The following is a 57,340-nucleotide window of genomic DNA, read 5'->3' on the forward strand; positions in this document are numbered from 1 at the left end:
TCCGCGTCTTCCCCCTGTCCAACTGGACCGAGCTGGACGTCTGGCAGTACATCGCCCGCGAGGACATCGAACTGCCCGACATCTACTTCGCGCACTACCGCGAGGTGTTCGGGCGGGGCGGGATGTGGCTCACGGCGGGTGAGTGGGGCGGGCCCCGGCCGGGTGAGACCGTCGAGAAGCGGCAGGTCCGCTACCGCACGGTCGGCGACATGTCCTGCACCGGCGCGGTGGACTCCGACGCCGACACCATCGAGAAGGTGATCTCCGAGATCGCCGCCTCCCGGCTCACCGAGCGCGGCGCCACCCGCGCCGACGACAAACTCTCCGAGGCCGCCATGGAGGACCGTAAGCGCGAGGGGTACTTCTAGAGATGACCGGCATGACAGTAGACACCCTCCGGTTCGCCACCGCCGGGTCCGTCGACGACGGCAAGTCCACCCTGGTCGGCCGGCTGCTGCACGACTCCAAGTCGGTCCTCGCCGACCAGCTGGAGGCCGTGGAGACCGCCTCCCGCAACCGCGGCAAGGACGCGCCCGATCTGGCCCTCCTCACGGACGGGCTGCGGGCCGAGCGCGAGCAGGGCATCACCATCGACGTGGCCTACCGCTACTTCGCCACGACGAAGCGCCGGTTCATCCTCGCCGACACCCCGGGCCATGTGCAGTACACCCGCAACATGGTCACCGGCGCCTCCACGGCCGAGCTGGCGATCATCCTGATCGACGCCCGCAACGGCATCGTGGAGCAGACCCGCCGGCACGCGGCGGTGGCCGGGCTGCTGCGCGTCCCGCAGGTCGTCCTGGCCGTCAACAAGATGGACCTCGTCGGCTACCGGCAGGACGTCTTCGAGCGGATCGTCGAGGAATTCGCCGCCGACGCCGCCGAGTTCGGGCTGCCCGGCTTCACCCCGATCCCGGTCTCGGCGCTGGCCGGCGACAACGTGGTGGAGCGGTCGGCGCACATGGCGTGGTACACCGGTCCGGCCCTGCTGGAGTTCCTGGAGAGCGTGCCCGTCGGCACCGATCCGGCCGACGCGCCCGCCCGCTTCCCGGTGCAGTACGTCCTGCGGCACGGCGAGGTCCGCCACTACGCGGGCCAGTTGGTGTCGGGCTCGCTGCGGGTGGGCGACCGGGTGACCGTGCATCCGTCCGGCGAGAGCACCGAGGTCGCCGCCATCGACGTCCTGGGCGAGGACGTGCCGGTGGCGTACGCGCCGCAGTCGGTCGGGGTGCGGCTGGCGGACCAGCGGGACGTCTCGCGCGGGGACATGATCACGGCGGGCGGCGCCGCGCCGACGCTCACCCAGGACGTGCGGGCGGCCGTGTGCCATCTGGCCGACCGTCCGCTGCGGGTCGGCGACCGGGTGCTGCTCAAGCACACCACCAGGACCGTCAAGGCGCTGGTGAAGGAGCTCGGCGGGGCCTCCGCGCTGGCCGTGAACGACCTGGGCCGGATCACCCTGCGCACCGCCGAGCCGCTCGCGCTGGACGACTACGCCGTCTCGCGGCGCACCGGGGCGTTCATCCTGATCGACCCGGCCGACGGGGCGACGCTCACGGCCGGGATGGTGGACCTCGGCTGAGACCGGCACATCAAGGTAAGTATTCTTGCCGCCCTCCCCCTCCGGGAGGGCGGTTTTTCCTGTACGGCCCCCGACAGTGTCACCGCTCGTCAATAACGCGGTAACAACGGGAGCAGGCAGGCGAGATGGAGCGTTGGGCGGGGTAAGCAACCCGTTAGCCGTACCATTCCTGAAAGTTGAAGGCAGGACCACCTGATGTCGATCACGGGACCCTGCGCCAAGAACGGACTCGCCTTGCAAGATCGCCCCTCCGACTCGGCCGCCTCCTGGCGGATCGCACTGCCGCACTCCGCCGCGGCCGTGCCGGTGGCCCGTGCACTGGTCCGTACGGCGCTGGCGGAGCTGGAGCACGGGGCGGACAGCGACACCGCGGAGCTTCTGACGGCCGAACTGGTGGCGAACGCCGTGGAGCACACGGCCGCCGGGGACGCCCCGATAGAGCTGGTGGTGGAGCTGCGGCCGAGCGGCTGCCAGGTCGAGGTGCACGACCCCGACCCGATGCCGCCGGGCGATCTCACCCGCCCCTCCGGCGCGGAACCCGACCCCTGGCTGGAGCACGGGCGGGGGCTGCTGCTGATCCGCGCCCTCAGTTCGTCCTGCGGGCACCGCCCCACCGACAAGGGCAAGGCGGTGTGGTTCCGCCTGGCCGTGGTACCTCCGCAGTGGCGGCCGCGGCCCGAGTGAGCCGGGTCAGACGAGGGTGGCGACCAGGACGGCCTTGATGGTGTGCAGGCGGTTCTCCGCCTCGTCGAAGACGACCGAGTGGGCCGACTCGAAGACCTCGTCGGTGACCTCCAGCGAGTCCAGGCCGTGGGTCTCGAAGATCTCGCGGCCCACCTTGGTGCCGAGGTCGTGGAAGGCCGGCAGGCAGTGCAGGAACCGGACGTCCGGGTTGCCGGTGGCGCGCAGGACGTCCATGGTCACCGCGTACGGGCCGAGGGCGGCGATCCGCTCGTCCCAGACCGCCTTGGGCTCGCCCATGGACACCCAGACGTCGGTGGCGACGAAGTCGGCGCCGCGCACGCCCTCGGCGACGGACTCGGTGAGCGTGATCCGGGCGCCGCCGGCCTCGGCCAGCTCACGGGCCCGGTCCACGATCTCCTGGGCGGGCCAGTAGGTCTTCGGCGCGACGATCCGGACGTCCATGCCGAGCAGGGCCCCGGTGACCAGGTAGGAGTTGCCCATGTTGAAGCGGGCGTCGCCGAGATAGGCGAAGGCGATCTCCGGCAGGGGCTTGGCGGTGTGCTCGGTCATCGTCAGGACGTCGGCGAGCATCTGGGTGGGGTGCCAGTCGTCGGTGAGTCCGTTGTAGACGGGCACACCGGCGTACGCGGCGAGTTCCTCGACCTTCTGCTGGCTGTCGCCGCGGTACTCGATGCCGTCGTACATGCGGCCCAGCACGCGCGCGGTGTCCCGGACCGACTCCTTGTGGCCGATCTGCGAGCCGGAGGGGTCGAGGTAGGTGGTGGCGGCGCCCTGGTCCGCGGCGGCGACCTCGAACGCGCAGCGGGTGCGGGTCGAGGTCTTCTCGAAGATCAGCGCGATGTTCTTCCCGCGCAGGTGCTGGACCTCGGTCCCGGCCTTCTTGGCGGCCTTCAGCTCGGCGGCCAGCTCGATCAGACCGCGGAACTCCTCCGGGGTGAAGTCCAGCTCCTTGAGGAAGTGGCGGCCGGCGAGGGCGGTCGGGACAGTCGCCATGGGGGCGCTCCAGAGGTACGAGAACGGGACTTTGGAAGTCTATACGACGATTAGCATTTCTATACAGGCCGCATTTCCATACAGGCCCCGTCGGCTCCCGTACCCCCCTTGTTCGCTACACGGCCCCCCGTTCGACGGGGCAGCTCATACAGCGCGGCCCGCCCCGGCCGCGGCCCAGCTCGCTGCCCGGGATCTCGATCACCTCGATGCCCTGTTTGCGCAGATGGGTGTTGGTGGTGGCGTTGCGCTCGTAGGCGACGACGACACCCGGTTCGACGGCGAGGACGTTGCAGCCGTCGTCCCACTGCTCCCGCTCGGCCGCGTGCACGTCCTGGGTGGCGGTGAGCACCCGGATCTCGTTGAGGCCGAGGGCGGCGGCGATCGCCCGGTGCATGTGCTCGGGCGGATGGTCGGTGACCTTCAGCTCCTTCTCGCCGACGCCCGGCTCGATGGTGTAGGAGCGGAGCATGCCGAGACCGGCGTACTGGGTGAAGGTGTCGCCATCGACCATCGTCATCACGGTGTCGAGGTGCATGAAGGCGCGCCGCTTCGGCATGTCCAGGGCCACGATGGTCTGTGCCGAGCCGGCCGCGAACAGCTTGTGCGCGAGCATCTCCACGGCCTGCGGGGTGGTCCGCTCGCTCATGCCGATGAGGACGGCGCCGTTGCCGATGACGAGGACGTCGCCGCCCTCGATGGTCGACGGGTAGTCGGCCTGCCCCTCGGACCAGACGTGGAAGTCCTCCCCGCGGAACAGCGGGTGGTGGCGGTAGATCGCCTCGAAGTGCACGGTCTCCCGCTGCCGGGCGGGCCAGCGCATGGCGTTGACGGCGACGCCGTCGTAGATCCAGGCGGAGGTGTCGCGGGTGAAGAGATGGTTGGGCAGCGGGGCGAGGAGGAAGTCGTCGAGGTCCATGACGTGGAAGCGCACGGAGGTCGGCTCGGGGTTGGCCTCCAGGAACTCCCGTTTGGTCATGCCGCCGACGAGACCCTCGGCGAGGTCGGGCGCCGAGAGGCTCGCGAAGGCGGCGCGGAGGTGGTCGGTGGCGAGCACCCCGTACTCCTTCTCGTCGAAGACGCGGTCCAGGACGAGCGCGCGGGCCGCCGGGATCTCCAGGGCCTCGACGAGCAGGTCACCGAAGAGATGGACCTCGACGCCCCGGTCGCGCAGGACGTCGGCGAACCCGTCGTGCTCGGCGCGCGCCCGGCGCACCCAGAGCACGTCGTCGAAGAGCAGTGCGTCCTTGTTGCTGGGGGTGAGCCTTTTGAGCTCGAGATCCGGCCGGTGCAGGATGACGCGGCGCAGCCGCCCGACCTCGGAGTCGACATGGAATCCCATGCCTCCATCCTGACCATCGGCGCCCGCCTTCACCCGCTCTTGTGTCGTTTCGCAACCGCTTGTTTTCGTCCTCTTGACGACAAGTGATCCTTCCGATTATCGTCTCAGTGACGACAATCAAGGCGAGGGGGGACCTCTCATGGCCGACATCACCCGCCGGCTCGGCTGGCGCCATCTGCGCGGCGCACCGACGGCACACATCCGCCACCACCGCGCGGGCACCCTGGCGCACGACGGCCCGGGACTCAGCTTCTGGTTCCGCGCGCTCACCGCGGCGCTCTCCGAGGTACCGGTCGACGACCGCGAGCTGGCCATGACCTTCCACGCCCGCACGGCCGACTTCCAGGACGTCACCGTGCAGGCGACGGTGACGTACCGGATCAGCGACCCGGCCGTGGCCGCCGCCCGCCTCGACTTCTCCATCGACCCGGACACCGGCGTCTGGCGCGGCGCGCCCCTGGAGCAGCTCGGCACCCTGCTCACCGAGACGGCCCAGCAGCACGCCCTGGACGTCCTCGCCCGGACGTCCCTGTCGGCGGCGCTGGTCGACGGCGTGACAGCGGTACGGGAACGGGTCGCGGCGGGACTGGCGGCGGAACCGCGGCTGCCCGCGACCGGCATCGAGGTGGTCGCCGTACGGGTGATGGCACTGCGCCCCGAGCCGGAGGTGGAGCGCGCGCTGCGCACCCCGGCCCGTGAGCAGATCCAGCAGGAGGCCGACCGGGCGACGTACGAACGGCGGGCGGTGGCGGTCGAGCGGGAGCGGACCATCGCCGAGAACGAACTGGCCAGCAGGATCGAACTCGCCCGGCGCGAGGAGCAGTTGGTCGAGCAGCGGGGCACCAACGCCCGCCGCGAGGCGGAGGAGACCGCGGCGGCCGACCAGGTGCGGGCGGAGTCCGAGGCGACCCGCACGGTCCGTCTCGCGGAGGCGGAGGCCGCCCGCTCGGTGAAGCTCGCCGAGGCCGAGGCCGCCAAGCAGGTCCATCTCGCGGACGCCGAGGCGCGGCGCACCGAGCGGCTGACCGAGGCGGAGTCGGCCCGCACGGTGAAGCTCGCGGAGGCCGAGGCGGTCCGTGCGGTACGGCTCGCCCGGGCGGAGGCCGAGGCGGCCCGCGAGGTCGGCGAGGCCCGTGCGCAGGCGCAGGCGGCCTGGCTGCGGGTCCACGCGGACGTCGACGTCACGACCCTCAACGCGCTGACCGGCACCCGGCTCGCGGAGAACCTGCCGCACATCGACAGCGTCACGATCTCGCCGGACGTGCTGACCGGGCTGCTCGCCAAGCTGGGAGCGCGGGAGTGAGCCTCGCCCCGCGGGCCGTGCTGGTCCACCGCACCACGGAGTACGAGGAACTGGTGGCCCGGCACGGCACCCACGGCCAGGCCGCCTTCTTCCTCTCCTCGCGGGGCCGGGACGTCGAGGAGATCGCCGAACGGCACCGCCGCACCCGGCGCGCGCTGGCGGAGGTGACCTCGGCGATCCCCCTGACCTGGCGCCAGAGCCAGGTGGAACGGGCGGACCTGGACCGCTTCCTGTTCGCGCCCGAGGACGTGGTGATCGTGGTGGGCCAGGACGGGCTGGTGGCGAACGTCGCCAAGTACCTCGCCGGGCAGCCCGTGGTCGGCATCGACACCGACCCCGGCCGCAACCCGGGCGTCCTGGTCCGCCACCGCCCCGCCGACGCCGCCGCCCTGCTGCCCTCGGCGCTCGCCTCCGCGACCGGGGTGTCCGAACTGACCATGGTCGAGGCGGTCGCCGACGACACCCAGCGGCTGCTGGCCCTCAACGAGATCTACCTGGGCGCCGCCGGGCACCAGACCGCCCGCTACCGCCTGGGCCTCGACGACGACGGGGGTGTCGTCGAGGCCCAGGCCTCCTCCGGCGTGCTGGTCGGCACCGGCACCGGCGCCACCGGCTGGATCCGCTCGGTCTGGCAGGAGCGCGGCGGGGGACCCCGGCTGCCCGCGCCGACGGAGGAACGGCTGGTGTGGTGCGTACGGGAGGCGTGGCCGTCACCGGCGACGGGGACCTCGTACGTGGCGGGCGAACTGACCGGCGGGAACCGGCTGACGCTCACCGTCGAATCCGAGCGGATCGTGGCGTTCGGGGACGGCATCGAGAGCGACGCGGTGGAGCTGACCTGGGGGCAGACGGTGCGGGTGGGGGTGTGCGGGGAGCGGCTGCGGCTGGTGGGGTGAGGGGCGCGGCCCTGGGCCGATAGGGCGAAATACCCGGCTGCTGCGGCGGGTCGCCCGACCGGGCGTGGCACATCTCTGGTACACGCCCCCCTCCTGACAGGAGCCTGCCTTGCCCCCCATACGTACGGCCCCGCGCAGATGGCGCGCCCGCTGCGCCATCACCGGGGTCCTCGCTGCCGTCGCCCTGCTGTGCGGAACGCTGCCCGTCGGCGCCCGCACCGGGCTGAACTGGATCACGCTGCCCTCCCTGCCCAAGGCCAGGGCCGACCTGGGCGCGGCCGCCGCGCCCTGCCCTCGGGGGCAGAGCGGGAGCTGTCTCTACGCGGTCGGCGGTTGGAACAGCGGCCTGTTGGCCACGGTCCAGGCGTACAACCAGCGCACCAACGCCTGGTCCACGCTGCCGGACCTGCCCACGCCGCGCTACGGCCTCGCGGCGGCTGCCGCGCCCTGCCCCGACGGACAGGCCGGAACCTGTGTGTACGCCCTCGGAGGGTTCGCCGCGAGCGGCCGCGTCGCGACCGTCCAGTCCTACAACCCGTCGACCGGCGGCTGGACCACGGTCACGTCACTGGGCACGGCGCGCGCCTACCCCGGAGCCGCGGCCGCGCCCTGCCCCGCCGGGCAGACCGGAACCTGCCTCTACGCGGTGGGCGGTGACAACGGCGGCTCAAACATCCTGGCGAGCGTGGAGGCGTTCAATCCCGTCACCAGGACCTGGACCACCCTCACCCCACTGCACACGGCGCGGCAGGCCCTCGGCGCCGCGGCCGCCGCCTGCCCGGCGGGGCAGACGGGGACCTGCGTCTACGCGGTGGGCGGACTCGACTCCGCCGGTCATGTCACGGGCGCGGTGGAGTCCTACAACCCGGTGACCAGGTCCTGGACCACCCTGGCAGCGCTGCCGGTGCCCCTGGCGACCCCGGTGGTGGCGGCCACGACCTGCCCGCCCGGCCAGCAGGGAACCTGCGTCTACGCGGCGACCGGTATCGGTACCGGTGTCGGCGGCCCGCAGGCCGACGCCCAGTCGTACAACCCGCTGTCCCGCGTCTGGACCACCCTGCCGTCGGCGCCGACCGCCCGCCAGGAAGCGGCGGGCGCGGCCCTCCCCTGCCCCCCGGGCACGACCGGCAACTGTGTCTTCGTCGTCGGCGGCTTCGGGACCAGCGGCGTCCTCGACACCGTGCAGGCCCTCGACCCGCCGGTGACCGGCGGGCGCTGACCCCACCGTCCCGCTGACCTCACAGTCTCGGGTCCACCGGCTCCGACTCCAGGGCCAGCACCCCGAACACCGCCTCGTGGACGCGCCACAGCGGCTCGCCCTCCGCGAGGCGGTCCAGGGCCTCCAGGCCGAGGACGTACTCGCGGATCGCCAGCGAACGCTTGTGGTTCAGGAAGCGTCCGCGCAGCCGGGCGAGGTGGTCGGGGCGGGTGTACTCCGGGCCGTAGATGATCCGCAGGTACTCCCGGCCCCGGCACTTGATGCCGGGCTGGACCAGGCGGCCCTCACCGCTGCGGACGAGGGCGCCGAGCGGCTTGACGACCATGCCCTCGCCGCCCCGGCCGGTCATCTCCAGCCACCAGTCGACCCCGGCCGCCACCGACGCGGGGTCGGCCGTGTCGACGTACAGCCGGCGGGTGGTCTGCAGCAGTCCGGTGGCGTCGTGCTCCACCAGCCGGTCCAGCAGGGCCAGTTGCTCGTCGTGCGGCAGGCCCGCGAGGCTGCGGCCCTGGACGGCGAGCAGCTGGAACGGGGCCAGGCGGACGCCGTCCAGGCCGTCCGTCGTCCAGCAGTAGCGCCGGTACGCCTCCGTGAACGCGGCCGCGTCCGAGGCGCGTTCGCGCTGCCGGGCCAGCAGGTCCGTGACGTCGACGCCCCGGGCCGCGGCGCCCTCCAGGGCGGCCAGCGCACCCGGGAAGACGGCCCCGGAGGCGGCGCCGACCGCCGCGTACTGGGACCGCAGCAGGCCCGACGCCTTCAGCGACCACGGCATCAGCTCGGCGTCCAGCAGCAGCCAGTCGGTCTCCAGTTCCGCCCAGAGGCCCGCCGCGTCCACCGCCGCCCGCAGCCGCCCGAGGATCTCCTCGGTCACCGACACGTCGTCGAAGAACGGCCGGCCGGTGCGGGTGTAGAGCGACCCGGTGGGCCCTTCGACACCGAAGCGGCGGCGCGCGGCCTCCGCGTCGCGGCACACCAGGGCGACCGCCCGCGAGCCCATGTGCTTCTCCTCGCACACGACCCGCTCCACGCCGTCCGCGGCGTACTGCGCGAACGCCTCCGCCGGGTGCTCCAGATAGCCCTCCACCTGGCTGGTGGCGGTCGGGGCCATGGTCGGGGGCAGGTACGGCAGCAGCCGCGGGTCGACCGCGAACCGGCTCATGACCTCCAGGGCCGCGGCCGCGTTCTCCTCCCGGATCGAGACGCGCGTCTGCCCGTCGTAGCGGGTCTCGACGATCCGCCGGCCGTGGACGTCCGCCAGGTCGAGCGGCCGCCCGTCGTGCCCGCCGGGCGCCTCCGACCGCAACGGCTTCACCGGCTCGTACCAGACCTGCTCCGCCGGTACGTCGACCAGCTCGCGCTCCGGCCAGCGCAGCGCGCTGAGCTTGCCGCCGAAGACGGCACCGGTGTCCAGGCAGATGGTGTTGTTCAGCCAGGTCGCCTCCGGGACGGGTGTGTGGCCGTAGACGACCGCCGCCCGGCCCCGGTAGTCCTCCGCCCACGGGTAGCGCACCGGCAGCCCGAACTCGTCGGTCTCGCCGGTGGTCTCGCCGTACAGCGCGTGCGAGCGGACCCGGCCGGAGGTGCGGCCGTGGTACTTCTCCGGCAGACCGGCGTGGCAGACCACCAGCCGGCCGCCGTCGAGGACGTAGTGGCTGACGAGTCCGTCGATGAACTCCCGTACCTCGGCGCGGAACTCCTCGCTCTCGTCCGCCATCTGCTCGATGGTCTCGGCCAGTCCGTGGGTGTGCTGGACCTTGCGGCCCTTGAGGTGGCGGCCGTACTTGTTCTCGTGGTTGCCCGGCACACACAGGGCGTTGCCCGACTTCACCATGGACATCACGCGGCGCAGCACGCCCGGGCTGTCCGGGCCGCGGTCGACGAGGTCGCCGACGAAGACGGCCGTACGGCCCTCGGAGTGCACGCCGTCGGCGTAGCCCAGCTTGCCGAGCAGCGACTCCAGTTCGGCGGCGCAGCCGTGGATGTCGCCGACGATGTCGAACGGACCGGTGAGGTGGGTCAGGTCGTTGAAGCGCTTCTCGGTGACGACGGTGGCGTTCTCCACGTCCGCCACGCCCCGCAGGACGTGCACCTTGCGGAAGCCCTCGCGCTCCAGGTGGCGCAGGGAGCGGCGGAGTTCGCGGGTGTGGCGCTGGATGACGCGGCGCGGCATGTCGGCGCGGTCGGTGCGGCCCGCGTTGCGCTCGGCGCACACCTCCTCGGGCACGTCGAGCACGATGGCGATGGGCAGCACGTCGTACTGCTTGGCCAGCTCGATCAGCTGCCGGCGGGCGTCCTGCTGGACGCTGGTGGCGTCGACGACCGTGCGGCGGCCGGCGGCGAGCCGCTTGCCCGCGATGTAGTGCAGGACGTCGAAGGCGTCCCGGGTGGCGCTCTGGTCGTTCTCGTCGTCGGAGACCAGGCCCCGGCAGAAGTCGGAGGAGATGACCTCGGTGGGCTTGAAGTGGCGTCGTGCGAAGGTGGACTTGCCGGAGCCGGAGGCGCCGATCAGCACGACGAGGGAGAGGTCCGTGACGGGGAGCACCCGGCCCTTGTTCGCTGTCTCGGTCATGCCGCCTTCGCCTCCTTCTCGTGCGGGGTGCCGGCCGTGAACACGGCCATCTGGGTGGGCGGGCCCACCTCGGGGTCGTCCGGTCCGACGGGGACGAACTCCACGGTGTAGCCGTGCCGTTCGGCGACGGCGGCCGCCCAGGCGCGGAACTCCTCGCGGGTCCACTCGAAGCGGTGGTCGCCGTGCCGTACGTGTCCGGCCGGGAGGGACTCCCAGCGGACGTTGTACTCGACATTGGGGGTGGTGACGAGGACCGTGCGGGGGCGGGCCGCGCCGAACACCGTGTACTCCAGGGCGGGCAGCCTCGGCAGGTCGAGGTGCTCGATCACCTCGCTGAGCACGGCCGCGTCGTAGCCCTTGAGCCGGGTGTCGGTGTACGCGAGCGAGCCCTGCACCAGCCGGACGCGGGACGCCTGCCGCTCGCCCATCCGGTCCAGCTTCAGCCGGCGGGCGGCGATGGTGAGGGCGCGCATCGACACGTCCACGCCGACGATCTCGGTGAACTTCGGGTCCTTCAGCAGCGCCTGCACCAACTGGCCCTGGCCGCAGCCGAGGTCGAGCACCCGGGCGGCACCGGCGGCGCGCAGCGCCCCGATGATCGCGTCGCGGCGCTGCACGGCCAGCGGGGTCGGCTTCTCCTCGGTCTCGGCCTCCGCCTCGACGGCGTTGTCGATGTCCTCGACCGCGCTGTCGTCGGTCTCGGCGAGCCGCACCAGCTCCAGCCGCTCCATCGCCTGCCGGGTCAGCGACCAGCGGCGGGACAGATAGCGGCTGGTGATCAGCCGCTGCTCGGGGTGCTCGGACAGCCAGCCCTCACCGGCGCGCAGCAGCTTGTCGACCTCGTCGGGGGAGACCCAGTAGTGCTTGGCGTCGTCGAGGACCGGCAGCAGCACATACAGATGGCGCAGGGCCTCGGCGAGGGTCAGGGTCTGCGACTCCAGGACGAGCCGTACGTACCGCGAGTCGCCCCACTCCGGGAACGCGGAGTCCAGGACCACCGGGTCGGCGGTCACCGTCCAGCCGAGCGGCTCGAACAGCGCCCGGACGAGACCGGGGCCGCCACGTGCGGGCAGCACGGGCACCTCGATGCGCAACGGCCGGGCGTGCGCCGGGAGTTCGGGCTTCGCGGCGCACACGGCCCGCATGGCGCTGGAGAAGACGCCGCTCAACGCGACGGCCAGCAGCGAGGAGGCGGCGTACGGGCGGTCGTTGACGTACTGGGCGAGCGCCGCGTCGGGGGCGCCGCCGCGGCCCTTGCCCTTGCCGCGCCGGACCAGCGCCACGGCATCCACCTCCAGCAGCAGCGCCGCCGTGCAGCGATCGGCGTCGGCCTCGGGGTAGAGGACGTGCGCCGTGCCGTAGGACGTGGAGAACGCCTGTGACTTCCCGGGATGCTTGTGCAGCAGGTAGCCCAGGTCGGTGGCGGGGCGGTCGGGGGTGCCGGTGGTGGTGATCGTCAGGAACACGGTGGGTGCCTCGAAAGGTCGGGAAGGAGCGAAAGCGCTGGTCGTGCGCTTGTGCGCAGCACCAACGTACAGAGGTGCGGGCCGGGGGGCGTACGAATTTCCGGTCAGCGCTCCGCCCGCTGCCAGGCGCCGACGCCCAGCCTGCCGGTGGTACCGAGGTCGAGGCCGGGGGTGATCGTGACCGGGGCGGCGCCGGGCCGCGCGTGGATCCGGACGTAGGGGGCGTTCACCGGGTCCCGGCCGGCCTCGGTGGTGTTGCGCCAGACCAGGCCGGAGACGGCGCTCTCACCGGGTGCCAGGGTGAGGGCACGGGGCGGGTCGTCGAGGCCGGTGCCGGTGGTGACGGAGGCGCCGCCGTGCAGGATCCGCACGCCCTCGACGGGCTCGCGGTCCTCGTCGAGGAGGGTCAGCCGCGGGTAGCCGTCGAGGATGTAGTCCTTCGTGCCGCAGTTCTGCAGGCGCAGTCCGACGACGCGCAGGCCCATCGCGGCGTCGCCGTCGTCGGCGGTGACCCGGATCCCGGAGGCCGGGCAGACGCCCTCCTCCGTCGGGGCCTCGGCCGCGGGGACCTTGCGGACCTCGGCGACCCTCACGGTGGTCACGGGCGAGGCGCCCGGCACGAGGACGCCCAGCTCGACTGTCCCGCGTACGGTCCGGCCCGCGCCCACGTCCCGCACGGTCACCCACTGGTTGCTCATGACCTCGCCCGCGCTCGTCGTGAAGTCGAACAGCACGGTGTACGTCAGCGCCTCGGTGCCGTCGTTGGTGACCTCGTAGGCGGCGGAGATCCCGGAGTCGTCGGCCAGGCGGTCGGCGTGGACGATCCAGTCGGACGCGCTGGGCGTCGGAGTGGGGGTGGCGGGGAGGGTCACGGCGGTGATGCGGACGCCGTCCACCGGAGGGTCGGTGACCGGGGTACGGGGCGCCCGGGAGGCCGCACCCACGCCGTCGGCACCGGTGTCGTCGCCCGGCCGTTCCGCTCCGCACGCCGTGGCGAGCAGGAGCACGGCGGCGACGGCCGGGAGGAGACGGACGGGGTGGGGTCGGCGGGGCGGACGGGGTGGGCGCATCCGGTCACCCCATCAGGAGCGGCCCTGCGGGCCTGTGGCGGAAGCCATAGTTCCCGTCACAGGCCTGTCACAGATCACCGGATGCGCCGGCCCGCCCGCCGGACTACGCCAGCTGGGACTGCACCTCGGCGGAGATCAGCTCCAGGTGGTCGAGGTCGTGCAGGTCGAGGATCTGGAGGTAGAAGCGGCGCGAGCCGGTCTCGGCATAGCGGCCGATCTTGTCGACGACCTCGGCCGGGGTACCGGCCAGGCCGTTGGTCTTCAGCTCGTCGACCTCGCGGCCGATCGCGGCGGCCCGGCGGGCGACCTCCTGGTCGTCCTTGCCGACACAGACGACGAGGGCGTTGGAGTACGTCATGCTGTCGACGTCGCGGCCGATCTCCTCGACGGCGGCCCGCACCCGGCCGAACTGGCGCGCGCTGTCCTCGATCGAGGAGAACGGCATGTTGAACTCGTCGGCGAACCGGGCCGCGAGGCGGGGCGTACGGGTCGCTCCGTGGCCGCCGATCAGCACGGGGATCTTCGGCTGCGCGGGCTTGGGCAGGGCGGGCGACTCCGTGAGGTCGTAGTGCTCGCCGTGGAAGTCGAAGGTCTTGCCGGACTCGGTGGCCCACAGACCGGTGACGATCTCCAGCTGCTCCTCCAGGCGGCCGAACCTGGCCTTCGGGAAGGCGATGCCGTACGCCTGGTGCTCCTCCTCGAACCAGCCCGCGCCGAGGCCGAGTTCGACGCGGCCGCCGGACATCTGGTCCACCTGCGCGACCTGGATGGCGAGGACACCGGGCAGCCGGAACGTGGCGGCGGTCATGAGCGTGCCGAGGCGTATGCGGCGGGTCTCGCGGGCGAGGCCGGCCAGGGTGATCCAGGCGTCCGTGGGGCCGGGGAGACCGTCGACGTCACCCATCTTCAGATAGTGGTCGGAGCGGAAGAACGCGTCGAAGCCCAGGTCCTCGGTGGCCTTCGCCACGGTGAGGAGGGTGTCGTAGGTGGCGCCCTGCTGGGGCTCGGTGAAGATACGAAGATCCATGCCTCCCATCCTGCACCGCGGGCTCCCCGTCCACCCCGGGGGTCCCCGGAGGCCCCGAGCGGCTCCCCGTGCGTCACCGCTCCGGTAACACCACCCCCTCCTTCTCCCCTCTCGCCTCCCGCTCCTCCCGCTCCTCCCTCGCCGCCAGTTTGCGCAGCATCTCCAGGACGCGGTCCCGGGACTCGTCGGCCGCGTCGATGGCCTCCATGCACTGCCAGTACGTGCCCTGGTCGTCCGCCGCGCTGGCCAAGGCGACCAGGGCGATGCCGATCTCGCCGAGCAGACCGCCCAGGTCGAGCAGGGCCGCGCGGGCGTCCTCCAGCGCGGTGAGCTGTGCGGCCAGCAGATCGGCGTGGTCGAGCTCGGGGGCGTCCAGCACCCCGCAGCCCCGGCCCGCCAGCTCGGTCAACCCGAGGGCCTCGCCGCGCAGTTCGGGCGGGCCCGAGACGGCCAGCCGACTTCCTATGGCCTGGGCCAGGGCCTGGGCCTGCCACACCTCCGTGAGAATCTCCGCCCTGCCCGCGCTGCCGGCGAGCGCGCGCCTGCTGGTCAGGATGAGCCGCACCGCGTCCATGCGCCACCCCCGTCTGTCCGACGTGCTCCTCGCACGTCCGCCCGGACTCCCTTGCGCACCGCCCTCGCGCACAGAGAGCGTTCCACTACCCAGAGTGAAGGCCTGTGGGGCGAAAAGCCAGAGGAAGACGGAAATCTGTGGACAACAAATCGGTTTCGGACCACCGGATGACTCCGGAGAGTGAAAGCGGACCGCGGAAGTCCCTCCGTTGTCCACAGCGCGCCGGGCGGGGACCCTACGGCGCCGGGAATCTGCGTTCGTTGCGGTCGATCTTCGCGTCGAGGGCGGCGAGCGGATCGATGCCCAGCACCTCGCAGAGCTGGAGGAGATACGCGAGGACGTCGGCGACCTCGTCCGTCACCCGGTGCGCGGTCTCCGGGTCGTCCATGACCCGCGCGGACTCCTCCGGAGTCAGCCACTGGAAGATCTCGACCAGTTCGGAGGCCTCCACGCTGAGCGCGGAGACGAGGTTCTTGGGGGTGTGGAAGGGCTGCCAGTTCCGTGCGGCCGCGAACTCGGCCAGTCTGCGCTGGAGTTTCGCCACGTCGAGGTGTTCGGTCACTTTCCCAGGTGTACCACCGCGACCCCGTGGGTCCGCGCCGCCCAGGAGGGGTCGCTGACCGTGCCGACGCAGCGGATGTGCCCGCGGTCGGCCATCCGCACGGCTAGCCGGAGCAGACCGGTGCGCTGGCGCGGGTCCAGTCCGCGGTCGAGGTTGTCGCAGAGCAGGGTGAGCGCCTGCATCGCGGAGGGCACCTCGCCGGCCGTGTCCAGGTCGAGGACGCCGGGGCCGGTGAGGAGGACCAGGGCGAGGGCGACGTAGCGCAGTTCGCCGTAGCCGAGGCGGGCGAGTTCCGTGCCGGTGCCGTCGCCGCGGTCGAGCACCGCGCGGACCGTGCCGTCGGGGAGGGGTTCGGCGCGCAGGTCGACAATCCGTCCGGCACAGCCGGCGTCGAGGGCGGCGACCAGTTGTCCGTGGCGGCGGGCGCACTCCTCGCGGGTGCGCCAGAGCACGTCGGCGAGGTTGTCGCAGCCGCCGAGCAGCCGGCCGGAGCCGACGGGCACCGGGGCGCCCATCCACTCCGGCTGGGGGTCGCAGACGAAGACCGAGCGCAGGGCGACGACCATCTGCTCGGCGGCGGCGAGCACCTGCCGCTGTCCGTCGGTCCTGCCGGCGACGCGCAGCGGCAGCAGGGCCGTGCCGAGGCGGTCGTCGGGGAGCGGGGCGCGGGTGACGGGGGCGGATCCGCCGGTGTGCCAGGCGGCCTGCACCGTGCGGCGTCCGGGATCGCGCAGCGCGGTCTCCAGCAGCACGAGCCGGTCGGTGCTCAGCCGCTCCCCCACGATCCGCAGCTCGGGTTCGGCCTGTACGGCGACGTCGAGGCGGACCGGGCCCTCGGGGCCGTCGGCGGTGCAGCCGATCCGGAAACCGCGGCGCCGCTGGGCGTCGGGGCGGGCCCGCTCGGGGACACAGGAGAGCGGATCGGGGAACACGTCGCCGACCCGCGCCCCGCCGCCGAGCCGCGCCAGCGCCTCGTACGCCCGCACCGCCGAGGTCTTCCCGCTCCCGCTGTCCCCCGCGATCACGGTCACACCCCCCAACGGAACCCGCACCCGCCGATGCCCCGCGAACGCGTCCAGCCGCAACTCGGTCACACAGGGCCGCAGGGGTCGCCGTGCGGCGACCGAAGGACCGGGGACACGGATCCCCTCACCCCCGACCGAACGCCCGGAGACGGACGGGCCGGACCCGGCGGGACGGCCATCGGCGGATGCCCCGCCGGCACCGGCGGCACGGTCGCGGGCCGTCGCGCCGACCGGACGCCCGGAAGCGGGTGCGCCGGGGCCGGCGGGGTGGGCGTCGGTGGGTGTCCCGCCGGCACCGGCGGCGCGATCCGAGGCCGTCCCGTCGACCGGACGCCCGGAAGTGGGTGCGCCAGGGCCGACAGGGTGGGCGTCGGTGGGCGTCCCGCCGGCGCCGGCGGCACGATCCGAGGCAGCCGTGCCGACCGGACGCCCGGAAGCGGGTGCGTCGGGGCCGGCGGGGCGGCCGTCGGCGTATGCCCCGCCCAGACCGCCGACGCGGTCGGAGGCCGACGCGGCGACCGGGCGCCCGGAAGCGGGTGCGCCGGGGCCGGCGGGGTGGGCGTCGGCCGACTCACCGTCGAGCCCGGCGGCGCGGTCGGAGGCAGCCTCACCGCCGGGGCCGAGCGGACGCCCGGAGGCCGCCGGCAGGTCGGGCCCGGCGGGGTGGCCGTCATCGGGGGCCCCGTCGAGACCGACAGCACGGTCGGAGGCAGTCGTGCCGACCGGATGTGCGGAGGTCGGCGCGCCAGGGCCGGCAGTGTGGGCTTCGGTCGGTGTTCCGTCCGGACCGGCAGCGCGGTCCGCGGCAGCCATGTCGTCCCGGCGCCCGGAGGTGGGCGTGCCGTGGCCGTCGGTCGGTGGGCCGTCGGGGCCGGTGGCGGGGTCCGAGGCAGGGGTGGAGTCCCGGGCGGTGGGGTGCGCGGGCGTGGTGGGCGAGGCAGGGGGCGCGGTCATATGCGGACCGTAGGACTCCGGGCGGTGGGCGAACCGTTCCGGCCCGGTGGACTTCCTACGATCGAGCGACATGCCCCGCTGACACGTCCGGGCCGCTACACCCCCGCGCCCTCCATGATGCCGCTCACCTCGGTGCCCGGCGGGGTGAGGAGGAAGACGTTGCGGTCGACACGGTGCATACCGCTGGCGAGGCCGAAGACGACTCCGGTGGAGAAGTCCAGGACACGCTTGGCCACGTCGGTCTCCGCGCTGGTGAGATCGAGGAGGACCGGGATGCCGGCCATCAGGGTCTCGGCGACCTCCCGGGCGTCGGCGAAGATGTTGACCCGCAGCACGACGAAACGCCGCCGGGTCTCCGTCACGTCGTCGGGGAGCGAACGGTGGTCCACCGCCGACGGCCAGGCGTCCCGGCCCCGCAAGGGAACGACCTGGGCAAGCCCTTCCCACTGCTCATCGGTGACGTCGTATCGGTTCACCGGGTCCCCCCGAACTGACTCGCATTCATTGCCTGCACCAGCCAATTCTTACGCCAAGTCACCCGTTCGGCCCAACAGCGACACGGACGGCGACCGGTTCGGGCCTCCCACGGACGCTTCTTACCCGCCACACACCGGAATCTTCACGTCCAGGAACGGCTCGTTCACCGAGCGCGACTACGTTCACGTGCCGTGCACTTGGCAGATACCTCGCTGGTGACACCCGGTCGGCGGACACAGTCGGCGGTGTCCGCCCTTCCGGAACCCCCCGCGCAGTGGCATCGCGTGCTGACGCTGCTCTCCGCCGTCACGCTCTTCATCGGCACCCGCTCGGTGTGGTCGACGGCCGCGAGCCACAAGGTCGTCGTGGCCGCCGTCATCTCGGTCTGCTACGCCTCGATCCTGGTCTGCGGGGTGCTCGCGCTCGTCGTGCGCCGCGCCCGCTCGCTGGCCCGTGTCGACCTGGCCGTGCTGGTCACCGCCGTTGTCCTGGTGCTGTGCGCCTGGGCGGTGTACCACCAGGGCGGCGACGAGGCGGTCCTGACCACCCAGGCCGCCCGGGAGATCGCCGCCGGGCGGCCCGTCTACGGCCGGCCCTGGCCCTGGCTGTTCGGCCACGGCACGGTCGCCCTCACCCCGACCGTGTACGGCGGCTACGACTTCACGTACGGCTACCCCCCGCTCGCCCCGCTGCTCACCGCGCCGCTGCTGTGGCTCGGGCACGGCGGCGCCCCGGCGACGGCCATGGCGACCGGCGCGCTGCTCGTGGGCGCGGTGGCGCTGTGGCGGATGCTGCCCGCGCCGTGGCGGCCGGCCGCGACCATGGCGTGCCTCGGCTTCTCGTTCCTGCCGATGTACGGGCGCCAGGGCTATCCGGCGATCCTCGCGCTGGCGCTGCTGCTGCCCGCGGTGGTGCGCTGGCCGCGGACCGGGCGCGGCGGAGTGCTCGGGCGGGCAGGCGTGGCGCGGGCCGCGTGCCTCGGCGCGGCCTGCGCCGCCCAGCAGCTGTCGTGGTTCGTGGTGCCGTTCCTGCTGGCCGGGATCTACGCGGTGCGCCGCGGTGAGCTGGGCCCCCGCGCGGCGGCGGGCGTGCTGCTGCGGATCGCCGGGGTCGCCGTCACCGTATGGCTGCTGATCAACACGTACTTCCTGGTGCAGCAGCCGGCGGCCTGGCTGAAGGGGATCGCGCTGCCGCTGACGCAGGGTGCGGTGCTGCACGGCCAGGGGCTGATCGGCATCTCGCTGTACCTCACGGACGGCAGCGACCGGCTCGACTGGTACGGGCACGCGAGTCTGCTGCTGGCGGCGGGGCTGCTGGCCGTGTTCGTGCTGTTCGTCCGGCGGCTGGGGCCGGCCGCGACCGTGCTGCCGTGGTGCGCGTTCTTCCTGGCCACGCGCTCCCAGGACGGCTACTACCTGATGATGACGCCGCTGTGGCTGGCGTCGGCGGTCACCGCGCCGCTGCCGGAGTTCGCCGGCGCGTGGCAGCCGAGGCCCCGGATCCTGGCGGGTCCGCGGCGGCGTACGGCGCGGGTCGCCGCGGCCGTCCTGGTCCTGCTGCCCGCCCTGGCGAGCGCGACGGCGGCGGCCACCGGGACGCCTCCGCTGCGGATGCGGGTGACGGCGGCCCGGCACGGCTCGGCGACCTCGGTGACGCTGATGACCCTACGGGTGACCAACACCGGGGACAGCGCGCTGAGTCCGCACTTCACCCTCACCACGGGCCAGGGCATGGACCCGTACTGGATCGTGGCCGCGGGGCCGCGCACGCTGCCCGCGCACGGCACGGCCCGCTACGAACTCCGGCCGCCCAAGGGGACGTTCCACCTGCCGCGGCCCAGCGTGCGGATCCGGCTGCGGGCCTTCACCGCGGATCCGCAGACGCTGTCGAGCGCGGACGTGGGCTCCGCGCTGCGCACGTCCGCCGTACGACGATGAGACGCCGGTGGGTCAGGCGGTCGTCGCGCGGGTGAAGCGGAGCGTGCCGGTGACCGTGGTCAGGCCGCGGATCATGCCGAGCTGGTTCCAGCCCAGGCCGAACTCGGCGCGGTCGACGGTGAATTCGGCGTCCAGGGTGAGGGCGTCGGCACTGGTGCCGGTCAGCTTCGCGGTGAAGGAGTGCGGGCGGCTGATGCCGCGCACGGTGAGCTGGCCGGAGACCTCGACCGAGTCGGCGCCGCGCGGGGTGGCGGAGCGCACGGCGTAGGTGATCTCGGGGTGGTTCGCGACGTCGAAGAAGTCGGCGCCGCGCAGGTGCTCGTCGCGCTTGGCGTTCTTGGTGTCGAGCGAGGCGGCGTCGAGGGCGAGGGTGCCGGTGGCGGAGCCGTCGGCGGCCACCTCTCCCCCGCCGCGCACGCTTCCGAAGGTGCCCTTGACGGTCACCAGGCCCCACATCGTCTTGTGCTTCAGGGCGACGGTGGAAGCGCTGGTGTCGAGCTGCCAGAGTCCGGTTTCCACGGCGACGGTCATGGTCGTTTCCTGTTCCGATCGATGATTCAAATTTGGATGACTCGACGCTAACCGATTATCCAAAACTGGACAACCCCCGTCGTCCAAAATTGGACCACGGTTACACTCGATGCATGGCCGACCCCGAGGAGCACACCCCCGACCTGCCCGCGTGTCCGTCCGCCCGGGGCTCCGGGCTGCTGCCGCCCGAGCTGCGCGCCTGGATGGTGCTGCTCGCCGCGACCGGTGCGGTGGAGCAGCGGCTGCGGACGGTGGTGAAGGAGCGGCTGGACGTCTCGCACGACGAGTTCCTGATCCTGTGCCTGCTCGCGGAGCATCCGGAGGAGGGGTTGCGCATGACGCGGGTCGCCGAGCTGCTGGGCCGCCCCAAGACCCGGCTGACCTACCAGGTCGCCTGCCTCCAGCACACCGGGCTGGTCACCCGCCGCTCCGTCTGCGGGGACAAGCGGGGCGTCGAGATCGCCCTCACCGACAAGGCCCGCACCCTCCTGCGCGAGGCCTCGACCGCCCTCGCCGAGACGGTCACCACGGCCCTGGCCCACGTCATGGGCCCCGAACAGTGCGCGGCGATGAGCGGCCTGGTACCGGGACCGGACGGAAACGGGCACACAGCCGCGACGACCGGCTCCGCCGGGGAAACGGTGCCCGTCCGCTCCACCGGGGAGACCAGGACCGAGCCGGCCGCCTCCACCGGGGAGACCGAGACCGAGACGGCCGGTTCCGCCGGGAAGACCGGGGCCGACACGATCACATCCGGTGGGGAGATCGAGGCCGACACGGTCACATCCGGTGGGGCGAGCGGGACCGCGTCGGCGACCGCCGGAGGCCGTGGGGAGCCGCACACGGAGACCGTCGGCACTTCCGGCTGAGGCCTGGCCCCCGGCGGGGCCGCACCGAAACCACGAGGTGCCGTCGGGACGGGCGGCCCGAAGCCGCCCCGGCGCCCCTTGGGCAAGGCCACACCCCGACCACAGGACGCCGCCCGCCCGCCCCGGACCGAACCCACACCACAAGCACCCCCGGGCCCGACCACGCCCGCACCACAAGGCACCCCCACGCCAGGGCACGCCCACACCACAAGGCACCCCCGGACCGGACCACGCCCCCACCACAAGGCACCCCCACGCCAGGGCACGCCCGGACCACAAGCACCCCCGGACCGGACCACGCCCCCACCACAAGGCACCCTCACGCCAGGGCACGCCCGGACCACAAGGTGCCGCCCAGGCCGAGGCGCGCGGCACGCCTGGGCCGTGCCGCGCCCGCATCGCACGTCACCACCCGGACCGAACCACGCCCAGGCCGCAGGGCGCGCCCCGGGCCAAGCCACCTCCCGGACCACGGGACGCCTCCTGGGCCGCACCACACCACACCGCAAAGCGCCCCTGAGCCAGACCGCGCGGAAGGGGCCGGGCTTCTTCGCCCAGCCCCTTCCGCGCGGCCTTCCGGTGTGTTCGGCTAGCCGGCGTTCGCCATGTCCTTCGGCTGATCGGTGTGTGCCGCGCCCTCGTCCCGGCTCTCGCCGAAGGCCCGGCGGCCCGGGAGGATCGCGAGGACGATCAGCGTGCCGGCGGCCATGATGATCCCGCCGATGAGGCTGGTCTGCGCGACGCTGTGGGCGAAGGCCTCGTGCACCGCGTCGAGCAGTGCCTGGGCCTGCCGAGGACCACCGGCCGGGTTCTTGGCGATCTGCTCGGCGACCGCGATGCCGCCGCCCACCGAGTCCTTCGCCGTGTCCAGCGCGGCCACCGTGAGATGACCGCCGACCAGGTCGGTCAGCTTGTCGCGGTAGGCGGTGCCCAGCAGCGAGCCGAGCACGGCGATACCGAGGGAGCCGCCCAGTTCCAGCGCGGTGTCGTTGGCACCGCCGCCGACGCCCAGCTCGGACTCCGGGAAGGACCCCATGATCGTGTCGGTGGCCGGGGACACGCTCAGGCCGATCGCGAACCCGAGCAGCAGCAGCGAGGGCAGGAAGTCGGCATAGCCGGAGCCGGTCCCGACGCGGGTGAGCAGGAAGACGCCCGCGCTGCCGAGGGTCATCCCGGCCACCACCATGGCCTTCACGCCCAGCCCCGGGGTCAGCCGCCCGGTGACCGCCGCGCCGGCGAACACCGCACCGGCCAGCGGCAGCAGCCGGACCCCGGTCTCCAGCGCGTCGTACCCGAGCACGAACTGCAGGAACTGGGTGGAGTAGTAGATCGAGCCGAAGGTGCCGAAGAAGAAGAACAGCACCGCGAGCATCGACCCGCTGAACGCCCGCCCGGCGAACCGGCGCACGTCCAGCATGGGGTGCGGGTGGCGCAGCTCCCAGGCGACGAAGGCCGCCAGGCCGACCCCGGCGACCACGGCCGCGGTGACCGGACCGGCGCCCCACCCGAAGTGCGGGCCCTCGATGGTGGCGTACACCAGGGAGCCGACGGAGACGATCGACAGCAGTCCGCCGACGTAGTCGATCCGGCCCATGCCCGCCGCCCTCGACGGCGGGACCAGGACGAGCGCGCCGACGACGGCGACGACCGCGATGGGGACGTTGATCAGGAAGGTGGAGCCCCAGGCGTGGTCCCGGAGCAGCCGGCCGGCGACCAGGGGGCCGACCGCGATGGCGAGACCGGAGGTGGCGGTCCAGGCCGTGATGGCCCGGGCGCGTTCCCGCTTCGGGAACATCGCGACGAGCAGCGACAGCGTGGCCGGCATGACCACCGCGGCGCCGACGCCCATGATCGCGCGGGCCGTGACGACCAGGGCGGTCCGGTCGACCAGGCTGCCCATCACCGAGCCGCCCGCGAAGATCAGCAGGCCCAGGACCAGGGCGCCTCGGCGGCTGTACTTGTCGCCGATCGAGCCGAGCACCAGCATCAGCGCCGCGTACGGGACCGTGTAGCCGTCGATGACCCACTGCAGGTCGCTGCTGGAGAGGTCCAGGCCCTTCGTCATGTCGGGCGCGGCCACGATCAGCGAGGTGTTCGCCATGACGACGATCAGCAGGCTCAGGCAGAGCACGAGGAGCGCCCACCAGCGCCGTGCGTACGGCCCGGTCATCTTCTCCACGGGTGTGTTGGCAAACAAGGGCATCGGGGACTCCTAGCGGCGACGAGATAATTGCCCACTGATGTGCAGAGTATTTGATTGCCCAGTGGTGTGCAAATAATCCCCCGGCCCCGGAAACGCCGAAGGGGCCCTCCGGGGAGGGCCCCTTCATCGCGTCGACCGGTCACACCCTCAGTCCAGGACGTCGGGCTCCACCGCCGTCACGTCCGGCGCGACCTCCTCGACCACCGCACCCGCGCGGTCCGTCGGCACCCCGGCCGCGATGAGCGTGACGACGGCGGTCCGGGTGCCGTCGTCCTCCAGTGCGCCGGTGTTGACCTGCTCCAGCAGGGCGAAGTGCATGGCCTCCAGACCGGCGCTCAGCACGGCGGGCGGCAGCTGGGTGTGGAAGACGCCGTCCCGCTGGCCGCGCTCCAGGATGGAGGTGACCTCGGCGCGGGCGGGCGCCAGGATCTCGGCGACGCGCTCCATGCCGAGATCGCGCCGGGCGAGCGCGAGCAGCAGCCGGTACCGGTCGCCGACGGGCCAGATGCAGCGCACGAAGTGGGCGAGCGCCCGCTCGGCCGGCTCCTCCGGCCGTCGGGCGGTCTCCAGCACCCCGCGCAGCGTCTCGGACGCCTCCTCCGCGAGCGCCTCCAGCAGCGCGGCCCGCCCGGGGAAGTGCCCGAACAGGGTGCGCCGTACGACACCGGAGGCGCGCGCCAGCTCCTCCAAGGTGACGTCGGGGTTCCGGCCGAGTTCCCGGCGGGCCGTGGCGAGGATGCGCGCCCGGTTGGACCGCGAGTTTCGGCGCTGCGGCTCCCGGGCCACGGGCTTGGTCACGGGGCACCTCGGTGATCGGCGGTGACGACGGGACGCCCATTCTGGCACGGGTCCCACCGGCCCCTCCGGCCCCGTCCGGCCCAACGGAACCCCGTTCCGGCGGCTCCGTACGCCACCATAGCGGGGCGAACCGGTCCCGACGCGACACACCAAACTTGGCTTCATCGCTTTCTTGAACTATTCGTGTTTAGCCCGGTAGGTTGTCCGCATGACCACGCCCCAGCCCCGAACCGTCGCCGAAGAGCTGCGCGGTGCCGGCCTGCGGGTGACGGCCGCCCGCGTCGCGCTGCTGGAGACCGTCCGCAGCGGTGACCACCTCGATGTCGAGACGATCGCGTCCGGAGTGCGCGACCGCGTCGGCCACATCTCCGTACAGGCCGTGTACGAGGCGCTGCACGCGCTGACCGCGGCCGGACTCGTCCGCCGTATCGAACCGCCGGGCAGCCCCGCGCGGTTCGAGGGGCGCGTCGGGGACAACCACCACCACCTCGTGTGCCGCTCGTGCGGCGTCGTCGCCGACGTCGACTGCGCGGTCGGCCACACCCCCTGCCTCACCGCGTCCGACGACCACGGCTTCGCCATCGACGAGGCCGAGGTCATCTACTGGGGCCTGTGCCCCGCCTGCTCCACCGCCGGTACCGCAGCAGCACCGTGATTTCCCCTTCGGAAGGAATCCCCCCTATGTCCGAGAACCCCTCGTCCGAGGCGAAGTGCCCCGTCGCCCACGACCGTGCGGCACACCCCACCCAGGGCGGCGGCAACCGCCAGTGGTGGCCGGAGCGGCTCAACCTGAAGATCCTCGCCAAGAACCCGGCGGTGGCGAACCCGCTCGGTGAGGACTTCGACTACGCGGAGGCGTTCAAGAACCTCGACCTGGCGGCCGTCAAACAGGACATCGCCGCGGTACTGACGGACTCCCAGGACTGGTGGCCGGCCGACTTCGGCAACTACGGCCCGCTGATGGTCCGTATGGCCTGGCACAGCGCGGGCACCTACCGCATCTCCGACGGCCGCGGCGGCGCGGGCGCCGGCCAGCAGCGCTTCGCGCCGCTGAACAGCTGGCCGGACAACGGCAACCTGGACAAGGCCCGCCGTCTGCTGTGGCCCGTGAAGAAGAAGTACGGCCAGGCGCTGTCCTGGGCCGACCTGATGATCCTGACCGGCAACGTGGCCCTGGAGCAGATGGGCTTCGAGACCTTCGGCTTCGGCGGCGGCCGCGCCGACGTCTGGGAGGCCGAGGAGGACGTCTACTGGGGTCCCGAGAAGGTCTGGCTGGACGACCAGCGCTACAGCGGCGACCGCGACCTGGAGAACCCGCTCGGCGCGGTCCAGATGGGTCTCATCTACGTCAACCCCGAGGGCCCCAACGGCAACCCGGACCCGATCGCCGCGGCCCGCGACATCCGTGAGACGTTCCGCCGCATGGCGATGAACGACGAGGAGACCGTCGCCCTCATCGCCGGTGGCCACACCTTCGGCAAGACCCACGGCGCCGGCCCGGCGGAGAACGTGGGCGCCGAGCCCGAGGCCGCCCCGATCGAGGCGCAGGGCCTCGGCTGGGCCAGCACCTACGGCTCCGGCAAGGGCGGCGACGCCATCACCTCCGGCCTGGAGGTCACCTGGACCGCCACGCCGACCCAGTGGGGCAACGGGTTCTTCAAGAACCTGTTCGAGTACGAGTGGGAGCTGACCGAGTCCCCGGCCGGCGCCAAGCAGTGGGTCGCCAAGGACGCCGAGGCGATCATCCCCGACGCGCACGACGCGTCGAAGAAGCAGCTGCCGACCATGCTCACCACCGACCTGTCGCTGCGCTTCGACCCGGTCTACGAGCAGATCTCGCGCCGCTTCTACGAGAACCCGGCCGAGTTCGCCGACGCGTTCGCCCGCGCCTGGTTCAAGCTGACCCACCGTGACATGGGCCCGAAGTCGCTGTACCTCGGCGCCGAGGTCCCCGCGGAGACCCTGATCTGGCAGGACCCGCTGCCCGAGGCCGAGGGCGAGGCCATCGACGCGGCCGACGTCACGGCCCTCAAGGCCAAGCTGCTCGCCTCCGGTCTGACCGTCTCCCAGCTGGTCTCCACCGCCTGGGCGTCGGCCTCCACCTTCCGCGGCAGCGACAAGCGCGGCGGCGCCAACGGCGCCCGGATCCGCCTGGAGCCGCAGCGCTCCTGGGAGGCCAACAACCCCGACGAGCTGCGTCACGTCCTCAGCGTCATCGAGGGCGTCCAGGCCGAGTTCAACACCGGCGCCAAGAAGGTCTCCGTGGCCGACCTGATCGTCCTCGGCGGTGCCGCCGCGGTCGAGAAGGCCGCCAAGGACGCCGGCGTCGACGTGGAGGTCCCCTTCACGCCGGGCCGTGTCGACGCGACCGACGAGCACACGGACGCCGAGTCGTTCGCCGCGCTGGAGCCGACCTGGGACGGCTTCCGCAACTACACCGGCAAGGGCACCCGCCTGCCGGCCGAGTACCTGCTGCTCGACAAGGCGAACCTGCTCACCCTGAGCGCCCCCGAGACGACCGTCCTCGTCGGCGGTCTGCGCGTCCTCGGCGCCAACAGCGGCGGCTCCAAGCACGGTGTGTTCACCGACACCCCGGGCGTCCTGACCAACGACTTCTTCGTCAACCTGCTCGAGCTGGGCACGACCTGGAAGTCCACCTCGGAGGACCAGCACACCTTCGAGGGCCGTGACGACGCGGGCAACCTGAAGTGGACCGGCACCCGTGCCGACCTGGTCTTCGGCTCCAACTCCGAGCTGCGCGCCCTCGCCGAGGTCTACGCGAGCGACGACGCGAAGGAGAAGTTCGTGAAGGACTTCGTCGCGGCCTGGGCCAAGGTCTCGGACCTGGACCGGTTCGACCTGGTCTGATCCTGAACCGACCCTGAAGTGAGCGAGGGCGCCCGGGCCTTGTCCCGGGCGCCCTTCGCGTTCAGTTCCAGGGGGTGTAGCCGCCGTCCACGCGGATCGTGTCGATCCCGCTGATGTGCCGGGCGCCGCAGCGGTCCTGGGGCAGGACCAGCTGGGGTCCGGCCCCGTCGAGCGGGGTGTCGTCGATGGTGGTGGCCAGCAGCACGGCGGCGTTGCCGAAGTCGGGGTCGATCTCGGCCCACGACAGCACGGCGTGATGGCCGTCCGCCCCGTGCACGGCGATCAGGAACCGCAGCCGGTCCTTGCGCCGGGCGGGATCGAAGCCGGGCCGGGCCGCCGACAGCACGTCGTGCAGGAGCGGTCCGGTGAACCGGTGGTGCTGGACACCGCTCGTGGCGCACTCGAAGCTGACCGCCGCCCGCCGCTGGGGCCAGGTCAGCAGATCGGCCACGGTGAGCCGGGCCGGCCGGGCCAGATCACCGGCGAGCAGGAGTTCCGCGCCGTGCCCCGCGCCTCGGCTCATGGGCCACCACCTCCCGGGTGACCGTACCCGCGCCGGGGATGCGCACAAACGCATATTCCATTCATATGTCGCGCCACAGCCAGCTTGTGCCATGTGAAGAAGCCCTCATAGCTTGCACATGCGGCTGATCAGCGACGTGGGACCGTCCGTCGGCCCTGTGGTAGCTTGCCGAAGCCAGTCGTACCCCTGTGCGTACGCGTACGCACGACGGGTCAGGGAATCCGGTGCGAATCCGGAGCTGACGCGCAGCGGTGAGGGCGACGGGCGGGGCAACGGCCACTGGACGGCGAACGGTCCGGGAAGGCGCCCCGTCCGGGTGACCCCGAGTCCGAAGACCTGCTGGCGGCCTCCGGCGGCGCAAGGACGCCGGGGGAGCAACCGCACGACCGGGCTTCGCGCATGAGCCCTCGACGCCGAAGGATGTTCCGTGCCGCTCGCACGCCCCGTCCGTCCCACCCTCCCCCTGCTCCTGGCCGGCGCCCTGCTGCTGACCGGATGCGCCGGTTCGGCCGGTTCCGGCGGTTCCGGCGGTTCCGCCGCCGAGGACACCGCGGCCGGGTATCCCGTCACCCTCGACAACTGCGGGGAGAAGGTGCGCGTGGACAGTCCTCCGCGGCGGGCCGTCTCCCTCAACCAGGGCACCACCGAGATCATGCTCTCCCTCGGCCTCGCCGACCGGATGGCGGGCACCGCCACCTGGACCGACCCGGTGGCCGAGGGGCTGGAGAAGTCCGCCGCGAAGGTACGGCGGCTGGCCGACGACGCCCCCTCCTTCGAGAAGGTGCTGGACGCCGAACCCGACTTCGTCGCCGCCTCCTTCGCCTCCACCCTCGGCACCGGCGGGGTCGCCACCCGCGAGCGGTTCGACAAGCTCGGCGTGCCCACGTACCTCTCCCCCGCCGACTGCGTCGGCAAGGACAACAGCGGCGACGGCGACGGCTCGCGCACCGAGCCGCTCACCATGGACGCGATCTACGGCGAGGTCACCGACCTGGCGCGGATCTTCGGCGTCGAGGAGCGCGGCCGTGCGCTCGTCGCCGAGCTGAAGGGGCGGCTCGGCAAGGCCACCTCGGGCCTGGACGCCCGGGGCGTCACCGTCCTGTACTGGTTCGCCAACTCCCGGTCCCCCTACCTGGCGGGCTGCTGCGGCGCGCCCGGCGTGATCACCCGGGAGGTCGGGGCGGAGAACGCCTTCGCCGACACCCACGAGGAGTGGCCCCAGGCCGGCTGGGAGACCGTCGCCGACCGCGACCCCGACGTCCTCGTCGTCGGCGATCTGACCCGCCGGCAGCAGACCGCCGAGACCGCGGCGAAGAAGATCGCGTTCCTGGAGTCCGATCCCGTCACCAGGACCATGACCGCCGTGCGGAAGAAACGGTACGTGCTGCTGTCCGGGCAGGCCATGAACCCGACGATCCGGACCGTGGAGGGCGTGGAGAAGGTGGCGGCGGCGCTGCGCGCGTACGGCCTCGCGGGGTGAGCGACGTCCCGACGGCGGCGGTCCCGCAGGCCTCGGCCGCGGTCCCGGTGGTGCTGCGGCGCGCGCTGTTGTGGGCGGCCGGGCTCGCGCTGCTCGGCGGCTCCGTCGCGGTGGCGATCACCATCGGCCCGGCGGACATCGCCGTCGGTGACGTATGGGCGACGGTGGCGGCCCATCTCGGCTGGGGACAGGGGCGGTTGTCGCCGATCCGGGACGGGATCGTATGGAATCTGCGGCTGCCGCGCACCCTGCTCGCGGCGGTGTGCGGGGCCGGGCTGGCCGTGTGCGGCGCGGTCCTGCAGTCGCTGTTGCGCAATCCCCTTGCCGACCCGTTCGTCCTGGGGGTCTCCTCGGGGGCCTCGACCGGTGCGGTCGTGGTCGTGGTGCTCGGGGTCGGCGGCGGGGCCGTGTCGGTGTCGGGCGGGGCGTTCGTGGGCGCGGTGGTGTCGTTCGTGCTGGTGCTGATGCTCAGTCACGGCCTCGGGGGCACCACGGACCGGGTGGTGCTGGCCGGGGTCGCCGCGATGCAGTTGTTCTCGGCGGTCACCTCCTTCGTGGTGATGACGGCGGCCGACGCGGAGACCACGCGCGGGGTGCTGTTCTGGCTGCTCGGCTCGCTCGGCGGGGCCGACTGGACGGACGTCGGCCTGTGTCTGGCGGTGCTGGCGGCGGCGCTGCCCGTGTGTCTGGGGTACGCCCGCACGCTGGACGCCTTCGCGTTCGGGCAGGACGCGGCCGCCACGCTGGGGGTGCGCGTGGCCCGTACCCGGCTGGTGCTGCTGTGCGTCACCGCGCTGCTGACGGCGGTGCTGGTCGGCTCGGCGGGGGCGATCGGCTTCGTCGGGCTGGTGCTGCCGCACGCCGCCCGTGCGCTGACGGGTCCCGGGCACACCCGGCTGCTGCCGGCGACCGCGCTGGCCGGGGCGGTGTTCCTGGTCTGGGTCGACACCCTGGCCCGCACCCTGCTGGACCCGCAGGAGGTGCCGGTGGGCGTGATGACCTCGCTGATCGGCGTCCCGGCGTTCGTCCTGGTCCTCTACCGGGGCAGGGACACCCGATGAGCGGCCCCGACCTCGCCGACGACGGCCTGCGCGCCGACCGCGTCAGCCGGTCGGCCGACGGGACCCTCATCCTGGACGGGGTGAGCCTCGCCCCGCGCCCCGGGACCGTCACCGGGCTGCTCGGCCCGAACGGCTCCGGCAAGTCGACCCTGCTGCGGCTGCTCGCCGGTGTCCTCGCCCCGGCCTCCGGCGCCGTCACGCTCGACGGGCGCCCGTTGGAGCGGGTGGGGCGCCGTGCCGTCGCCCGGCGGGTGGCCGTGGTCGAGCAGCAGGCGGACACCCAGGTCGCGTTGACCGTCCTCGACGTCGTACGCCTCGGCCGGGTCCCGCACCGCAGGGCCTGGGCGCCCGCCTCCGCCGAGGACGAGGAGGCCGTCCGTTCCGCGCTGGCCCGCACCGGTCTGGCCGACAAGGCCGCCCGCCCCTGGCGGACCCTGTCCGGCGGGGAGCGCCAGCGCGTCCAGATCGCCCGCGCCCTCGCCCAGCAGCCCCGGGAACTCCTGCTGGACGAACCCACCAACCACCTCGACATCCAGCATCAGCTCGCCCTGCTGGACCTGATCACCGAACTCCGGCTGACCAGCGTGGTCGCCCTGCACGACCTCAACCTGGCCGCGATGTACTGCGACCGGCTGCTCGTGCTGCGGCGCGGCCGTGTGGTCGCGGGCGGCACCCCGGAGGAGGTCCTCACCGAGGAGCTGATCGCCGAGGTGTACGGCGTCCGCGCCGCCGTCACCCGGACCGCCCCCGGGGACCGCCCGCACATACGCTTCCTGGGCACGCTGCCCACTCCAGAAGGAACTGTCACGTGACCAGCCGCGTCACCTTCGTCCCGCCCGCGATGAACGACTCCCTGCGCCGGGCCCGCTTCGACGACGGGGGCTCGCTCGACGCGGGCGGGACGGCCCGGGCGCGGGCCGCCGCCGGGTCGCTGCCCGCCGCCGTACGGGTCCTGCTCTCCCCGAGTGTGCGCTGCCGGGAGACGGCGGCCGCCCTCGGTCTCGACGGGACCGAGGAGCCGGAACTGGCCGGGCTGGACATGGGGCGCTGGCGAGGTCTGACCCTCGCCGAGGTCGGCTCCGCCGAGCCGCAGGAGGTGGGCCGCTGGCTCGCCGATCCCGACGCGGCGCCGCACGGCGGGGAGTCGGTGGCGGACCTGTGCGCCCGGGTCGGCCGCTGGCTGCGGGCGGCGGCCGGGACGGACGGTCACACGGTCGCGGTGGTCGAGCCGGAGATCGTCCGGGCCGTGGTGGTCCACGTGCTGGGTGCGCCGCTCGCGGCCTTCTGGCGGCTCGACGTGCCGCCGCTGACAGCCACCTCGGTCAGCGGGCGCGCGGGGCGGTGGAACGTGCGGCTCGGGCAGCCCCTGGACCCGGTCGGCGAGGAGACGGACGACCGCGCATGACAGGGCCCCCGGACGGATCCGGGGGCCCTGGTGTCATTCCGGTCGGCTCACTGCGGGACCGTCACTGCGGGACGGTCACCGCCGCCCGCGCCGGCGCCTGCACGGGCTTGGGGTTCAGGAGCCGTTCGGCCAGTTCGCCGAAGACGAGGCCGAAGCCCGTCCACAGCGTGATCTGCAGGGCGAGGGTGGACAGCCGGAACCGCCACAGCAGGGTGGCCGGGAAGTCCGCCGGTACTTCGTTGATCGCGGGCAGGAACGCGTACGCCAGACCGATCAGGGTGACGAAACCGAGAACGGCGACGACGGTGGCGTACCAGGTGCCGAGCCTCGGCGCGAGCCGCTTCCCGGCGATCACCGCGGCGATCGCGAGGAGCACACCGAGCAGCATCATCAGGAAGAACAGGGTGGTCCGTTTGGCGATCGTGTCGTGGTCGCCGACGGCCGGCGGGTTGGCCGGGTACTTCAGGAACGGCACGACGTACACGGCCAGCAGCGCGGCCCCGGACAGCAGCAGCGCCGTGGCCCGCGGGCCGAAGCGGCCGACCCGGCCGAGGGCGAAGCAGTAGGCGAGGGCGGCGATGCCGCCGAAGGCGACCCCGTAGACGAGGACGCCGGTGGCGAGACCGGCGGTGGACTGCAGGGAGCGGGAGACGAGTTCGACCTCGTGCTCGTGGGCGGGGGCGTGGGCTTCCTCGAAGCCGATGGCGCTGTCGACGTTCGGCTCGCCCAGGAAGTAGGCGACGACGAGGGCGAGCACGCCGGCCGCGAGGCCGGCGAGCATGCCCCGCACCAGAAGGTTTCGCACGGTTGCGGAGTTCATGGCTGTGCGGCGTCCCTCGTCAGTGGCAGGGGAAGCCGAGCAGGTGGCGGGCGTCGTGCACCCACTCGTGGACTCCCTCGCCGGAGACGACGGAGGTGGCGCCCTGCTCGGCGCCGACGAAGTACAGCAGGACGAGCATGAGGATGCCGAAGAAGACGGCCCAGGGGGCGATGTCCTTCAGCGGGAGCTTGGCGGGAACGGCGGGTGCGGCGGTGGTCGGCTGGGCGACGTGCTGCGCCATGGCAGGGCCTCCTCTGGGAGTTCGCGTCCCATCTCGGTGGTGCACAGGACGACGGCCCCGGGTCTGACTCGCGGTCCGCCCCTCAGCGAGGAGCGCACCGTTCACAGTGGCGCGACCGTGCCGGATTTCCACCGGCTTCCGTTTTTCCGTCGTCGATATCAGAGTGAAGGTACCGTGCCCCGCCGAACTGGCCAAGAGCGCACGGTCCGACGTGATCCGGCTCTCCTCGCACCGGCCGCTCCGTCCCGGACGCGCGAAAATGTTTCGTAACCGGCGGTTTTCCCCTCCTTGTCCCGGCTGTGACGGGCGTGCCAGTGTCCCGGTCCAGCAGGCGGGCCGTCCGCGGCACCGACGGACGCAGGCAGTCGAAAGCCTTTCGCGCGGAGAGACGCGCGAGGGAGAAGAGAGGCGGACAACCATGCACGGAATCCGGGTACTTCCGAGAACACGGCGCGCGGCGGTGGCCGTGGTCACCGCGACGGCGGCGATGGGCCTGCTCGCCGCGTGCGGGACGTCGGGGCCGGGCGGATCGTCGTCGGGAGGCTCGTCGTCGAAGGGCCTGACGATGTGGGCGCTGAACGACCAGACGATCCTCAAGGAGTCCGTCGACGCCTACAACAAGGACCACCCGGAAGAGAAGATCACCCTGCGGCTGTTCGCGAACGACGACTACAAGCAGAAGCTGCGTGTGGCGTTCGGGGCGGACCAGGCCCCGGACATCTTCTTCAGCTGGGGCGGCGGCGCGCTGGACGACTACGTGAAGGCGGGCAAGGTCGACACCCTGACCGACGCTCAGGTGGGGCTGCTGCGGTTCACGCCGAGCGTGCTGAAGAGCGCCACGTTCAGCGGCAAGGTCTACGGCATACCGGCCAACGGGCTGGCCCCGGTGGTCCTCTACTACAACAAGAAGGTCCTGAAGGACGCGGGCGTCGAGGCGCCGACGACGTACGACGGACTGCTGGCCGCCGTGAAGAAGCTGAAGGGCGACGGGGTCACCCCGATCTCCCTCGCGGCGAACTCCAAGTGGCCGACGCTGATGTACCTGGAGTACCTGCTCGACCGCGAGGGCGGCGCCCAGGTCTTCGACAAGATCGCCGCCGGTGACGCCACGGCGTGGAAGGACCCGGCGGTCACCGAGGCCAACACCCGCCTCCAGGAGCTCGCGAAGGCCGGGGCGTTCGGCGACAACGCCTCCTCCGTCAGCTACGACCAGGGCGCCTCCACCGCGCTGCTCTACACCGGCAAGGCCGGCATGGAGCTGATGGGCACCTGGGAGTACGCCAACCTGGTCAAGGCCGCACCGGACTTCGTGAAGAAGGACCTGGGCTATGTCGCCTTCCCGTCGGTGTCCGGCGGCGCGGGCGACCCGCAGGCGATCGTCGGCAACCCCTCCAACTTCCTGTCGCTGAACGCGAAGAGCAAGAACAGCTCGGCGGCGCTCACCTACCTGAAGAACTACGTCCTGAACGGCGACCAGGTCGACGCCTATCTGGCGGCGGGCAGCGTGCCCCCGGTCAACGGACTGGACACCAAGCTGGCGGCCGTGAAGTCGGCCGACGACAAGAAGTGGCTGAGCTTCGTGTACCAGCTCGTGCAGAACTCCCCGACGTTCCAGCTGTCCTGGGACCAGGCGCTCCCCTCCGACCAGGCCGATCCGCTGCTGACGAACGTGGACAAGTCGTTCCTGCGGCAGATCAGGCCCGAGGAGTTCGGCACGGCCATGAGCGGGGCGGCGCAGTAATGACCACCGTGGTCCGTACGCCGCGCCCGGTCGCGTCTCCCAAGACGCGGCCGGCCACGGCCCGTTCATGGCGCCGCCCCGGGGGCCGGGTGCTCATGGCGGCACCCGCGCTGCTGCTGTTCGGTCTGTTCGGTCTGGTGCCGCTGGTCGGTGTGGTGGTGCTGAGCCTGGCCCGCTGGGACGGTCTGGGCCCGCTCGGCTGGGCCGGGTCCGCCAACTGGAGCGGGGTCCTCGCCGACGCCGCCACCTGGCAGGCGCTCTGGCTCACCCTCAAGGTGATGGCGGTGAGCTGGCTGGTCCAGACTCCGGTCGCGCTGGCGCTCGGTGTGTTCCAGTCGCCCAGGGGGCGGCTGCGCGCGCTGTTCGCCGTGGTGTGGTTCCTGCCGCTGCTGCTGTCGGCCGTCGCGATCGGTCTGACCTGGCAGGCGCTGCTCGACCCGTCCTTCGGCATCGGCGCCACGCCCGGGCTGCACTGGCTGGCGCAGCCGCTGCTCGGCTCGCCCGACCTGGCCCTCTACACAGTGATCTTCGTGATCGCCTGGCAGTTCGTCCCGTTCCACGCGCTGCTGTACCAAGCGGGGATCCGGCAGATCCCGGTCTCGCTGTACGAGGCCGCCGCGATCGACGGGGCCGGTCCCGTGACCCGCTTCCTGCGGATCACGCTGCCGCAGCTGAAGTACACGCTCGTCACGTCGAGCACCCTGATGCTGGTCGGCTCGCTGACCTACTTCGATCTGATCTACGTCCTGTCCGGCGGCACGGGCGGGCCGGGCACCGCGACCCGGGTCCTGCCGCTCGCCATGTACATCACGGGTTTCCAGTCGCACGACATGGGCCGGGCCGGCGCGATCGCCACCCTGCTGGTGGTGTTCGGCCTCGGGCTGTCGCTGCTCACCACCCGCCTGTCCGGCTTCACCCGGATGGACAGCCAGCAGGAGGGCATGTGAACGCCTTGCGCAGAACCGTCACCGGCGGCGCCGCCCTGATGTGGACCGCGCTGGTCGTGGTCCCCGTGTACTGGCTGGTCGTCACCAGTCTGCGCGGCCGTACCGACTTCACCACCGACAGCCCGCTGTCGCTGCCCGGGCACCCCACGTTCGAGAACTACCGGACCGTCCTGGACGGCGGCTTCACCACCTACCTGCTCAACAGCGTCGTCGTCACCGCCGCGACGGTCGCGGTCACCGTGGTGGTGGCCCTGATGGCCGCGTTCTCGATCGTCCGGTACGCCGACCGCTTCTCCCGGCTGACCTTCCGGCTGTATCTGCTGGGCCTGGCGATCCCCCTGCAAGCGGTGATCATCCCGGTGTACCTGCTGATCATCCGGATGCACATGTACGACAGTCTGCTCGCGATCGTGCTGCCCTCGGCGGCGTTCGCACTGCCGGTCACGGTGATGATCCTGGTCAGCTTCCTGCGGGACGTGCCGCGTTCGCTGTTCGAGGCGATGGTCGTGGACGGCGCCGGGGACTGGCGCATGCTGATCTCGCTCGCGGCGCCGCTGGCCCGGCCCGCGCTGGTGACGGTCGCGGTGTACGACGGCCTCCAGGTCTGGAACGGCTTCCTGTTCCCCCTGATCCTCACCCAGAGCGGCGACAAGGCCGTGCTGCCGCTCGCCCTGACGCTCTACCGGGGCGAGTTCGGCATCAATGTGCCCGCGACGATGGCCGCGGTGGTGCTCTCCACCCTTCCCGTGCTGGTGGTGTTCGTCCTCGCCAGACGCCGGCTGGTCGCCGGACTGACCGCCGGATTCTCCAAGTAACCGACGCCGCAGGCGAAGAGGCCGACGCGCCACGGGGGCGCCGGCCCTCCTCGGCATGCCCCAGAACGGAGTCGTGCATGACGACCACCACGCCGGACCCCTCTCAGCAGCTCTCCCCGGCGCGCCCCTGGACGGACACCGCTCTCCCGGCCGGCGCGCGCGTCGAGGCGCTGCTCGCCCGCCTCACCCTGGAGGAGAAGGTCGCCCAGCTCAGCAGCACCTGGGAGGACGTCGAACCGGCCGGCCCCGAGGTCGCGCCCGGCACCAGTCTCTTCGGCCGCGTCGGCGACCTCGACGAGACGGCCCGGCACGGCCTCGGCCAGCTCACCCGCCCCTACGGCACCCTGCCCCGGCCCGCCCTGGAGCACGCCCGGCTGCTCGCGGCCCGCCAGCGGCAGATCATGGCGCAGAGCAGATTCGGCATCCCGGCCATGGCGCACGACGAGTGCCTGACCGGCTTCACCGCGTACGGCGCCACCATCTACCCCACCTCGCTCGCGATGGCGGCCACCTTCGACCCGGCGCTGATCCACCGGGTCGGCGCGGCGATCGGCGCCGACATGGCCGCGGCCGGGGTCCACCAGGGCCTCGCCCCGGTCGTGGACGTGATCCGCGACTACCGCTGGGGGCGCTGCGAGGAGACGTACGGCGAGGACCCGTATCTCGTCGGGGCGATGGGCGAGGCGTATGTGCGGGGCCTCCAGGGCGCCGGGGTGTACGCCACGCTCAAGCACTTCGCCGGGTACTCGGCGTCGACGGGCGGCCGCAACCACGCCCCGGTCGGCATCGGTCCCCGTGAGCTGTACGACGTGATCCTGCCGCCGTTCGAGCGGATCGTGGCCGCCGGGGTGGGCTCGGTCATGAACTCGTACGCCGAGATCGACGGCGAGGCGCCCGCCGCGAGCCGCCGGCTGCTGACCGGGGTGCTGCGCGAGGAGTGGGGCTTCGAGGGAACCGTCGTCTCGGACTACTGGTCGCTGCCGTTCCTGGTCGACGCGCACCGGGTGGCGGCCGATCTGGCGGACGCCGGGGCGCGGGCGCTGGGGGCGGGCCTGGACGTCGAACTGCCGGACCAGCGCGGCTTCGGCGCGGCGCTCGTCGGGGCCGTACACGCCGGGACTGCCGACGAGGCGGACGTCGACCGGGCGGTGCGCCGGGTGCTGCGGCAGAAGCTCGCGCTCGGGCTCCTGGACGCCGACTGGGACCCGGAGCCGCCCGCCCTGCGCGCGGGAGAGCTGGACCTGGACAAGCCGGAGAACCGGCGGCTGGCGCATGCGGTCGCCGAGGCGAGTGCCGTGCTGCTGGCGAACTCCGGCGGTCTGCCGCTGCCGTCCGCCGGGCGGATCGCCCTGATCGGGCCGTGCGCCGACGACGTCCGTACGATGTTCGGCTGCTACAGCTTCCCCAACCATGTCCTCTCCGACCGCGAGGACCTCGGCAACGGCGTCGAGGCGGTGTCGCTGCGCGCCGCGCTGGCCGCCGAACTGCCCGGTGTGGACTGGCGGTTCGCCCAGGGCTGCCCGGTGCGGGAGCCGGACCGGTCGGGGATCGCGGGCGCGGTCGCCGAGGCCGCCGGCGCGGATGTCGCCGTGGTGGTCGTCGGCGACAAGGCCGGGATGTTCGGCATCGGGACCTCGGGCGAGGGCTGCGACGTGGAGGATCTGCGGCTGCCCGGGGTGCAGGAGGAGCTGGTGGAGGCGGTACTGGCGACGGGGACGCCGGTGGTGCTGGTGGTCGGCAGCGGGCGGCCGTACGCCGTGGGGCGGTTCGCCTCCGGTGCGGCGGCCCTGGTGCAGGTCTTCCTGCCGGGTGAGGAGGGCGGCCCCGCGGTCGCCGGACTCCTGTCGGGCACCGCGAACTTCAGCGGAAAGCTGCCGGTGCAGATTCCCCGCACGCCCGCGGGGCAGCCGTACACCTATCTGCACCCGCCGCTGGGCGACCGGCAGAGCTGGCTGTCCAACCTCGACCCGACGCCCGCCTTCCCCTTCGGGCACGGGCTGTCGTACACGACGTTCGGCGTCGACGGACTGGCCGTGGACCGTGACCGGGTGCCCACGGATGGGCGGTTCACGGTGTCGGTGCGGGTGCGCAACACCGGGCCGCTGGCCGGTGCGGAGACGGTCCAGCTGTACGTCACCGACCCGGTCGCCCAGGTCACCCGGCCGGTGCGGGCGCTGCTGGGCTTCGCCAAGGTCGTGCTGGAGCCGGGCGAGGAGGCCACGGTCCGCTTCGAGGTGCACACCGACCGGCTGGCCTTCACGGGGCTGGACGGCCGGCGGATCGTGGAGCCCGGCGAGATCCTGCTGTACGCCGGGTCCTCCAGCGGGGACACCCCGGCGCACGGGAGCCTGCGGCTCGTGGGCGAGCAGCGGGACCTGTCCGCCGTACGGCGGCACGACGTGCCGGTGACGGTCGTACGGGGCTGACGCCGCTCAGGTGCTGCGGGGCCCGGACGTCGAGGTCCGCAGCACCAGTTCCGTCGCCAGTTCGATGCGCGGGGAGGCGGGCGGGCGGCCCTCGGCCGTCTGGAGCAGGACCCGGGTCGCCTCGCGGCCCAGCTCCTCGAAGGGCTGGCGCACCGCGCTCAGCGGCGGGCAGGCCATGGCCGCCACCAGGGTGTCGTCGAAGGACATCACCGCGAGGTCGTCCGGCACGCGCAGTCCGTGCTGCCGGGCGGCCTCCAGCACGCCCAGCGCCTGTGCGTCGCTGGCGGCGAACACGGCCGTCGGCGGCCGCTGCGCGCGCAGGATGTGCAGGGTGGCGGTGAGCGCCTCGTCGTAGTCGAAGTCGGTGGAGCGCACGAGGGCCGGGTCGTAGTCGATGCCGGCCTCCTCCAGTGCGGCGCGGTAGCCGTGCAGCCGCGCGGAGCCGGCCAGCGAGTGGGAGCGCCCGGCGACCATGCCGATCCGGCGGTGCCCGAGGCCGAGCAGATGCTGTACGGCCTCGCGGGCACCGCTCCAGTTCGTGACGCCGATGCTCGGGATGTCCGGGGACGGGGCGCTGAGCGGGTCGACCAGCACCACCGGCAGCCGCTGCTCGACGATCCGGCGCTGGTCGTCCTCGGCCAGCATGGAGATCACGATGACCAGGCCTGCGGCGCCGAGCGCCACGCACTCCTCGAGCCACTGGGAGATCGACCGCCGGCCCGTGGTGCCGGTGATCACGTCGATGCCGAGTTCACCGGCCGCCTCCACGATCCCGCGGACGACCTCCAGCGTGTAGGGACCGGAGAGGTCGCGGAACACGGCGATGATCTGCCGTGGCGCCGCGGCCTCCCGGTCCCAGGAGCGGACATAGCCGTGCCGGTCCAGCAGTTCCTCGACCCGGGTGCGGGTCGCCGCGCCCACGTCGCGGCGCCGGTGCACCACTTTGGAGACGGTGCTGAGCGAGACGCCCGCTTCCTGGGCGATGTTCGTCAGCAGTCCGTACTGCGCGTCCAGCCGGCCCTTGTCCGAGGTGGTCACTGTGTCTGTCGGCTCCACTTCTGGGTGGCGTTGCCGAGCGGCGTCCACAGCTGGACCGGGGATCCGTTGGCGGTGCCCCAGCCGGTGACGTCCACGGCGAGACCATTGGAACGGTTGACGACCGTTCCGTCCAGACGGAACGACCACTTCTGGCTGGACCTGCCGTTGCAGGCCCACAGGATCAGCTTGGTGCCGGCGGTGGTGCCGTCCGCGTTCGCCGCCAGGCACTTCCCGGAGATCCGCAGCTCACCGGCGGTGGTCTGGGTGATCGTCTGGTTGGCGTTGCCGGAGCAGGTGTAGATCTGCACCTGGACGCCGGTCTGTCCGTTCGGCACGTCCAGGCACTTGCCGGAGTTGGTGCCCTTCAGCGTGAAGGAGGCGTCGGTGGGCAGCGGGTCCTGGACGAGCTGCCAGTCCTGGGAGCCGTCGTCGGCCGAGGCGGCCAGGGTGACCGCGCCGCCGGCGGTCGCGCCGGTCAGGTAGAGCGAGGTGTTCTTGGCGGAGCGGAGCTTGTGGAAGCCGCTGGTGGAGGAGGCGACGAGGGTCCAGCGCTTGTCGGTGGCGTCGTCGTCGACCCACTGGGCGAGCTTCTGCCCGGCGGTGGCGGCGCCGGTCCAGACGGCCACCGCCCGGCCGCCCGCCTTGTTCAGGAGGGTGACGTCGGAGCCCTTGGACTGGGTGTGCCAGCGCTGGGTGTCGTCCGAGGAGTTCACGGCGGCCGTGACGAGGTCGGCCACGTTCCCGGTGAGGTTCGCGTCCTGCGTCTTGCCGCTCGCCGGGCTGAGGGCCTGGCCGGTGAGACGGTTGACCAGGGAGTAGTAGGCGCCGTCGGAGCGGCCGAGGTCGACCTCGGCGTACTTCACGGGTCCGACGCTGCCGCCGCTCCAGGAGGCCTGGAGGATCAGGACGCGTCCGGTGCCGTCGACGTACTGGAGGTCGCGGCTGTATCCGCCGGCGATCGGGGTCTGGTACTGCTTCCAGGTGCCGGTGCTCGTGCCGGACTCGTTGACCCAGACACTGCCGCTGCCGGACGCGTTGTAGGCGATCCGCCCGTCGGGCATCGGGAGGAGGACCGGGCTGCCGCCGGTGGAGAGGGTGGCGCCGCCGGAGGGCACGGGCAGCGAGGTGATCGCCGCGTCGGTGGCCGAGAAGAACGTCAGCGGGTCGTCGCCGAGGCGGTAGCGGACGTTGGTGCCGCCGCCCCAGTACTCGTACGTCAGCAGCCACTTGCCGTCGGTGGTCGGGGCGATCGTCGTCATGCCGGGGCGGCCGCCGCCGATCTCCGTCTTGCCGCCGTTGCCGACCGTGCCGCCCGGCACGTCGACGACCGGCGTGCTCCAGGCGCCGCCGCTGCCGTCCCAGGTCCGGTGGACGAGGATCTGGCCGCGTGAATCCGTCGCCGTGTCGTTGTCCGGGTCGAGGACCGGGACGCCGGTGGCGGTGTCGTAGCCGGTGTAGTCGTTCTCGTCGGAGTAGTAGGCGATCAGCTTGCCGCCGCGGGCCATCAGGTGGGGTTCCCACACCGGGTCCTGCTCGGCGTGGGTGTTGGCCGCCGAGATGTTGCTCCCGCCCCCGCCCTGCCATCCGCCGGCTGCGACGATGGTGCGGAAGCTCCAGGTCGCCCCGTCGTCGGTGCTGGAGTACAGGGCTATCGCCACGTCCTCGCGGTCCCCGTCACCGGTCGGCGTCCAGGCGGGGTCGGCGGCCTTGTGCTCCCGGTAGTAGGCGTCGTCGCCCGACACCACGCTCGCCAGCAGCAGCGTGCCGGCGCTCAGGGTCCCCACGTCCTGCGGGAGCACGTAGAGATACGGATTGGTCCAGTTGCTCGTGTACTTCGCGTACTGCGCGTCGCCCGAGAGATACGCGGGCGCCTTGACGTCGGCCAGTTTCTGCCAGGTGGTGCCGTCGTCGTCGCTCTTGTAGACGGGGAGCGTCTGCCCCACCGGGTCGCCCTGGCTGTTCTCGAAGGACGCCACGATCCGGCCGCTCGGAAGCTGGGCCGACTTCGGGTAGAGAACACAGGGCTTCTTGTTGCAGGAAGCGGCATTGTCCGCCACGTACAGATTCGAGGGACTCGGCTGGTACGCCGACGCGCCGGATGCGGAGGCGATGGCGAACGCCACCCCCATGCCGGTGGCCGTCGCTGCCGCGAGAGCCTTTCTTGCCCATTTCTTCATGAATACCGAAACCCTTTCGCGCCCCGCTGCCCAGGGAATACGAATGCGGCTCATTGCGTGTCCCGAGGCGGCTGGGAGTCAGTATTGGGACGCGATACGGCTGTGTCACGAGCCCCCTTCCGAAAGAGTTTCGCAGGGAGGCGGGCACGGGGAGTTGACTCCGTCGTACCGGTACCGCGGTACCGGATTCCCCGGCGGATTCGGTCCCGTGGTGCCGGAAGGGCGCGGAATTGCGCTCCTAGCGTGGGCCCGGGGCCGATCGGTCCCTGTCCCCCGTACCGAGCCCTCCTGGCGGGAGTACTTCCGTGGCCACCTTCCTCTACCGTCTCGGCCGGCTGGCGTTCCGGCGACGACGACTGTTCCTGATGGCGTGGATCGTCGTGCTGGCCGCCGTGGGCGTGGGCGCCGGCCGTGTCTCCGGCACCACGACGGACGACTTCACGCTGCCCGGCACCCAGTCCCAGAAGGCGATCGACCTGCTGGGGAGGGAATTCCCGCAGGCCTCGGCCGGCGGCGCGACGGCCCGGGTGGTGTTCGAGGCGCCCGCGGGGCAGAAGCTGACCTCCGCCGCCCACCAGGGCGAGATCGCGGCGCTGGTCGCCGAGTTGACGGCGGCGCCGCAGGTGGCGAGCGTCTCCGAGCCGTTCACGAGCGGGCTGGTGAGCGAGGACGGCACGATCGCCTACACCCAGGTCACCTACAAGGTGCCGAAGGCCGATCTCACCGACGCCGCGCACGACGCGCTGGAGAAGGTGGCGCGGGAGGGCGAGGAGTCGGGGCTGACCGTCAGCATGGGCGGCAACGCCGTGCAGGAGAAGGCGGGCAGCAAGGCGGCCGAGCTGATCGGACTCGTCGTCGCCGCCCTCGTCCTCGTGATCACCTTCGGCTCGATGATCGCCGCCGGTCTGCCGCTGGTCACCGCGATCGTCGGGGTGCTCGCCGCCCTCCTGTGCATCACCGTGGCCACCTCGTTCGTGGACATGGCCTCGGCGTCCTCGACGCTGGCGCTGATGCTGGGGCTGGCCGTCGCGATCGACTACGCACTGTTCATCGTCTCCCGCTACCGCGACGAGATCCGCCAGGGGCACGCGCCCGAGGAGGCCGCCGGGCGGGCCCTGGGCACCGCCGGTTCGGCCGTGGTGTTCGCCGGGCTGACCGTGATCATCGCGCTGGCGGGGCTGAGCGTGATCGGCATCAAGATGCTCACCAGCATGGGGCTGGCCGCCGCGTTCGCGGTCGCCGTCGCCGTGGTCATCGCGCTGACGCTGCTGCCCGCGGCGCTCGGTTTCGCCGGGATGCGGATCATGAAGGGGCGGCTCACCAGCGCCCGCCACCGGGCGGAGGAGCGCGGCGAGCGCGAGGCGATGGGCGTGCGCTGGGGCCGGTTCGTCACCCGCAACCCGGTGCGGATGCTGGTGGTGTCGGTGCTCGGGCTCGGTGTGCTGGCGCTGCCCGCGACCGGTCTGCGGCTGACCCTGCCCGACGACAGCATGGCCTCGCCCGGCTCCACCCAGCGGATCGCCTACGACACCCTGAGCAAGGCCTTCGGGCCCGGCTTCAACGGGCCGCTCACCGTGGTCGTGGACGCCCGCGACAGCGACGACCCGAAGCGGGCCGCGCAGGACGCGTACGCGATGCTCGGCACGCTCGACGACATCGCCACCGTGCGCCCCGCGGCCTTCAACGGGGCCGGGGACGTGGCGCTCATCGGCGCGATCCCCAGGAGCTCCCCGACCAGCGAGGCCACCCAGGACCTGGTGACGGAGATCCGCGACCACGCCCCGGCCCTGCGGAAGGACACCGGCGCCGATCTGATGGTCACCGGCACCACCGCCGTGAACATCGACGTCTCGCGGAAGCTGGGCGACGCCATGGTGCCCTACCTGGCCATCGTCGTCGGCCTCGCGCTGATCCTGCTCCTGCTGGTGTTCCGCTCGGTCCTCGTCCCGCTCAAGGCCGCGCTGGGCTTCCTGCTCAGCGTGGTCGCCACCCTGGGCGTGCTGGTCGCGGTGTTCCAGTGGGGCTGGCTGAAGGACGTCTTCGGCATCGACCAGACCGCGCCGATCGTCAGCGTCCTGCCCATCCTGCTGATCGGTGTCGTCTTCGGACTCGCCATGGACTACGAGGTGTTCCTCGTGACCCGAATGCGCGAGGAGTACGTCCACGGGGCCGAGCCGGTCGAGGCGGTCGTCGCGGGCTTCCGGCACGGGGCCCGGGTCGTCACCGCCGCCGCCGTCATCATGATCTCGGTGTTCGCGGGCTTCCTCCTCGACGACGTGGCCCTGGTCAAGTCGATCGGGCTGGGCCTGGCCTCCGCGGTCCTCTTCGACGCGTTCGTGGTCCGGATGACCATCGTCCCGGCGGTGATGGCCCTGGTCGGACGCCGGGCCTGGGCCCTGCCGAAGTGGCTGGACCGGATCCTGCCGGACGTGGACGTGGAGGGCGAGAAACTGCGCCACGTCCTGGAGTCCCGCGACACGGCCGCCGGTGACCGGCCCTCGGTGCCGGAGCCGAGCGGCCGGAACTGACCTGGCACGCCGATCCGTGCCGGCCGGTGTCGTGGTCGTACGATCCCCACCTCGGCGGCGGTCGGTGTGCCGGCCGTCGCTCGAAGCCCCGTCCGCCGGTCCTCTCCCCCCGGGACCGGCGGACGGCCCCGCCTGCACCGTGAAGGGCGCGTCCCGTGACCGCATCACCAGCCCCCGCCCGACCCGTCGGGCGGCCCCGGCTGCCCGAGCCGCTGACGAGCGACCCCGAGCAGCGGGTGATCGCCTCGCTCGTCACCCGCGCCACCGCCGTGAAAAGGGCGGACCTGGCGCACCCCCGGTACCGGCGCTGGGGCGTGCCCGCCCTGTGCGCGGCCCTCGGCCTGCCGTCCCTGCTGAACCCGGCCAACACCGCCGCCCTGCCGACCCAGCTGGGGCTGCTCGTCGCGTTCTGCGTACCGCTGCTGTGGCGGGAGCGGTTCCCGGTCACGGTGTTCGCCCTGACCACGGCCGTGTCCGCGGTGGCGCTCGGCGTCGGCACGTTCAACGGGGCCGACGCCGCCCGGGCCATCGCGCTGTTCAACGTCGGCCGGCACAGCTCGCCGCGCCGGCTGGTCATCGCCCTCGCGGTGACCGTCGTCCAGCTCGTCGCCTGGGCGACCGTGTACTGGACCGGCGGTCAGCTGGAGCGGGTGACCCGGCCCGAGGTGGTGACGGCGCTCGCGATCGCGGCGGTGTGCGCGTTCGCCGGTCTCGGGCTGGCCGGGCGCATGGTGGACGTCGTGGTGCAGGGGCTGGAGAAGGAGCGCGACCAGCAGGCCCTGCTGGCGGCCGCTCGGGAACGCGCCCGGGTCTCCCGGGAGATGCACGACATCCTCGGCCACACCCTCGCCGTCGTCGTCGGCCTCGCCGACGGCGCCGCCGCGCTCGCCCCACAGCGCCCCGAGCGCGCTGCGGAGACCCTGCGGATCATCGCCGAGAGCGGCCGGGACGCCCTCGGTGAACTGCGCCGGCTGCTCGCGGTCATCGGCGCCGAGGACGCTCCGCACGGGGACGCCCCGCACGGGGACGCCCCGCTCGCCCCGCAGCCGGGCCTGGCCGACCTCGACGCGCTGCTGGAGCGGTTCAGGGCGGCGGGCCCGACCGTCGCCCTGCACACGGGAGGAGACCCGGCCGGACTGTCCCAGGGGCTCCAGCTCGCCGTGTACCGGATCGTCCAGGAGGCCCTCACCAACACCCTCAAGCACGCCGCGCCCGACACGTCCGTCACCGTCGCCCTCACCACCGGTGACGTCGTGCGCGTCAGCGTCGAGGACACCGGCCCGGCCCGCCCCGCGCCCACGCGCGGCGGCGGCCAGGGGCTGGTGGGCATGCGCGAGCGTGCCGCCCTCTACCGGGGCGAGGTCACCTCGGGCCCCAACGCGCACGGCGGCTGGAGCGTCCACGCCCGTCTCGTCCCCACCACGCCTCTGGAGAACCGCCCGGCATGACCACCGTCCTCATCGTCGACGACCAGGCCCTGCAACGCCTCGGCTTCCGCATGCTGCTGGAGGCCCAGCCCGACATGGCGGTGGCCGGAGAGGCCGCGAGCGGCAGCGAGGCCGTCCGGCTGACCGCCGAACTGCGCCCCGACGTCGTCCTGATGGACGTCCGGATGCCCGGCATGGACGGCATCGAGGCGACCCGCCGGATCGCCGGGTCCGGGGGCCGTTCCCGGGTCCTCGTGCTGACCACGTTCGACCTCGACGAGTACGCCTACGACGCGCTGCGCGCCGGGGCCAGCGGGTTCTTCCTGAAGGACGCGCGCCCCGACGAACTCGTGGTCGGCATCCGTGCCGTGGCCGCGGGCGACTCCGTCATCTCGCCGGGCGTCACGCGCCGGCTCATCGACACCTACACCAGCCGGCACGCCCGCCGTACCCCCGCGCAGGAGCGCCGGCTCGACGACCTCACCCCCCGGGAACGCGAGGTCCTCACCGCCCTCGCGGGCGGCGCCACCAACACCGAGATCGCGGAGGCCCTCCACCTCGCCGAGTCCACCGTGAAGTCCCACGTCAGCCGGATCCTCACCAAGATCGGCGCCCGGGACCGGGTCCAGGCGGTGATCTTCGCCTACGACGTGGGCCTGGTCCGGCCCGCCTGACGGTCGCCACAGACCCCGCGGACGGCCGCTACGGGGCCGGCTTGATCGTCTTCATGGTGAAGTGCGAGGTGACGTTCCTGATCCTGGGGATGGTCATGACCCGCCGGCTCAGGAACTCCTCGTACGCGGGCAGATCGGCGACGGCCACGCGGACGAAATAGTCGGGGCTGCCGAACAGCCGGCGCAGTTCGAGGACCTCCTCGGCCTGCGCGAGGGTCTCCTCGAAGCGCTCGACGGTCGCCGCGTCCTGCGCCTCCAGGCTGAGGTCGATCAGCACCTCGAAGGAGCGGCCCACGGAGGCGGGGTCGATCACCGCCCGGTAACCCCGGACGACCCCGTCGGCCTCCAGCCGCTGCACCCGGCGCAGACAGGGGCCGGCGGTCAGCCCGACCCGCTGGGCCAGCTCCACGTTGGTCAGCCGCCCGTCCCGCTCCAGCTCGGCAATAATTGCTCGGTCGATGGTATCCACAAGGGGAATATTGCATGGAAGAGAGGTCACCGAGCAATATTCGCAACCATGTGGCGCGGCTTCTGCGGGACCATGGATCCGTGCCCCACGACATGCTCACCCCCTCCCTCGCACCGCCCCCGGTCACCCGCCGGACCCAGGTGACCCTGGGCGTCCGCGACTCCTTCTCGGCGGGCCTCGGCATCTTCCCGCTGGGCATCGCCCTCGGACTGCTGGTGATGCAGGCGGGCCTGCCCTGGTGGCTCGCCCCGGCCCTGTCCCTGGCCACGTTCGCCGGCTCCCTGGAACTGCTGCTGGTGGGGATGGTCGCCACGGTCACCCCGCTCGCCGCGGTCGCCCTGACCGTGCTCGTGGTGAACTTCCGGCATGTGTTCTACGCCTTCTCCTTCCCGCTCCACCTGGTCAGGCACCCGGTGGCGAAGGCGTACTCGGTCTACGCGATGATCGACGAGGCGTACGCCGTCAGCGCCTCACTGCCCGAGAGCGAGCGCTCCGCGCCCCGGCTGCTGGCGATGCAGATCGCCTGCGAGACGTACTGGGTGGGCGGCGGACTGGTCGGGATCGCCCTCGGCGCGGCCCTGCCCGGCCCGGTCGAGGGGCTGGAGTTCGCGCTGTGCGCGCTGTTCACCGTGCTCACCCTGGACGCGTTCCGCTCGCGCGCGGAGCTGCCGTCGCTGCTCCTCGCGGGCGCGAGCGTCACCGTCGCCCTCGTGCTGACCCCGGGCCTGGCGATGTTCACGGCACTGCTGCTGTTCGTCGCGCTGCTCCTGGTCCGCCACCTCGTCACGACCCGGAGGGCCGCCGATGCCTAACACCCCATACCTCCTCGCCGTCCTCGCGATCTCCTTCACGATCACCCTGGCGCTGCGCGCCGTCCCGTTCGCCGTGCTGGGGCGGCTGCGCGACTCGGCGGTCGTGCGGAGCCTGGCGGTGTGGATGCCGGTCGGCATCCTGGCCGTCCTCGCCGTGACCGCGCTGCACGGCACGGTCACCACCGACCCGGGCGGTACCCGGTACGCGCCGCTCGCGGTCGCCGTCACCGCGGCCGTCCATCTCGCCTTCGGGCGCCGCACGATCCTCAGTGTCGGCGCCGGGACGGCCGTGTACGTCCTCCTGCTCAACACGCTCTGATCCGCCGACCCGCCGGGAGAACCGCCCGTTGAACGCCGACAGCTACTTCGAGCCGATCGACGACCACCGCTACCAGCCGACGCCGCACGTGGGCGGCGCCTGGGACCCGGACGAGCAGCACTTCAGCCCGCTGGGCGGACTCGTCGTCCACGCGCTCGACCGGCACCGGGCGGCCGGACCGGACGACGGCCTGCTGCTCTCCCGGATCAGCTACGACATCCTCGGCCGCCTGGCCCTCGACACGTGCGAGATCCGGGTGGAGACCGTCCGCCCCGGGCGGACCATCACCCTCCTCGAAGCGGTGGTGACCATCGCCGGACGACCGGTCGTGCGGGCCCGCGCCTGGTACCTGGCCGCCCTCGACACCGCCGCGGTCGCGGGCGGACCCGAGGACCGCCCCGCCCCGCCGGAGTCGCTGTCCTCCTGGCCCATGTCCGAGGTCTGGCCCGGCGGTTACATCGCCTCCCTCGACGTCCGCCCGGCGGCACCCCCGCGGCCCGGCCGCACGACCGCCTGGATCTCCACTCCGCTGGCCCTGGTCGCCGGGGCCGCCGTCGGCCCGCTCGCGTCGTACCTCGCACTGGTCGACACCGCCAACGGCATCGCCGTACGGCAGCCGCCGACCGCGTGGATGTTCCCGAACGTCGATCTGACGGTCCATCTGCACCGGCAGCCGCGGGGCCGGTGGACGGGCCTGGACACCACGGTCGCCTTCGGCCCGACCGGCCAGGGCCTCACGAGCACGGTCCTGCACGACATCGACGGACCGGTGGGCTCGGCCCAGCAGATCCTCACGGTCCGGCCGCTGCCGGGGATGTGAGACGGCGGCGGGCCCGGGACCGGGGAGGCCGAGTCGGCGTTCCCGCCGGGGCACTGCGGGGCGGCTGGGGGGCGGGCCGGCGCAGCCGGGCGCGGGACGGCGGGCGGCTGCCGGGCGCGGGCGCGGGCGGCTCAGCCGGGCGCGGGGCGGCGAGCGGTTGCGGGGCGAGACGGAGAGCGGCTGCGGGGCGCGGACAGCGCAGCCGAGCGCGGGGCAGCGGGCGGCGAGCGGCTGCGGGCGGCTGCGGGGCGAGACGGAGAGCCGCTGCGGGGCGCGGACAGCGCAACCGGGCGCGAGGCAGCGGGCGGCTGCGGGGCGAGACGGAGAGCCGCTGCGGGGCGCGGACAGGGCAACCGGGCGCGAGGCAGCGGGCGGCTGCGGGGCGAGACGGACAGCGGCTGCGGGGCGCGGACAGCGCAACCGGGCGCGAGGCAGCGGGCGGCTGCGGGGCGAGACGGAGAGCGGCTGGGGGGCGCGGACAGCGCAACCGGGCGCGAGGCAGCGGGCGGCTGCGGGGCGCGGACAGCGGGCCTCATGGGAGCCGGCCCGGACCGGTGCGCGGGCAGGGGTCCGGTTACGGGGACGGGACGCCGTCGGTCCGGAAGAAGGGTGCTGTGGTCAGCAGGGCCAGGGCGAGTGCGGCGGGGATCGCGTAGGCGACGCGGAAGTGGCCCGTCGCCCCCAGTCCCCCGCCGGCGCCGGCTCCGACGAGGACGCCGACGTAGTTGAAGACGTTGAGGCGGGCCAGCACCGTCTCGGGGGCACCGGGCCGCAGCCGGCCGGCCGCCGCGACGCACAGCGGCGTCAGGGCGGCGCCCCCGAGGCCCGCGCAGCATGCCGCGACGACCGCGTACGGCCAGCTCGGGGCCGCCGCCAGAGCGGTCAGGGCGACGGCCGCGAGCAGGGCGGCGGCGCGGACCACGGCCACCGGCCCGATCCGGCGGACCAGGTGATCGGCGCTCGCCCGGCCGGTCACCGTGCCCGCCTGGTAGGCCGCGTACGCGAGCGGCGCGGCCGCCAGGGACGCGCCGAGGGTCTGGTGCAGGTAGGCGGTGGACCAGGCCGAGACCGTGGAGTCGACGACGTAGGCGACGAGGAGGACGACACCGAAGGGGACGAGCCGCGCCCACACCCGCCGCCCCGGGACCTCCTCGGCCACCGCCGGACCGTCGTCCGACGCGGCGGGCGGCGGCGGGAGGGCATGGCGGCGGACGGTCAGCGCCAGGAGGGCCACCAGCACGGCGTGCGCGCTCAGGACGTAGGTGACCGGCCCGCCCAGCCGGGAGACGCCCGCCGTCAGCAGCGCGGCCACCACGCCCGCGGCGCTCCAGGCGGCGTAGAAGGAGGAGAGGATGCTGCGCCCGTAGAGGCGTTCGACGGTGGCCGCGCGGGTGTTGACGGACACGTCGACGGCGCCCAGCGCCAGCCCGAAGAGGACGTAGGCCACCGAGGCGGCGGCCCGGCCGGGTGCCCACGCCACGGACAGCAGGGCCGCGGCCGCGGTCAGTGCCGCCGCGCGCATGACGGGGACGGCGCCGAGGCGGCGTACGGCGGCCAGCCCCAGGAAGCTGCCGGCGCCCGCGGCCGAGGTGAGGGCGACGGTGAGCGCGGTCATCGCCAGGGCCGACAGACCCAGCCGGCTCTCCACGGCGGGCACGGTGGTGGACACGGCGGCCACCGCCGCGCCCTGGGCGGCGTACACGGTGGCCGTGACCCGGCGGGCCCCCGCGAGCGGGTCCCTTCCGGCCGGCCGGGGCGGAGCCGTCGCTCCGGCGGTTGCGGTCATGGGGACCCTCTTCCTGTCACGGACCGTGGCCGGACCGGCGTGCGCGAACGGGAGCAACCGTAGGAACGCGGACCGGCGCGGCGGAGGACGCCGGCGGCCACACCGAGGACCCTGGCGGCCAGGAACCGCGGGCCGGGCGAGGCCGGGCCGCGCCGGGCCGGGCCGGTCGGCGGCACTGGCCGCCACGGTCCCCTTTGTGGCCGCACGGGCCAGTCCGCGGGCGGCCCCGCGCCGCCTACGTTCCTCCCACGCCGAACGTGGCGACGAGAGGAGGCGGACTCGTGAAGAAGTCCGAGGACGACACGTGTGTCATCGGTGCGGGACCCGCGGGACTGGCGGTGGCACGGGCACTAGCCGAGCGGCGGCTTCCGTGCACGCACATCGAGCGGCACACGGGGCCGGGCGGCCTGTGGGACATCGACAACCCGGGCGGCCCGATGTACGAGTCGGCGCATTTCATCTCCAGCAGGACCCTCTCGGGCTTCGGCGGCTGGCCGATGCCCGACCACTTCGCCGACTACCCCTCGCGACAGCAGGTGCTGTCGTATCTGACGTCCTTCGCCGACGCGTACGGGCTGACGGAGCGGATCGAGTTCGGCACCGCGGTCCGGGACGTGGCGAAGAACCCGGACGGCACCTGGACGGTCACCCGTGCCGACGGGCGCACCAGCCGGCACGGGCAGGTCGTGGTGTGCACCGGCTCGCAGTGGCACCCCCACACCCCTGAGATCCCGGGGGACTTCAGCGGCGAGATCCGGCACACGATCGGCTACCGCAGCGGCGACGAACTGCGCGGCAGGCGGGTGCTGGTGGTCGGCGCGGGCAACTCCGGCTGCGACATCGCCTGCGACGCGGCCCGCACCGCCGACCACGCCGAGATCAGCATGCGGCGCGGCTACTGGTTCATCCCCAAGCATCTGTTCGGCAGGCCCGTGGACACCCTCGAAGGGGTCGGTCCCCGGATGCCGAAGTGGCTGGAGCAGAAGCTGTTCGGCGCCCTCCTGCGGATCGTCGACGGCGATCCACGCCGCCTCGGCCTGCAGAAGCCGGACCACAGGCTCTTCGAGACCCATCCGACGGTCAACTCGATGCTGCTGCACCATCTGCGGCACGGCGACATCACCGCGCGGCCCGGCATCGTGCGGGCCGAGGGCCGTACCGTCCACTTCACCGACGGCAGCAGCAACGACTTCGACCTGATCCTGCTGGCGACCGGCTACGTCCACAAAGTGCCCGTCGCACAGCGCTACTTCGGCGACGAGCAGCACCCCGACCTGTATCTGTCGTCGTTCTCGCGCCAGCACGAGGGGCTGTTCGGCGTCGGCTTCGTCGAGACCAACTCCGGTGCCTACCGACTGTTCGACGCCCAGGCGCAGTTGATCGCCGGTTTCGTACAGGACTCCCGCCGGGGCGGGCCGAACGCCGAGCGGTTCGCCCGGATGATCCGGGGCGACCGTCCGGACCTCTCCGGCGGCCTGCGGTTCGTGGACTCCCCGCGCCACACCGGTTACGTCGACAGCGCCGCGTACACCAAGTACCTCACGAAGGTCGCCGCCGCCATGGGCTGGCCCACCGAGGGCCGCCCCCCGGCACCCGTCGGCCGCGGCAGCAGGGAGGCCGTGGCATGAGGGGCTACGACTGCACCGGCAAGGTGATGCTGGTGACCGGTGGCGCGGGCGGCATCGGCAGCGCGCTGTGCCGGCGGTTCGCGCGCGACGGCGCCGTGTGCGTCGTCGTCGACCTCGACGGTGAGCGGGCGCGGCGGGTCGCGGACGGCCTGCCCGGCGCCGGTCACCTCGGTGTCGGCTGCGATCTGCTGGACCGGGCGGGGGTCGCCGGCCTCTTCGCCCAGGTCGCCTCCGTCTTCGGCCGCCTCGACGTGCTGGTCAACAACGTCGGCATGACCAGCACCGAGCGGTTCGACGTGCGCGGGGTGGAGAGCATCGAGCGGGAGATCGACCTCAACCTCCTCTCCCCGCTCGTCGCGACCCGGCTCGCCCTCCCCCTGCTCAGGGCCTCCGCCGACCCCCGGGTCATCACCACGGTGTCCCTGGCGGGCATCTTCCCGCAGGGCGAGACCCCCATCTACGCGGCGTCGAAGTTCGGGCTGCGCGGTGCCATGCTGTCCATCGCCCTCGACCTGGGCGACAAGGGCATCCGGGTCGGCTCGGTCCTGCCGTCGGCCACCGACACCCCGATGCTGCGGCAGGAGGCCGTCGACGGCGGCAACTCCCTTCAGTTCCAGGACCCGCCGCAGCAGCCGTCCGACGTCGTCGCCGCGGTGGTGAGCATGCTCGACCGGCCACGGCTGGAGGCGTATCCGCGCCCCGGCGAATCCCGTCTGGTCCGCTGGTCCATGCTGGTGCCGAACCTCCTCCCCCGGCTCCTCCCGCTGTTCCGCCGACGCGGCGAGCGCGGTCTGGCCCGGTACCTGGAGGACCTGCGCCGCAAAGGACTGGCCCGGCAGATCGACGGCCGCTGGGAACTGGTGGAGGAGGCCCGGCCATGACCCCGGAACCGGACGACCGCCTGCTCACCGTCGTCAACCCGGCCACCGGGGAGACGCTCGACACCCTGCCCGCCGCCACCGCCGAGGAGGTGGACCGGGCCGTGGACCGGGCCCACCGGGTCCTCGACAGCGGGGTGTGGGCGGGCCGGCCGCCCAGGGAGCGGGCCGCGGTCCTGCTGCGCCTCGCCGACCTGATGGACCGCGACGCCGAGATCCTGGCCCGCCTGGACTGCGAGGACGCGGGCAAGCCCGTCACGGAATGCCGTACCGGCGACGTGCCCGCCGCGATCGAGTCGATCCGCTGGTTCGCGGAGGCGGCCGACAAGGTCTTCGGCCGTATCGCGCCCACCGGCCACGACCATCTCGGCCTGATCAGCCGGGAACCCGTCGGGGTGGTCGCCGCCGTCCTCCCCTGGAACTACCCGCTCGCCATGGCCGCGTGGAAGGTCGGCCCGGCCCTCGCGGCGGGCAACAGTCTGCTGCTCAAACCCGCCGAGGCCACCCCGCGCTCGGCCCTGCACCTGGCACGGCTGGCGACGGAGGCGGGACTGCCGGACGGCACTCTCACCGTCCTGCCCGGCCATGGCCCGCGGGCCGGCCGGGCACTCGCGCGGCACCCCGGGATCGGCGCGCTGTCGTTCACGGGCTCGACGGCGACCGGGCGGCGGATCCTGGCCGATGCCGCGGAGACCAACTTCAAGCGGGTCTCCCTGGAGATGGGCGGCAAGAGCCCCCAGGTCCTGATGCCGGACGCGCTGGACTTCGGCGCCGATCTCATCGACGACATGATCGAGGCCGCGTTCCTGACGACGGGACAGAACTGCACGGCCGGCTCCCGGATCCTGGTCCACGAGGACATCGCCGCCGAGGTCGTCGCACGGTTCACGGCCGCCGCCGGGGCCCTGGCCGTCGGTGACCCGGCCGAGCCCGGCACCCGGACGGGACCGCTGATCAGCAGGGCGGCACGGGACCGGGTCGCCCACGCCGTGGCCGCGGCGGTCGACGCCGGAGCCGTGGCCCACACCGCCGGGCTGCCGGCCGGGCTGCACCCGCGCGGGGCCTACTACCCGCCCACGGTCGTCACCGGCGCCCCCGACGGCAGCGCGGTCCTCACCGAGGAACTGTTCGGCCCCGTGGTCACCGTCCAGACCTTCACCACCGAGCAGGAGGCGATCCGGACGGCGAACGCCACCCCCTACGGCCTCGCCGCCTCCCTGTGGACCCACGACCTCGACACCGCCTTCCGCCTCGCCCGCGGCATCCAGGCCGGCGTGGTCTCCGTCAACGCCTACAGCGAGGGCGGCATCACCGCGCCGTTCGGCGGCTGGAAACAGTCCGGATTCGGCGGGGCGGAGCGGTCCACCGACGCCTTCGCCCAGTGGACCAGGGAGAAGACGGTGTGGATCCGCACCCGCTAGCCGGGCCGCATCCGCCGGCCGGGCCGCACCCGGACGTGCCTGCCTAGAGTGGTCGCCAGTACGGCCCTGGAGAGAAGCCATGCCCGACCCACCCCGCCCGGAGAACGGCACCACGCGCAGCACCTCGGCGACGATCTCCCCGAACATCCTGCGCTACCTCAGCCGGATCACCGGTGAGTACGGCGTCGATCTGCGCCCCGAGCTGTCGGCCGTGGGGCTCACCGAGACCCTGATGCGCTCGGCGGCCCTGCGTGTCTCCTACCGGCAGGGCAGTGCGGTCATCCGACGCGCCGTGGAGCTGACCGGTGACGAGAACCTGGGTCTGCGGGTCGGGGCCGCACAGCACCTCACCGCGTGGGGCCTCCTGGGGTTCGCCATGCTCGCCGGCGACACCCTCCAGGTGGCCATCGAGACGGGTGTGCGGTTCCAGAACGTGTCCGGGGCCATGACCGTCTGGTCGGCCGGCCGGGAGGGCGCCGACTACGTGGTGCGGGCCGACCTGCCGGACCCGGTGCTCGATCCGGGCGTGGGCGTCTTCCTGGTCGAGGAGGCGTTCTCCAGTGTCGTCACCCTGGGCCGCCTCGCCGCGGGCGGCGGCCTCACACCGCAGGAGGTCGCCTTCGCCTTCCCCGCCCCGCGCGATGTCGGGCCGTTCCGCGACCTCTTCCGCTGCCGCCTGTCCTTCGGTGCCGACCGCAACCGGATGGTGGTGCCGCAGACCTGGGTCAACCGGCCGATGCCGGGCCGCGACCCCACCACCTACGCCTCGACGCTCGACCTGCTGGAAGCGCAGATGGCCTCGCGGCGGCGGCAGCAGGATCTCCTGGAAGTGCTGGAGATCTCCGTGGCGCAGTGCCTGCCGGTGGTCCCCTCCTTCGCCGAACAGGCCCGCAGGCACGCGTCCAGCGAACGCACCCTGCGCCGCCGCCTGGCCGACTGCGGCACCTCCTACGAGGCGATCGTCGAGGGTGTCCGCCGCGAACGCGTCGAGCACCTCCTGCGCCGCCCGCACCTCACCCTGCGCGAGGTGGCCCGCCAGGCGGGCTTCTCCGACGAACGCGCCCTGCGCAGAGCCGTCCACCGCTGGCACGGCATGGCCCCGCTGCAACTGCGCGAGGGCTTCCGCTCCGGAGAGGGCGGCCCCCGGCCGACGTGAGCCGCCCGCCCCCGGGAAGCGGGTCAGGAACCCTTGGCGGCGGGCTCCAGGATCGCCACGCACTCCACGTGATGCGTCATCGGGAAGAGGTCGAACGCCCGCAGCGTCCGCACCCGGTACCCCCCGTCCCGGAAGTACCCCAGGTCACGCGCCAGGGCGGCCGGGTCGCAGGCGACGTAGGCGATCCGGCGGGCGTCCAGGGAGACCAGGTGTTCCACCGTGGCGCGGCCCGCTCCGGCGCGGGGCGGGTCGAGGACGATCAGGTCGACCTCGGTGATGCCGGTGCGCGGCAGTACGGATTCGACCTTGCCCTGTTCGACGCGGACCCGCGGGAAGTCCGCGAGGTTGTGCCGGGCGTCCTCGACCGCGCGCTTGCCGGACTCGATGCCGAGGACCGCGCCCTTCTCGCCGAGGCGGTCGGCCAGGGCGCCCGCGAAGAGGCCGACGCCGCAGTACAGGTCGAGGGCCGTGTCGCCCTTGCGGGGCAGCAGGCCCTGCATGACGGCGGTCACCAGGGTGTCCGCCGCCTTCGGGTGGACCTGCCAGAAGCCACCGCTGCCGACCCGGTGGGTACGGCCGTCCGCGCGCTCGCGGACGAAGGGGCGGCCGTGGACGCGGTGCACGCCGCCGTCCTTCTCGCCGACCCGCATGACGGAGACCGGACGGTCCAGTTCCACGATCGGCAGCCGGGCGCCCGGCTTCGGGGTGAGGATCACCTGGCGGTCCTGCGAGCCGGTCGCCGCGATGGCCTCGACCGTCGCCATCCCGCTCCAGTCGCGCTCCTCGATGCCGAGTTCGCTGACGCCCTCGGCGGCGATCATGCAGTGGTCGATGCGCTCCACGTCGTGCGAGCGGTGCCGCCGCAGACCGGCGTGGCCCTCGGCGTCCACCGCGTACTGGACGCGCGTGCGCCACTGCGGCACCTGTCCGGAAGGCAGCTTGTCGCCCTCGGCCGGCATCACGGTGCCGTCCCAGCCGGCCTCCTCGGGGGTGAGGCCCGCGAGCCGCTGGAGCTGCTCGGCGATCACCTCGCCCTTGAGCCGCCGCTGGGCGCCGGGCTTGGCGTGCTGCCAGTCGCAGCCGCCGCAGCGGCCGGGGCCGGCGAAGGGGCAGGGGGCCTCGACCCGGTCCTTGGAGGCGGACAGGATCTCCACCGCGTCCGCGCGCAGGAAGCGGGCGCCCTCCTCGCCCTCGGTCACCCGGGCCACGACCCGCTCGCCGGGCAGGGCGTGCCGGACGAAGAGCACCTGGCCGGCGTCGGTGCGGGCGATGCAGTGGCCGCCGTGGGCGACGGGGCCGATCTCGACCTCGTACTCGTTCCCCACCAGGGTCTTCTTCGGTTCTGCCTGCATGGCGGGGTGACTCCACAACGTCGAACGAGGAACGGCCGGACAACAGCCCACCAGTCTACGTGGCTGTCGTCCGGCCGTTCGCCAAAAAAGCGGGCCGCGAGGCGTTACGACTCCGACGAGGAGCCCGAGGGGCCGGTCGCCGAGCCCGACGCCTCCTTCGCCCGCCCCTGGTCCGCGGGACCGCGCCGCACCGCACCCGGCGCGTTCCACTCCTGGCGCTTGCGGGCCCGCATCCGGGCCGCCTCGGAGGATTCCAGCTGGTACGGCACGGAGGTGACCATGACGCCGGGCGTGAACAGCAGACGCCCCTTCAGCCGCAGCGCGCTCTGGTTGTGCAGCAGGTGCTCGTACCAGTGGCCGACCACGTACTCCGGGATGATCACCGAGACGGCGGCGCGCGGCGACTCCTTGCGCAGGCCCTTGACGTAC

Annotated in this window: 49 protein-coding genes, 1 pseudogene and 2 riboswitches (1 of these 52 cut by a window edge); of the genes and pseudogenes, 28 read left to right on the forward strand and 22 right to left on the reverse strand. The window is 72.9% G+C overall.

Annotated elements, in window-relative coordinates; genetic code table 11:
• From ABZ490_RS15715 to ABZ490_RS15725, 3 genes are all read left to right on the forward strand, one after another.
• Positions 1-368, forward strand: a 368-nt coding sequence (locus ABZ490_RS15715) for a phosphoadenosine phosphosulfate reductase family protein (RefSeq protein WP_358989575.1), incomplete at its 5' end; no start/stop codon positions are given.
• 2 nt (positions 369-370) lie between these two features.
• The gene (locus tag ABZ490_RS15720) at positions 371-1,582 is read left to right on the forward strand and encodes a GTP-binding protein (RefSeq protein ID WP_358989577.1); all 1,212 of its coding nucleotides are present in this window, start codon (positions 371-373) and stop codon (positions 1,580-1,582) included.
• Between the two features lie 195 nt (positions 1,583-1,777).
• Positions 1,778-2,266 carry an ATP-binding protein gene (locus tag ABZ490_RS15725; protein WP_358989579.1) on the forward strand — a complete coding sequence of 163 codons (489 nt, stop codon included), beginning with the start codon at positions 1,778-1,780 and terminating at the stop codon, positions 2,264-2,266.
• Positions 2,267-2,272: 6 nt separating this feature from the next.
• Here ABZ490_RS15725 and argF read toward each other — a convergent pair whose 3' ends face one another.
• Both argF and ABZ490_RS15735 read right to left on the reverse strand, forming a co-directional pair.
• Complete coding sequence (argF, locus tag ABZ490_RS15730) at positions 2,273-3,280, reverse strand: ornithine carbamoyltransferase (RefSeq protein ID WP_358989581.1); 1,008 nt, start codon at positions 3,278-3,280, stop codon at positions 2,273-2,275.
• Between the two features lie 115 nt (positions 3,281-3,395).
• Positions 3,396-4,619: an arginine deiminase gene (locus ABZ490_RS15735; protein ID WP_358989583.1), complete on the reverse strand. Its 1,224-nt coding sequence runs from the start codon at positions 4,617-4,619 to the stop codon at positions 3,396-3,398.
• A gap of 139 nt (positions 4,620-4,758) precedes the next feature.
• On the opposite strand from ABZ490_RS15735, the gene ABZ490_RS15740 reads away from it, so the two are divergent.
• From ABZ490_RS15740 to ABZ490_RS15750, 3 genes are all read left to right on the forward strand, one after another.
• The gene (locus tag ABZ490_RS15740) at positions 4,759-5,922 is read left to right on the forward strand and encodes an SPFH domain-containing protein (RefSeq protein WP_358989585.1); all 1,164 of its coding nucleotides are present in this window, start codon (positions 4,759-4,761) and stop codon (positions 5,920-5,922) included.
• On the forward strand, positions 5,919-6,818 hold the full coding sequence (locus ABZ490_RS15745) for a hypothetical protein (protein ID WP_358989587.1): 900 nt from the start codon (positions 5,919-5,921) through the stop codon (positions 6,816-6,818). The genes ABZ490_RS15740 and ABZ490_RS15745 overlap by 4 nt, the downstream gene beginning before the upstream one ends.
• Positions 6,819-6,927: 109 nt before the next feature.
• Positions 6,928-8,037 (forward strand): hypothetical protein, encoded by a 1,110-nt coding sequence (locus ABZ490_RS15750; protein WP_358989589.1) that lies wholly within the window; start codon positions 6,928-6,930, stop codon positions 8,035-8,037.
• Positions 8,038-8,056: 19 nt separating this feature from the next.
• On the opposite strand, the gene ABZ490_RS15755 is transcribed toward ABZ490_RS15750, so the two are convergent.
• From ABZ490_RS15755 to ABZ490_RS15790, 8 genes are all read right to left on the reverse strand, one after another.
• Positions 8,057-10,606: a polynucleotide kinase-phosphatase gene (locus ABZ490_RS15755; RefSeq protein WP_358989591.1), complete on the reverse strand. Its 2,550-nt coding sequence runs from the start codon at positions 10,604-10,606 to the stop codon at positions 8,057-8,059.
• On the reverse strand, positions 10,603-12,072 hold the full coding sequence (locus ABZ490_RS15760) for a 3' terminal RNA ribose 2'-O-methyltransferase Hen1 (RefSeq protein ID WP_358989593.1): 1,470 nt from the start codon (positions 12,070-12,072) through the stop codon (positions 10,603-10,605). Before ABZ490_RS15760 ends, ABZ490_RS15755 begins: the two co-directional genes overlap by 4 nt.
• 104 nt (positions 12,073-12,176) lie before the next feature.
• The gene (locus ABZ490_RS15765) at positions 12,177-13,142 is read right to left on the reverse strand and encodes a DUF4232 domain-containing protein (protein WP_358989595.1); all 966 of its coding nucleotides are present in this window, start codon (positions 13,140-13,142) and stop codon (positions 12,177-12,179) included.
• Between the two features lie 103 nt (positions 13,143-13,245).
• Positions 13,246-14,169, reverse strand: a complete 924-nt coding sequence (locus ABZ490_RS15770; RefSeq protein WP_358989597.1) for an LLM class F420-dependent oxidoreductase — start codon at positions 14,167-14,169, stop codon at positions 13,246-13,248.
• Between the two features lie 73 nt (positions 14,170-14,242).
• The gene (locus tag ABZ490_RS15775) at positions 14,243-14,743 is read right to left on the reverse strand and encodes a DUF6099 family protein (RefSeq protein WP_358989599.1); all 501 of its coding nucleotides are present in this window, start codon (positions 14,741-14,743) and stop codon (positions 14,243-14,245) included.
• 235 nt (positions 14,744-14,978) lie between these two features.
• Positions 14,979-15,305, reverse strand: a complete 327-nt coding sequence (locus ABZ490_RS15780; protein ID WP_358989601.1) for a nucleotide pyrophosphohydrolase — start codon at positions 15,303-15,305, stop codon at positions 14,979-14,981.
• On the reverse strand, positions 15,302-16,450 hold the full coding sequence (locus tag ABZ490_RS15785) for an ATP-binding protein (RefSeq protein WP_358989892.1): 1,149 nt from the start codon (positions 16,448-16,450) through the stop codon (positions 15,302-15,304). The genes ABZ490_RS15780 and ABZ490_RS15785 overlap by 4 nt, the downstream gene beginning before the upstream one ends.
• A 929-nt stretch (positions 16,451-17,379) precedes the next feature.
• Positions 17,380-17,760 (reverse strand): cell division protein SepF, encoded by a 381-nt coding sequence (locus ABZ490_RS15790; protein ID WP_358989602.1) that lies wholly within the window; start codon positions 17,758-17,760, stop codon positions 17,380-17,382.
• A gap of 246 nt (positions 17,761-18,006) precedes the next feature.
• Here ABZ490_RS15790 and ABZ490_RS15795 point away from each other — a divergent pair, with 246 nt between their 5' ends.
• A complete protein-coding gene (locus tag ABZ490_RS15795; protein ID WP_358989604.1) occupies positions 18,007-19,698 on the forward strand; it encodes a hypothetical protein in 1,692 nt (563 codons plus the stop codon).
• Between the two features lie 12 nt (positions 19,699-19,710).
• Here the strand turns inward: ABZ490_RS15795 and ABZ490_RS15800 are convergent, their stop codons facing one another.
• Positions 19,711-20,229, reverse strand: a complete 519-nt coding sequence (locus ABZ490_RS15800; protein WP_358989606.1) for a YceI family protein — start codon at positions 20,227-20,229, stop codon at positions 19,711-19,713.
• Between the two features lie 113 nt (positions 20,230-20,342).
• Between ABZ490_RS15800 and ABZ490_RS15805 the strand changes: the two are divergent.
• Positions 20,343-20,816 (forward strand): annotated as a pseudogene (locus ABZ490_RS15805) (MarR family transcriptional regulator); the annotation flags it as partial.
• An 871-nt stretch (positions 20,817-21,687) separates the two neighbouring features.
• Here ABZ490_RS15805 and ABZ490_RS15810 read toward each other — a convergent pair.
• Together ABZ490_RS15810 and ABZ490_RS15815 are read right to left on the reverse strand one after the other, a co-directional pair.
• Positions 21,688-23,301: an MFS transporter gene (locus ABZ490_RS15810; RefSeq protein ID WP_358989608.1), complete on the reverse strand. Its 1,614-nt coding sequence runs from the start codon at positions 23,299-23,301 to the stop codon at positions 21,688-21,690.
• A gap of 147 nt (positions 23,302-23,448) precedes the next feature.
• A complete protein-coding gene (locus ABZ490_RS15815; protein ID WP_358989610.1) occupies positions 23,449-24,099 on the reverse strand; it encodes a TetR family transcriptional regulator in 651 nt (216 codons plus the stop codon).
• A gap of 208 nt (positions 24,100-24,307) precedes the next feature.
• Between ABZ490_RS15815 and ABZ490_RS15820 the strand changes: the two genes are divergently transcribed.
• Positions 24,308-24,754: a Fur family transcriptional regulator gene (locus ABZ490_RS15820; RefSeq protein WP_358989612.1), complete on the forward strand. Its 447-nt coding sequence runs from the start codon at positions 24,308-24,310 to the stop codon at positions 24,752-24,754.
• Positions 24,755-24,780: 26 nt separating this feature from the next.
• Positions 24,781-26,967: a catalase/peroxidase HPI gene (katG, locus tag ABZ490_RS15825; RefSeq protein ID WP_358989614.1), complete on the forward strand. Its 2,187-nt coding sequence runs from the start codon at positions 24,781-24,783 to the stop codon at positions 26,965-26,967.
• Positions 26,968-27,028: 61 nt separating this feature from the next.
• Here the strand turns inward: katG and ABZ490_RS15830 are convergent, their stop codons facing one another.
• Entirely contained in the window at positions 27,029-27,490 is a 462-nt protein-coding gene (locus ABZ490_RS15830) for a molybdopterin-dependent oxidoreductase (RefSeq protein ID WP_358989616.1), read from the reverse strand.
• Between the two features lie 158 nt (positions 27,491-27,648).
• Positions 27,649-27,849: riboswitch (cobalamin riboswitch) on the forward strand.
• Between the two features lie 68 nt (positions 27,850-27,917).
• Here ABZ490_RS15830 and ABZ490_RS15835 point away from each other — a divergent pair.
• Genes ABZ490_RS15835 through ABZ490_RS15850 form a run of 4 tightly spaced genes read left to right on the forward strand, consistent with a single transcriptional unit; the run spans position 27,918 to position 31,436 of the window.
• Positions 27,918-28,970, forward strand: coding sequence for an ABC transporter substrate-binding protein (locus ABZ490_RS15835; RefSeq protein ID WP_358989618.1), 1,053 nt, complete (start codon positions 27,918-27,920; stop codon positions 28,968-28,970).
• Positions 28,971-29,020: 50 nt separating this feature from the next.
• Positions 29,021-30,031 (forward strand): iron chelate uptake ABC transporter family permease subunit, encoded by a 1,011-nt coding sequence (locus ABZ490_RS15840; RefSeq protein ID WP_358989895.1) that lies wholly within the window; start codon positions 29,021-29,023, stop codon positions 30,029-30,031.
• Positions 30,028-30,843, forward strand: coding sequence for an ABC transporter ATP-binding protein (locus ABZ490_RS15845; protein WP_358989620.1), 816 nt, complete (start codon positions 30,028-30,030; stop codon positions 30,841-30,843). Before ABZ490_RS15840 ends, ABZ490_RS15845 begins: the two co-directional genes overlap by 4 nt.
• A complete protein-coding gene (locus tag ABZ490_RS15850) occupies positions 30,840-31,436 on the forward strand; it encodes a histidine phosphatase family protein (protein ID WP_358989622.1) in 597 nt (198 codons plus the stop codon). Before ABZ490_RS15845 ends, ABZ490_RS15850 begins: the two co-directional genes overlap by 4 nt.
• Before the next feature lie 61 nt (positions 31,437-31,497).
• On the opposite strand, the gene ABZ490_RS15855 is transcribed toward ABZ490_RS15850, so the two are convergent.
• A complete protein-coding gene (locus ABZ490_RS15855; RefSeq protein WP_358989624.1) occupies positions 31,498-32,256 on the reverse strand; it encodes a CbtA family protein in 759 nt (252 codons plus the stop codon).
• 19 nt (positions 32,257-32,275) lie between these two features.
• Positions 32,276-32,497, reverse strand: a complete 222-nt coding sequence (locus ABZ490_RS15860) for a CbtB-domain containing protein (RefSeq protein WP_055632059.1) — start codon at positions 32,495-32,497, stop codon at positions 32,276-32,278.
• Positions 32,498-32,532: 35 nt separating this feature from the next.
• Positions 32,533-32,689, reverse strand: a riboswitch (cobalamin riboswitch).
• A 226-nt stretch (positions 32,690-32,915) separates the two neighbouring features.
• Between ABZ490_RS15860 and ABZ490_RS15865 the strand changes: the two genes are divergently transcribed.
• From ABZ490_RS15865 to ABZ490_RS15880, 4 genes are all read left to right on the forward strand, one after another.
• A complete protein-coding gene (locus ABZ490_RS15865) occupies positions 32,916-34,238 on the forward strand; it encodes an extracellular solute-binding protein (protein ID WP_358989627.1) in 1,323 nt (440 codons plus the stop codon).
• A gap of 95 nt (positions 34,239-34,333) precedes the next feature.
• Complete coding sequence (locus ABZ490_RS15870; RefSeq protein ID WP_358989629.1) at positions 34,334-35,185, forward strand: sugar ABC transporter permease; 852 nt, start codon at positions 34,334-34,336, stop codon at positions 35,183-35,185.
• Positions 35,182-36,000, forward strand: coding sequence for a carbohydrate ABC transporter permease (locus ABZ490_RS15875; RefSeq protein ID WP_358989631.1), 819 nt, complete (start codon positions 35,182-35,184; stop codon positions 35,998-36,000). Before ABZ490_RS15870 ends, ABZ490_RS15875 begins: the two co-directional genes overlap by 4 nt.
• Before the next feature lie 77 nt (positions 36,001-36,077).
• On the forward strand, positions 36,078-38,426 hold the full coding sequence (locus tag ABZ490_RS15880; protein WP_358989633.1) for a glycoside hydrolase family 3 N-terminal domain-containing protein: 2,349 nt from the start codon (positions 36,078-36,080) through the stop codon (positions 38,424-38,426).
• Between the two features lie 6 nt (positions 38,427-38,432).
• On the opposite strand, the gene ABZ490_RS15885 is transcribed toward ABZ490_RS15880, so the two are convergent.
• Both ABZ490_RS15885 and ABZ490_RS15890 read right to left on the reverse strand, forming a co-directional pair.
• Positions 38,433-39,464: a substrate-binding domain-containing protein gene (locus tag ABZ490_RS15885; protein ID WP_358989635.1), complete on the reverse strand. Its 1,032-nt coding sequence runs from the start codon at positions 39,462-39,464 to the stop codon at positions 38,433-38,435.
• Positions 39,461-41,641: an RICIN domain-containing protein gene (locus ABZ490_RS15890; RefSeq protein WP_358989636.1), complete on the reverse strand. Its 2,181-nt coding sequence runs from the start codon at positions 41,639-41,641 to the stop codon at positions 39,461-39,463. Before ABZ490_RS15890 ends, ABZ490_RS15885 begins: the two co-directional genes overlap by 4 nt.
• A gap of 305 nt (positions 41,642-41,946) precedes the next feature.
• Between ABZ490_RS15890 and ABZ490_RS15895 the strand changes: the two genes are divergently transcribed.
• The 3 genes from ABZ490_RS15895 to ABZ490_RS15905 all read left to right on the forward strand — a co-directional run bounded on the left by ABZ490_RS15895 (position 41,947) and on the right by ABZ490_RS15905 (position 46,270).
• Complete coding sequence (locus ABZ490_RS15895; RefSeq protein ID WP_358989637.1) at positions 41,947-44,169, forward strand: MMPL family transporter; 2,223 nt, start codon at positions 41,947-41,949, stop codon at positions 44,167-44,169.
• A 155-nt stretch (positions 44,170-44,324) separates the two neighbouring features.
• The gene (locus tag ABZ490_RS15900) at positions 44,325-45,617 is read left to right on the forward strand and encodes a histidine kinase (RefSeq protein WP_358989639.1); all 1,293 of its coding nucleotides are present in this window, start codon (positions 44,325-44,327) and stop codon (positions 45,615-45,617) included.
• The gene (locus ABZ490_RS15905; RefSeq protein WP_358989641.1) at positions 45,614-46,270 is read left to right on the forward strand and encodes a response regulator transcription factor; all 657 of its coding nucleotides are present in this window, start codon (positions 45,614-45,616) and stop codon (positions 46,268-46,270) included. Before ABZ490_RS15900 ends, ABZ490_RS15905 begins: the two co-directional genes overlap by 4 nt.
• A 28-nt stretch (positions 46,271-46,298) precedes the next feature.
• Here ABZ490_RS15905 and ABZ490_RS15910 read toward each other — a convergent pair whose 3' ends face one another.
• Complete coding sequence (locus tag ABZ490_RS15910; RefSeq protein WP_358989643.1) at positions 46,299-46,739, reverse strand: Lrp/AsnC family transcriptional regulator; 441 nt, start codon at positions 46,737-46,739, stop codon at positions 46,299-46,301.
• A gap of 80 nt (positions 46,740-46,819) precedes the next feature.
• On the opposite strand from ABZ490_RS15910, the gene ABZ490_RS15915 reads away from it, so the two are divergent.
• From ABZ490_RS15915 to ABZ490_RS15925, 3 genes are read left to right on the forward strand one after another with little or no spacing between them, the layout of a single operon-like run.
• Entirely contained in the window at positions 46,820-47,551 is a 732-nt protein-coding gene (locus ABZ490_RS15915; protein WP_358989644.1) for an AzlC family ABC transporter permease, read from the forward strand.
• Positions 47,544-47,870: an AzlD domain-containing protein gene (locus ABZ490_RS15920; RefSeq protein WP_358989646.1), complete on the forward strand. Its 327-nt coding sequence runs from the start codon at positions 47,544-47,546 to the stop codon at positions 47,868-47,870. Before ABZ490_RS15915 ends, ABZ490_RS15920 begins: the two co-directional genes overlap by 8 nt.
• A gap of 28 nt (positions 47,871-47,898) precedes the next feature.
• Positions 47,899-48,690 carry a thioesterase family protein gene (locus ABZ490_RS15925; protein ID WP_358989648.1) on the forward strand — a complete coding sequence of 264 codons (792 nt, stop codon included), beginning with the start codon at positions 47,899-47,901 and terminating at the stop codon, positions 48,688-48,690.
• A gap of 574 nt (positions 48,691-49,264) precedes the next feature.
• Here the strand turns inward: ABZ490_RS15925 and ABZ490_RS15930 are convergent.
• A complete protein-coding gene (locus tag ABZ490_RS15930) occupies positions 49,265-50,476 on the reverse strand; it encodes an MFS transporter (protein WP_358989650.1) in 1,212 nt (403 codons plus the stop codon).
• Between the two features lie 281 nt (positions 50,477-50,757).
• On the opposite strand from ABZ490_RS15930, the gene ABZ490_RS15935 reads away from it, so the two are divergent.
• The 4 genes from ABZ490_RS15935 (at position 50,758) to ABZ490_RS15950 (ending at position 55,559) form a co-directional block, all read left to right on the forward strand.
• Complete coding sequence (locus tag ABZ490_RS15935) at positions 50,758-52,104, forward strand: NAD(P)-binding domain-containing protein (protein WP_358989652.1); 1,347 nt, start codon at positions 50,758-50,760, stop codon at positions 52,102-52,104.
• Positions 52,101-52,985, forward strand: a complete 885-nt coding sequence (locus ABZ490_RS15940; protein ID WP_358989654.1) for an SDR family oxidoreductase — start codon at positions 52,101-52,103, stop codon at positions 52,983-52,985. The genes ABZ490_RS15935 and ABZ490_RS15940 overlap by 4 nt, the downstream gene beginning before the upstream one ends.
• Positions 52,982-54,403, forward strand: coding sequence for an aldehyde dehydrogenase family protein (locus ABZ490_RS15945; RefSeq protein WP_358989656.1), 1,422 nt, complete (start codon positions 52,982-52,984; stop codon positions 54,401-54,403). The genes ABZ490_RS15940 and ABZ490_RS15945 overlap by 4 nt, the downstream gene beginning before the upstream one ends.
• Positions 54,404-54,482: 79 nt before the next feature.
• Positions 54,483-55,559, forward strand: coding sequence for an AraC family transcriptional regulator ligand-binding domain-containing protein (locus tag ABZ490_RS15950; RefSeq protein WP_358989658.1), 1,077 nt, complete (start codon positions 54,483-54,485; stop codon positions 55,557-55,559).
• A 23-nt stretch (positions 55,560-55,582) separates the two neighbouring features.
• Here ABZ490_RS15950 and ABZ490_RS15955 read toward each other — a convergent pair whose 3' ends face one another.
• Positions 55,583-56,911, reverse strand: a complete 1,329-nt coding sequence (locus tag ABZ490_RS15955; RefSeq protein WP_358989660.1) for a TRAM domain-containing protein — start codon at positions 56,909-56,911, stop codon at positions 55,583-55,585.
• 104 nt (positions 56,912-57,015) lie between these two features.
• On the reverse strand, positions 57,016-57,340 hold the 3' end of the coding sequence (locus tag ABZ490_RS15960) for an APC family permease (RefSeq protein WP_358989662.1). The gene runs 1,757 nt beyond the window's last position; only the last 325 of its 2,082 coding nucleotides appear in the window; its start codon lies beyond the right edge, outside the window; its stop codon occupies positions 57,016-57,018.

The sequence above is a fragment of the Streptomyces sp. NPDC005811 genome, from assembly GCF_040630405.1.
In the GTDB taxonomy this organism is placed as follows: domain Bacteria; phylum Actinomycetota; class Actinomycetes; order Streptomycetales; family Streptomycetaceae; genus Streptomyces.

Excerpts from the sequence above, each read along its gene's own strand:
- ABZ490_RS15720 (WP_358989577.1), top strand. The coding sequence starts at position 371 with ATGACCGGCATGACAGTAGACACCCTCCGGTTCGCCACCGCCGGGTCC.
- ABZ490_RS15725 (WP_358989579.1), top strand. The coding sequence starts at position 1,778 with ATGTCGATCACGGGACCCTGCGCCAAGAACGGACTCGCCTTGCAAGAT.
- argF (WP_358989581.1), bottom strand. The coding sequence starts at position 3,280 with ATGGCGACTGTCCCGACCGCCCTCGCCGGCCGCCACTTCCTCAAGGAG.
- ABZ490_RS15735 (WP_358989583.1), bottom strand. The coding sequence starts at position 4,619 with ATGGGATTCCATGTCGACTCCGAGGTCGGGCGGCTGCGCCGCGTCATC.
- ABZ490_RS15740 (WP_358989585.1), top strand. The coding sequence starts at position 4,759 with ATGGCCGACATCACCCGCCGGCTCGGCTGGCGCCATCTGCGCGGCGCA.
- ABZ490_RS15755 (WP_358989591.1), bottom strand. The coding sequence starts at position 10,606 with ATGACCGAGACAGCGAACAAGGGCCGGGTGCTCCCCGTCACGGACCTC.
- ABZ490_RS15765 (WP_358989595.1), bottom strand. The coding sequence starts at position 13,142 with ATGCGCCCACCCCGTCCGCCCCGCCGACCCCACCCCGTCCGTCTCCTC.
- ABZ490_RS15770 (WP_358989597.1), bottom strand. The coding sequence starts at position 14,169 with ATGGATCTTCGTATCTTCACCGAGCCCCAGCAGGGCGCCACCTACGAC.
- ABZ490_RS15775 (WP_358989599.1), bottom strand. The coding sequence starts at position 14,743 with ATGGACGCGGTGCGGCTCATCCTGACCAGCAGGCGCGCGCTCGCCGGC.
- ABZ490_RS15800 (WP_358989606.1), bottom strand. The coding sequence starts at position 20,229 with ATGACCGTCGCCGTGGAAACCGGACTCTGGCAGCTCGACACCAGCGCT.
- ABZ490_RS15810 (WP_358989608.1), bottom strand. The coding sequence starts at position 23,301 with ATGCCCTTGTTTGCCAACACACCCGTGGAGAAGATGACCGGGCCGTAC.
- ABZ490_RS15820 (WP_358989612.1), top strand. The coding sequence starts at position 24,308 with ATGACCACGCCCCAGCCCCGAACCGTCGCCGAAGAGCTGCGCGGTGCC.
- katG (WP_358989614.1), top strand. The coding sequence starts at position 24,781 with ATGTCCGAGAACCCCTCGTCCGAGGCGAAGTGCCCCGTCGCCCACGAC.
- ABZ490_RS15830 (WP_358989616.1), bottom strand. The coding sequence starts at position 27,490 with ATGAGCCGAGGCGCGGGGCACGGCGCGGAACTCCTGCTCGCCGGTGAT.
- ABZ490_RS15845 (WP_358989620.1), top strand. The coding sequence starts at position 30,028 with ATGAGCGGCCCCGACCTCGCCGACGACGGCCTGCGCGCCGACCGCGTC.
- ABZ490_RS15855 (WP_358989624.1), bottom strand. The coding sequence starts at position 32,256 with ATGAACTCCGCAACCGTGCGAAACCTTCTGGTGCGGGGCATGCTCGCC.
- ABZ490_RS15860 (WP_055632059.1), bottom strand. The coding sequence starts at position 32,497 with ATGGCGCAGCACGTCGCCCAGCCGACCACCGCCGCACCCGCCGTTCCC.
- ABZ490_RS15865 (WP_358989627.1), top strand. The coding sequence starts at position 32,916 with ATGCACGGAATCCGGGTACTTCCGAGAACACGGCGCGCGGCGGTGGCC.
- ABZ490_RS15870 (WP_358989629.1), top strand. The coding sequence starts at position 34,334 with ATGGCGGCACCCGCGCTGCTGCTGTTCGGTCTGTTCGGTCTGGTGCCG.
- ABZ490_RS15880 (WP_358989633.1), top strand. The coding sequence starts at position 36,078 with ATGACGACCACCACGCCGGACCCCTCTCAGCAGCTCTCCCCGGCGCGC.
- ABZ490_RS15890 (WP_358989636.1), bottom strand. The coding sequence starts at position 41,641 with ATGAAGAAATGGGCAAGAAAGGCTCTCGCGGCAGCGACGGCCACCGGC.
- ABZ490_RS15905 (WP_358989641.1), top strand. The coding sequence starts at position 45,614 with ATGACCACCGTCCTCATCGTCGACGACCAGGCCCTGCAACGCCTCGGC.
- ABZ490_RS15920 (WP_358989646.1), top strand. The coding sequence starts at position 47,544 with ATGCCTAACACCCCATACCTCCTCGCCGTCCTCGCGATCTCCTTCACG.
- ABZ490_RS15930 (WP_358989650.1), bottom strand. The coding sequence starts at position 50,476 with ATGACCGCAACCGCCGGAGCGACGGCTCCGCCCCGGCCGGCCGGAAGG.
- ABZ490_RS15940 (WP_358989654.1), top strand. The coding sequence starts at position 52,101 with ATGAGGGGCTACGACTGCACCGGCAAGGTGATGCTGGTGACCGGTGGC.
- ABZ490_RS15945 (WP_358989656.1), top strand. The coding sequence starts at position 52,982 with ATGACCCCGGAACCGGACGACCGCCTGCTCACCGTCGTCAACCCGGCC.
- ABZ490_RS15950 (WP_358989658.1), top strand. The coding sequence starts at position 54,483 with ATGCCCGACCCACCCCGCCCGGAGAACGGCACCACGCGCAGCACCTCG.
- ABZ490_RS15955 (WP_358989660.1), bottom strand. The coding sequence starts at position 56,911 with ATGCAGGCAGAACCGAAGAAGACCCTGGTGGGGAACGAGTACGAGGTC.